Origin of the sequence: Pseudobutyrivibrio sp. (assembly GCF_017471675.1) — a bacterium.
Taxonomy (GTDB): domain Bacteria; phylum Bacillota; class Clostridia; order Lachnospirales; family Lachnospiraceae; genus Pseudobutyrivibrio.
In genome coordinates this window covers 1-57671 of record NZ_JAFUSK010000023.1, presented here as the reverse complement: position 1 = coordinate 57671, position 57671 = coordinate 1, and the positions used below count along the sequence as shown (strand labels likewise).

Here is a 57671-nt window from a genome sequence, read left to right as displayed (position 1 = left end):
TCATAGCTTTACCTGTCAATAAGTTTTCTCTATAGTTCTCATAGTGATGTAATATATCCTTCACAAGTGATGTTATTGTTTCATCATTTCCAAGAATTGCTTCCATCTGACCAAGCTCACGCTTGCTCTTTTCTATAACCTCTGGGTCTGCATTATTTGCCATGATATCATATTCAGAATCAATAAGCTTTATGGTTTCTGGATCAAGTTTAAGCTTTATTACACGGCTTTCATAATAGACAGGGCGAGTTGCACCATCCTCAACAGCTTGTGTCATATCATATATATCGATGTAATCTCCAAATACCTCTCTAGTACTTCTATCTTTTAAAGAAATAGGTGTACCTGTGAAGCCAATATATGTTGCATTTGGCAGGCTGTTTCTAATAACTCTAGCGGTACCAATTTTTATTTTTCCTGTTTCAGCATCTACCTTTTCGCTAAGGCCATATTGTCCACGATGGGCCTCATCCGCCATTACTACAATGTTTCTACGTTCTGATAGAGGCTCATCAGATTCTTCAAATTTTTGCATAGTGGTAAAAATGATGCCATTAGCCTTGCGACCATCTAATAATCTCTTTAGATGCTCCCTACTTTCAGCCTGAACTGGTTCTTGGCGCAAGAAATCCTTACACTTTGCAAACTGTCCATAGAGCTGATTATCCAAATCATTTCTATCTGTAAGAACAACAACTGTAGGACTATCCAGTGCTTCCTGTAAAAGATGAGCGTAGAAAACCATGGATAATGATTTACCACTACCTTGTGTATGCCAGAAAACACCACCTTTTCCATCTGTTAATGTTGCATGCTTTGTAGACTGAACAGCCTTGTTTACAGCAAAATACTGATGATATCCAGCTAAAATCTTTGCACGTTTTATACCATCACTTGAGAAACATATAAAATTCTTAATAATATCAAGTAAACGTTCTTTCTCAAACATACCCTCAAAGAACGTGTCAAACTGTGCATACTGAGTGTTCTCGTAATTACCATCCTTGGTCTTCCACTCCATGTACCTATCTTCACCTGATGTAATAGTACCAGCCTTGGATGTAAGCTGGTCACTCATGACGCAAATACAATTATATATAAACATAGATGGAATCTCATGTATGTAATTACGAATTTGGAGATATGCTTCTGATGCATTGGTTTCTTCACGAGATGGGGATTTTAATTCAATTAAAACAATAGGAAGACCATTTAAGAATAATAAAACATCAGGACGTTTGTTGCTATTTTCAACAAATGTCCACTGATTAGCCACTATAAAAGAATTATTTGAAGGATTATTATAATCAACAAGATACACTAAGCCTGAGCGTTCTTCACCCTTAGCTGTATAACGTACTTCTACTCCATGCTGAAGATAATCCATAAACAGCTCGTTCTTTTGAACAAGTTCAGCATTCTCGAAATTTTTAAGCTTAAACAGCGCATCATTAATTGCATCAGAGGGCATATCTGGATTAATCCTATTTAACGCTTCCACTAGTTCTGGTTCATAAATAGGGCTGTTAAAATCTCTTTCCACATCAGGACCATATAGATATCTGTATCCCATGTTTTGAAAAAGCTCAATTATTGAATTTTCGTAATCAGCTTCTGTGTAAAATGCTGTCATAATAAACCCCTCAATTCTTTTTGATTCGATTAAGTGTTTCCTCGTCTTTTGCTATAAATAATCTCGCCATTTCTTTTGAATACGTTCTATAAAAAAAGTTCATATTCCATTTGAGATTATCTTCATCAATCTCTATAACCATCCCCTCTTTCATAGGATATGGCATTGAATCAAATAATACTAGTGCAACTTCATTTGAAAGCGGACATATGATACGCTCTGCACGTTCACCATCGGCAGACATGATATGCAGCGGAAACGATGATGTAATAATACCTCCTTCTTTTGCATACCAGAATATGTACTTCATATTACTTATCTTTTCATACTCTACGTTATATGGACTTCCTTCGATTTCCTTACTAAATATTCCAGCCTTCTTAGAATAAACTAGTAATGACATTGGACTACCCCATTTAGCTGTAGAGAAAAGGTAATCTACAACGTACATCATTGCTTCACAATCTGGCTCATCTTCAACACCGTCATAATAATCTATAATAGATTTCAACGTATAAGGATTCCTTAAATACAACGTTGTTATAAACTCTGATATAATGTCATGTTCTTCTTTTGATAATTTAACATTATGCGTTCCAGATTTAATCAATGCTATTATATGCTTAACTAAAGGTGATGTTTTGGATTCTAAATCAGCAAAATACTCTTCTATTTGATTATCTAAAACATATTTGCCTAATTCCTCGATAACATCTTTCCACTTTTCATCGTAAATATCATTCTCATAGCAGATACTATCAACTGTCGTTCTATAGATTTTGTCAATCATCCTGTTTAAAACAAACACATGATTCTCATCACAAGAAAAATGTTTTAACAAAAATCGAGGGACAAAATGTTGTTTTGCTGTATGTTGTTTAGTCATATTGAGTTCCTCTGATAAACGATAATTTAGCAGCTTAGATGTCGAGTTCAGAGACATCTAATTCACCAGACATAAGCTTAGGTAATAAGGCATCTCTTAAATTGGCAAGATTATCGTTTATTGCATTATTATTTTCTATTTTGTCATCAATTGCGGATAATATAGATGCTACCTTTCTCTGTTCTTCTATAGTTTCAGGTACCTTAATTTCAACATTACGCATTGTGGATCCTGAAACTTCCTTAAATGTAGTGCCACTACCAAGATTCTCTATCTTATTTTTATTATATTTAAGCAAATAATATAGAAACATATAATCAGTATCTGTATTTGGAATAACGCTTTTAAATCCCTGATTTGTGCATACTTCATTTTCTGCAATTGCCACATAACCAATCGGTGCTCTTGAAGAAAAAAGGACAGTATGCGCTGGCATCAACTGTGTGGAACAGCTATTTAAACCTATTTCTGTTATATTTCTTTCTCCTCTAGATATATATCTACCAGAAAATCCAGCTAAATCCTTCGGAGTAATCCATGATATTGTTCCATCTAAATAGTTTTCTTCTTTTTTCGTAGGAGGTGTCGCTCCACCAACTACCGTACCTATATCACCAATGGTACAAGTTTTCCATTTACTCATCTATTTGCCTTTCTATCCTATATATTTTTTATGAGCAATCTTCACGTTACTCTGTTTAACCATTGCATACTGCAAGGTCGTATCTATCCTCTGATGCCCGAGCAATCTTTGTAATTGTTCTATAGGCATTCCTTTATCTATAGCCATTGTCGCTAATGTTCTTCTGAATTTATGCGGATGAACCCTACTTATCTCTAGACTTTTTCCAAGTTCTCGCAATCTATTCTCAATTCCACCAATTTGTATCCTTTTATATGGTGCTCTTAATGTCACAAACAATGCAGGATTTTCATCTACTCTACTTTTCAAATATTCTTGCAAATGCAATTTTGCCCTAGCATCAAAGTATACTATTCTCTCTTTACTACCTTTACCAAAAACAATACATTCACGCTCATTAAAATTCAAATCAGCGCGGTTCAATAAAACCATCTCGCCCACACGCATGCCTGTTGATGCAAGCATGTCTATAATTGCCAAATCTCTTAATTCTTCACAATTGTCACGCATCACTTCAAGTTCTTCATCTGTATAAGTTTCTTTTATATTACTTACTGTCTTAACTTTATGAATACGCCTAACAGGGCTTTTTATGATGTAATCTTCGTCCTCCAGCCACGCAAAAAAACTTGATAAAATTCTTCGTATATTATCAATAGTTACCTTACTTGAGCCATTTTGAATCTGATAATCTGTAAGATATTTTCTTAAATCCTCTGTTTTGATTATTCTTACATCTTTCTCCAAACTGCTATTCATGGCTTCAATTGTTGCCAAATAATATTTCAGCGTCTTTTCAGAACAACCTTCTACTCTTTTTGCTGAAATAAATTTTTTAACTAATTCTTGGTTATCATTTTCTGAGTTGCTATCCTTAATAAGTTCCACATCATATCTTTGAAAAACTTGATTTAAATTGTTTTGCAAATTTACCAATTGCTTGTTATCAAGGTATGGCAACATTCTCTGGACTACTTCAGCAATTAATTCATCTCTCATATCGTTACTCCTTATATATAAGAACGATACGGGCGGCAGTTCCGTATTTTTACTCCCGCCGCCTATGAGAGTTTTATTTACTCTTTTTCCTTATCTTTTCTCTGCAAATAGTAAAATTGTTTCTGCGTTTCTATTTCTGCCCTTAGTTCTTCTTCAGTTGGAAGATATAATTTATACTTTGAAGCAAATAGTTGTTCATTTTCATGAAGTACGGAATACTTCGCAATATCTTCGTCCGTCTCCGAGCATAATACAATACCCAAAGTTGGATTATCATCTGGAGCTTTTTTCAACTCATCATACATTCGGATATACATATCCATCTGCCCAACATCCTGATGTGTTATTTTGTCAGTTTTTAAATCCACTAGAACAAAGCACTTTAAAAGATAGTTATAAAACACTAAATCAATATAATAATCTTCCTTATCGGTATGTATATGCTGCTGCCTTGCAACAAACGCATATCCTTTTCCAAGTTCCATAAGGAATTTCTGTAGATTATCAATAATGCACTGTTCTAAATCTGACTCATAGTAAGATGTGTTTTCTTGCATCCCAAGAAATTCAGCTATAACAGGATTCTTAATGAATTCAAGTTTGTCCTGTAATGGTCTTGTCAGTTCTATCATTTCATTTTCAACACCAGTTTTATCCTGTGATTTCAACAATCGATAATAATACTGAGTTGAAATATTTCTGCTCAAAGTTCTGATACTCCAAGTCTGCTCATACGCTTCCTTTGCATACCATTCGCGAGCATCCTTATCCTCAACCTGTAGTAAACGCTCATAATGAGACCATGACAGCAATTGTGCCGACAGTGTTGGCACAATTCCATTCTCTACTGATTGTGCCGACACTGTCGGCACAATCTTTGGAAATGTCTTATAGAATTGTAAAAACTTATAAATCGTTCTCTTACTAAAACCCTTTCCATACTTTTCAGTAAGTGAATCAGAAAGTCTTTTTACAACTTCCAAGCCATATTCAGCCCTATCCTCGCCTTTTAATTCCTCCTCAGAAATACGCTTTCCTAAAAGCCAATTTCTTAATACCAAAGAAATATTAGCTGATTGAATCGCCACTCGCTGTGCACTTTCAATGATATTACACGCATCATTCATAATATCATTTGTATTTGTATATTTTATTAAATCATTCATAAAACAAATCCTTTCAATCATTTTCATGCACTAAACGATAATTTACTTCAGCAAGTAATAGCTTTATATGGACACCTTATTCAGGATAATAATTGGCCAACAGCAACTATTCTTGATGTAGCAGAGAAAGTGGCCATGGGTCCTTTTGGTTCAAACATTAAAGTATCTACTTTCGTTCCAGAAGGTGTGCCTATTATTAGTGGAAACCATCTGCGAGGGTATTTCTTGGAAGAACCAGAATTCAACTACATAACAGAAGAACATGCTGAACGTTTGAAAAATTCAATTGTGTACCCTCATGATCTCATATTTACTCATGCTGGGAATATTGGACAAGTATCAATGATTCCTGATGGTTCTAAATATGATTATTATGTACTATCACAGCGTCAATTCTATTTACGATGTGATGAAACAAAAGTTGTTCCTGAATTCCTACTTATGTTTTTTCACAGCGCAATTGGACAGCATGAGTTACTTTCTTATGCTAATCAAACAGGTGTACCATCAATTGCTCAACCTGCAACCAACCTTAAAAAGATTCCATTTCAATGTCCGCCAATAGATAGGCAATTGCAATGGAAAAAGCAAGTTCAGCCAATGATTCAAGAATACCTTAATAATCGTTCAGAAAATGAACGATTATCAGCCTTAAGGGATATACTTTTGCCACGTTTGATGTCCGGTGAAATTGATGTCACCGAACTAGATATTTAAGCCGCTAAATTATCGTTTATTTTATTGTTTAAAGCTATTTTGTCATCTAATAATTTTAATGTTGCTCCAATAGCTTTTTGCTCAGCGTACGTAGGAACCAAAATTTCCAAATTCTGAACAACATCTGTCTGAACCCTCTGCCTTCCAGATGAACCCACCATTGATTTTATTGAAGGCTCTCTTACCTCTGGACTACATACTAAATAATATAAATAATCTTCATCAACTTCTTACTTTGCTCTAAATACAATGTATTCAGTTGATCCAAATCCCACTTCACCATCGTCAAGAATAGCTACCTTAGCTGTTTTACCATTCTCAAGACATGGAGTAATTCTAGCCATAATAGTATCCCCATTACGAAACTTAGAACCTCCTGTAAATGCTACGTTTTCGTATTCTGGAACATCCCTACAAAAAGGCTGAAGCTTATCCATTGCTATTTTTTTTGCAACTGTTCCTTTAGAAAGTCGTTCCTTAGGATTGAACTCAGCAATATCTGATAATTTTTTTATTGTCCAATTAGATTTCATATCCAATAGCCCCCAACTTTCTTCTAATCTCGTCTTCGAGCTCATGAGATTTTGCAAACATATCAGAAAGCTCAGATGTTAATCTATCCATCTTTTCTTCAAATGGCTCACCGTCATCTTCCTGCTCTTCAATGCCTACATATCTACCTGGAGTAAGAATATAATCCTGCTTCTCAATCTCTTCTGTAGTTGCGACCTTACAGAAGCCTTTAACATCTTCAAGTGTTCCATTCTGAAAAGCTTCAAATGTATCCGCAAGCTTCTGGATATCTTCATCATCAAAATCACGATGCTTACGATCAACCATATGGCCCATATTTCTGGCATCTATAAACAGTGTTTTTCCCTTCTGCTGTTTATTTTTAGAAATAAACCAAAGTGTTACCGGAATAGTAACGCTATAGAATAACTGAGTAGGCATTGCAATAATACCTTCAATCAAATCATCCTCTATTATGTTTTTTCTAATCTCTCCTTCACCACTTGTCTGTGTAGATAAAGCTCCATTCGCAAGTACCAAACCAATCTTTCCATTAGGAGCTAAGTGATGAATCATATGCTGAATCCATGCATAGTTGGCATTTCCTGCTGGAGGTAGTCCGTATTTCCATCTAACATCCTCAAGAAGTTTTTCCTGATTCCAAGGATGATAATTAAATGGTGGATTAGCAAGAATGAAATCAGCCTTAAGTGTAGGATGCAAATCATTTGTAAATGTATCAGCCTGATAAGGCCCAAAATCTGCATCAATACCACGGATTGCCATATTAATCTTAGCCATCTTCCAAGTATCAGCATTTGCTTCCTGACCATACACAGAGATAGAGCCTCTATTGCCAGAATGAGCCTCTATAAACTTTGCACTCTGGACAAACATACCGCCCGAACCACAGCAGCAATCATACACACGGCAGTTTTCAAATGGTCTAAGTATGGAAACTAATGTCTTAACTACACTTGATGGTGTATAGAATTCTCCTCCACCTACACCTTCCTTTTCTGCAAACTGCGCGATACAGTATTCGTAAGTACGTCCGAGCAAATCTTCACTTGCCTCAGTGTCACTCATATCAATATTATTAGTAAATATATCTACAACTTCACCAAGAACTCTCTTATCAAGATCTGGACTGGCGTAATTCTTAGGTAATACATTCTTAAGAACCTTATTGTCAGCTTCGATTGCACGCATAGCATTGTCAATAACTGTACCAATCTCAGGTGTATGAGCAGCAGCTGATATAGTACTCCATCTAGCTTCCTCTGGTACAAAGAAAACATTTTCCATGATGTAGGCATCCATGTCATCCTCAAAACCATCACCTTCATCTACAAGCTCCTGATAGCGCTTATCAAAAGCTGCAGAAATATATCTAAGGAAAATAAGCCCAATTATAACCTTTCTATATTCTGCTGCAGGAATATGTCCCCAAAGAACACAAGCTGCATCCCACAGTTGTTTTTCAAATCCAATATTAGCATTGGTCTTATCTGCCATTTTAGCTTCCTCCGAATTGTTGAAATATATAATTTAATGTCATAACTCGCCCAGTTATTAGTATATCATAAGATTTTCAATCATTCCTTGTTTTTAAAATTCAATTTACAAATATTACATCTAAAAAAGCAACCAAGATAATTCTTGATTGCTTTATGATTTAAGTTTAATTTTTATATGACTTCTTGCTTTTACTTCTGTGCTGCCATAATAGCATTATATAAATCATCATATTCCTCGAATGCAGGAATATCTGGGTGAGACTTTTTGATTTCTTCTGTGCTTCTGAATAAGAAGCCTGCAGCAGAATTCTCTATCATTCCCAAATCGTTATAGCTATCGCCGCTGGCAATAGTTTCAAATCCGCAAGACTGAAGAGCCTTAACTGTAGTGTATTTAGTGTTTTCGCAGCGCATCTTATAGCCTGTAATCTTACCATCTTCTGAAACTACAAGCTCGTTGCAAAAGATTGTTGGGTAGCCGAGCTTTTTCATAAGCGGCATGGCAAACTGTGAAAATGTATCACTAACAATAATTGCCTGGCCATTAGCTCTTAGCTTATCCAAGAATTCCTTAGCGCCTGGAAGTGGATCAATTGTAGAAATTGTATCCTGAATCTCTTTAAGACCGAGGCCATGCTCATTTAAAATATCAATACGATATCGCATAAGCTTATCGTAATCTGGCTCATCCCTTGTTGTCTTCTTTAATTCTGGAATGCCTGAGGCTTCGGCAAATTCTATCCATATTTCTGGAACTAAAACGCCCTCTAAATCTAAACAAGTAATATACATAATATCTCCAAGTCCGCATTAATTACGTAGACAATCATTATTTCACTACGCTCATCTAACATGATTCGCTTTAGTAAAATAATAATTGTCTACTATTAATGCTCATCTAAATTTTACAGTTACCAAAATATTTCCTAGAAGAAACGTATCACGCTGATGACGCCGCCTAATGCGGCTTTGCGCTCGGCGAATTCGGCTTCGGTCATTTCTTCGGTGATGAAGGCTGTTTCGTCATCTAAGTCTAAATCGGTGTAGCGAACTTTGCCGAATTCGTTTTCGATATTAGACTGCAATGCTGATGTACGAACAAAGTATTTGAAGCGCTGCTCGTTTGAATCAGCAAGCTGTAAGTGCTCGTTAGCCCAGCCGATTCGAACGTGCTTGTCTGTATTTCTTGCAAGGAATACTAAATCGCCTACTACTGCTGATGCTGTAGGAAGTGCACCTGCGCCAGCGCCATAGTATAGAGATTCTCCAAGCATATTGCCAACTACTGCAACTGCATTCATAACACCAGAAACATGATAAAGCATCTGATCTGGCTTTACTAAATATGGGGCTACTCTACATGAATATGTATCACCCTTCTTAACAGCTCTTGCAACAAGCTTGATGCTATATCCCATAGATTTAGCATACTTAAAATCTGTTGCAGAAATCTTGCTGATACCTTCTGTAGGAATTTCCTTATAGTCAACATTCTTGCCAGCAATTATAGATGTAAGGATTGCAATCTTGCGGCAGCTATCGTGACCTTCTACATCTGCTGTAGGGTCCTTTTCAGCATAGCCTAAAGACTGTGCCTCGGAAAGAATCTGGTCGTAGTCACTTCCAAACTGTTCCATATTAGAAAGCATATAATTGGTTGTGCCATTACATATAGCAGCAATCTCTTCAATAACATCACCAGTCAGACATGCTGTAAGAGTACGAATAATTGGAATTCCTCCGCCAACAGCAGCTTCAAAAACAAAATTCGTTCCATTGTCTTTGGCAATCTTCATGAGCTCTGCGCCCTTGTCGGCAACCAAAGCCTTGTTGGAGGTGGTAACTGATTTACCTGATTCAAGCATCGCCTTTACAAATGTAAATGCAGGCTCAACGCCACCCATGGTCTCAACTACAAGCTTTACCTCTTTGTCTTTGACAATGTCCTTGTAGTCCTTAACAAAACAATCTTTGTGTGGGTCATCAGGGAAATCTCTTAAATCAAGGATGTATTTTAAATCCAACGATTCGCCTAATCTCTCAGTAATTATGTCTTTGTTAGTATACAATACTTTTGCCTCACCAGAACCGATGGTTCCATATCCCATAATTGCTACTTTCATGTTGTCACTCCCTTGCTAAAATTTTTACGTAATGAACACCTTCCACGTTCTCTATGGCAGAAACCAAATCGGCGTAATCAACACCTGTTTCTGGAATCTTGACAGAAAGAGTGAGTGAAGCGGAGCCTCCAACAGGGACACTTTGATGTATGGTCAAGATATTAACCTTGAAATGCGCAATTTCATCAAGCACTCGAGATAAAATACCAGGCTCATCCAAAAGCTGAATAACCACATTAACCGTCTTACCTTTGGTGTCCTCATGGAATGGATTAATGTCGTCTTTGTACTTATAAAAAGAACTACGACTGATTCCTATTATTTCTGTAGCTTCCTGGACAGAGCATTTTTTCTCTTCTATAAGCTTTTTTGCTGCAACAACCTTAAGTAATACATCAGGTACAGCCTTCTCTTTTAAAACATAATAGGTAGTTTTCTCCGACATAATCCCTCCGTAGGTGTCTTTCCCACGAATACATTTGTATTCGTTCAGAAGATAATAACATTAATTAATCTATAAAGCAAGTTAATCTGTATCTAAATTTCCTCTATCTGGACATCCAAGCGAAAGCCACTTAAGATAAGCATTCATAAATGGAGTTACTTTTCCATCTAAAACAGCATCTGCATTTCCAGTTTCTTCACCTGTTCTTAAATCCTTAACCATAGTATATGGTTGAAGCACATAGGAACGAATCTGATTACCCCAGCCTATCTCAGAAACCTCTCCTCTGATGCCACTGGCCTTGGCAGCATTTTCTTCCTGCTTCAAAAGAAGAAGCTTAGTCTTTAACATCTGCATAGCCTTATCCTTATTCTGATGCTGGCTTCGCTCGTTCTGGCATGTAACCACTATTCCTGTTGGAAAATGTGTGATACGTATAGCCGAGCTGGTCTTATTAATATGCTGACCACCTGCACCTGAAGAACGATAGGTATCTATTCTGATATCCTCATCCTTTATCTCTACATCAACATCTTCATTGATTTCTGGCATAACATCGCATGAAGCAAAGGATGTCTGCCTTTTACCCTGTGCATTGAATGGGGAGATTCTAACCAATCTATGAATACCCTTTTCAGATTTTAAAAATCCGTAGGCATTCTCGCCATTTACCTGGAAGGTAACGGATTTGATTCCAGCCTCATCACCTTCAAGATAATCTAATTCTTCTACCTCGAAGCCTTCATCTGAAGCCCAGCGGCTATACATTCTATAAAGCATCTGTACCCAGTCGCAGGCCTCTACTCCACCGGCTCCTGAATGAAGTGTAACGATGGCGTTATTTCCATCATATTCGCCAGAAAGCAAAGTCTTCATCCTTAGCTTTTCAAGAGATTCTTCAAACTCTTCTATTAAAACTGCAACAGTATCTACAATCTCCTGGTCCTCTTCTTCATTGCCAAGCTCAATATAATCTTCTATTTCCGTATATAAATCTTCTATCTTATCTATTACAGCTACATCATCCTTCATAGACTTAAGCTGTTTCATCTTCATGGTAGATGTGCTTGCATCTGTCCAAAAATCTGGAGCCTCCATCTCACGCTCTAGCTCTTCTATGCGAGCTTTCTTAGCTGCGACGTCAAAGTGAATCCCTCACTTCCGTCATAGAATTTTTTTGCGACGCTAGTCGCTGCTTGAACTGATCTAGTTCTATCACGAAAATCACCTCTTTCTCTCGCAAGTTACGCTCTCAAGCACTTTACTTCTACCCTCGCAAGTTACGCTCTCAAACATGAGAAATACACGCTCGACGGGATGTCTCACTTTGTATTTCTCATTTTTGATAGCTACTTGCTATTTATAGGTGTTCACGCTTGATAGCTACTTGCTATCTATATGCATTCATGCTTGGTAGCTTGTCAAAAACACGTTATTTAGAGGATAAGACCTCTAGGGCTTTTTGGATTTGGTTGTCTAGGGTTACGTCGTATTCGGCGTCCTTAGAACCTAGGAACTCGTACTCAAGTTCCACGTCTGGGTCAATTCCTTTGCCTTGGATGGAGTCGCCACTTGGTGTGTAATAGGTCTGAGTTGTAAGCTTTAAGGCTGAACCATCTTCAAGAGGAATTGTAGATTGAACAATACCCTTACCAAATGTGGTTGTACCGATTATTGTACCATAATCAAAATCCCTGATTGCTCCTGTGAAAATCTCCGCTGCAGATGCAGTGTTTTCGTTTACAAGAACAGTAATTGGAATTGATTTGTAGCTTGATGCCTTGGATGTGTAATCCTCACGGTTGCCTGCCTTATCCATTGTGTACACAACTGTGCCCTCTGGCAGGATATAATCTAATATATCTACAACGGAATCCACAAGTCCTCCACCGTTATTTCTCATATCAAATACGATAGCTTCCATGCCTTGGCTTTCCAAATCCTCGTAGGCTGCTACAAAATCATCATAGGTGTGCTCAGTGAACTGAGAAACGGCTATGTATCCAACATTGCCCTTAAGCATCTGATGCTCAACCGTTGGAGTTGCAATAGAAGCTCTTGTACATTTAATATCTAGCTTCTCTCCATCACGGTTGATTACAAGTTTTACATCTGTTCCAGCCTCACCTCTGATATGCTGAACAAAAATATCCAAATCCTCATCCACTGCCAAATTACCATCAGCAGATACTATGCTATCTCCAGCAAGCAAGCCTTCCTTTTCTGCTGGGGTATTATCATACACCTTAGTAATGGTAACCTCCCCGGTCTTAACGTCCTTTTGAAGAAGAGCTCCTATACCTGCATAGTTACCAGTAAGAGTCTGCATCAAATCATTGTATTCATCCTCTGTGTAATAATCAGAATAAGGATCATCGAGGCTGCCTACAATGCCCTTATACACACCGTCTACCATAGCCTCCTTATCAATATCCTTATAATAGTAGTTTTCTAATATATAGATTATAGTTTCTAGCTTACTAGCAGAAACCTTTGATAACATTCCCTGGTTTCCTGTAATCTTATCATTATTGAGAGATTCAATTACATCTGAGGATGCCTCTTCTATCTTAGACCTGTTATTATATGCAATCCTAAGAAGACCTACATAGGTAATGACTACACCTAAAGCAAGACCGATAATCAGGCTAAGAACTATTGGCCATTTCTTTGGTTTAGGCTGAATTTCCTGTTCTAAAGTGGATTCTATTTCTGTATTCATTTTGTGCCTTTCTAATTATCCATAATATTGACAAAGTGCCAAAGCTTACGCCAAGGCACTTATAATAGATATATTTACTAAAAACTTTTGTGTAACAAACAATGAAAACTACACTCTAAGGTGTTTATGTAATGTGACTCTTGAGCCCACCCAGCCGATTCCTATACCAAGAATAAGTGAGATTGGAACAAGTGTCCTAAATATTGTTTCAACTGGAATGAATGTTACCATATTGCTAAGGAAGTTGAACTCGTCAGCTGCGTATCCGATAACTCTTCCATAGATAAAATATAGAAGAATCAAAGGTATGGCTGAACCAATCAGACCAATAAATATACCTTCTACCACGAATGGCTGTCTTACGAAAGCATCCTTAGCTCCGATTAATTTCATGATGGCTATTTCTTCTCTTCTGACTGATATACCAACCATTACTGTATTGCTAATCAAGAAAACAGATACAGCAAGAAGAATAATTACAATAGCCATTGATACTATAGTGATGGCTCTATTAATATCTGTAAGTGTCTTTGCGGCAACCTCTGATTTATTAACCTGTCTAACGCCATCTAATCCCTCTAAGAAGGAAACAAGTGTAGACTGCATAGATACATCACTAAGATAAATCTCGTAGTTGGCTGAATTAGCAAGGGGATTGTCATCTGCAAATCCTGCTGCCAAAGCTGGATTATCTCCGAAGTATTCCTCTTGATAATCCGCCCAGGCCTGTTCTGCCGAAATAAAATCATAGCTGGCAACCTCAGGTCTCTTAGAGATTTCCTTACCTATTTCCTCAATGCGGGCCTTCGATGTGCCTTCGTTGAAGAACACTGTAACAGCAACACCTTCTTCCGCAGTCTTAACCATGGACTGGAAGTTTGCTCCCAAGGAATAAAAAATACCAAACAAGAATATACACGCTGTCATAGTTGCAATAGATGCAAGTGAGAACATTTTATTTCGCCATACATTCTTAAGGCCTTGTCCGATATTGTAGATATGTGTACTAATCTTCATAGTTATCACCTCCAACATCGCTTACAACCACGCCTTTTTTAATGGTGATAACTCGCTTATTCATAGCTCTGACTATTTCCATATTGTGAGTAACAACTAATACTGTGGTACCTCTTTGATTAATCTCATCAAGAAGCTTCATGATTTCCCATGTGTTATCACTATCAAGATTACCTGTAGGCTCGTCTGCAAGGATTATCTTTGGCTCATTAATAAGAGCTCTTGCAATAGCCACACGCTGCTGCTCTCCACCAGATAACTGACTTGGACGAGATTTGTATTTAGCAGCCAGTCCAACAAGAGATAGGATGTTAGGTACCTTCTTTTTGATATCTCTGTTAGATGATTCTACAACCTTCATCGCAAATGCTACATTCTCATAAACATTACGGTCAGGAAGAAGACGGAAATTCTGGAACACAACTCCCACATTTCTGCGGTACATAGGAACCTTTTTGTGTGTAACCTTCTTTAAATCCTGTCCGTTTATATAAATCTTGCCTTTTGTAGGCTCTAATTCCTTAAGTAATAGTCTAATAAGTGTAGACTTACCAGAACCACTATCACCAACTATAAAAACAAATTCACCGGGATCAATATGAATAGTCACATCTTCTAAGGCTGGCTTGCCAACCTCGTATGACTTGCTAACGTGATCTAATCGTATCATTAAAACTTCTCATCCTCCATATATTTCATGTACTTAACAACCATGAGGGCAATCTTAAATGTGATAGCGTCCTCAAAAACTCTTAAATCAAGGCCTGTGCTCTTCTCAAGCTTATCCAAGCGATAAACTAAAGTGTTACGATGTATGTAAAGCTGTCTAGATGTTTCTGATACATTAAGACTGTTCTCAAAGAACTTATCAATTGTTGTAAGTGTCTCTTCGTCGAAATCATCAGGAGATTTGTTGTCAAATATCTCTGAAATAAACATCTTACATAGAGGAATAGGTAACTGGTAAATAAGTCGTCCAATACCAAGTGCTGAATATGCAATGATTCTCTTCTCACTGAAGAAAATCTTACCAACATCCATTGCCATGTTAGCTTCCTTATAAGAACGAGATACTTCTTTAATCTCTCCTACAACTGTACCGTATGATACACGGATATTCTTAGAATCCTTATCGTGGAATGCATCAATAATAACAGCTGCAATCTTTTCGATTTCATCATAGGTATCATTTTCACCTAATTCTTTAACAACAATAATGTTGTGCTCATCAACAGCGGTAACGAAGTCTTTATTCTTGCCACCAAATACTGAGCGAACTCTGTCAAGCTCGTCCCCATCCTTGTCAGGGCCAACCTCAACTATCATAACTACTCTTCTGGCATTAATATCTATATGAAGCTTCTTAGAGCGATTATAGATATCAACAAGCAACAGATTGTCTAACAGAAGGTTTTTTATAAAGTTATCCTTATCAAATCTTTCCTTGTAGGCAATCATTAACTCTTGGATGTGAAGAGCAGCTATCTTTCCAACTGTAGATGCTTCCTCATCATCACCATGAGCCAATATAACAAACTCTAGCTGGGTGTCATCAAATACCTTGAAGAAATGATAACCTAAAGCCACCTGACTGTCAGCCTCTGAAGCTGCAAAAACTGCTACAGCGTCAGAAATCTGCGCTGTATCGTTAAACGTAGATGCGCAAACCACCCCATCAGAATCTGTTACAGCCAAATCTATTTTAGTAAGCTGATGCAAGCCTTCTATTGTGTTTTGCATGATTTGATTAGAAATCATATGGATTACCTCCCGATTATATATGCAATATTAACAATGACCAAATGATATTTTGCATACAAATTCACATAACCTATGCCCATTTTAATATAAATAACCAAAAAAAGAAATAGCAAACTTACATTTATTTATGCAAAATCACAAGTCTCAATATATTTATATATTTATGAAGCTTTTGTGAAATAGGATTAAATTTGATAAGTTGTCTGATATTATACCTAATTTTCAGATTGGTGTACTGCACTTCTAAAGTCAAGTGCTTTTAGCAATTTGACAACTTTTGTCGATTTGGAACAAAACGTTTGTTTTTGCAAATTGTGGATAACTTCGGCTTAGTCTTCACAATTATTGTGGATAAAGTGGATAAACGGTTTACAAGTCCGATTTTGCGCACATTTTTTATAAACTATTGTTGAAAAATAATTTCATTTCCACACTTTGATAAATTATATTACATTTTAACTAACAACTTTTTTGTGCACTTTTTCTTAAAATCCAGAGAAACTATTTAATGTTATTTTCAGACAATTGTTCATACTTTATATTAGATATTATTTAATTCCAAGCTGTTCTAGCTATCAGTATTTTCGTAACGTTTCGTAGGAATGTGTTGACTATATCGTTTCTACCATAAAAATGGCGCCGCATTAGCGACGCCATAATAATAATCATTATTAGAAGATTCTTCTGATTGCAACAATGTCCCTGTAGTTAACATCTGAGTATGTAATACCTGTTCTTGCATTTGAAGCGTGAAGTAATGTTCCGTTACCAGCGTAGATACCAACATGGCCTGAGTAACATACGATATCACCAGGCTGCATCTCATCGTAAGATACACCGTAACCTACACTACGCATTTCTTTTGATGAATGTGGAAGACCTACACCAAATGCTGAATAAACACTCATTACGAATCCAGAGCAGTCTGTACCACCTGTAAGTGATGTGCCACCGTAAACATATGGGTTACCAACGAACTGTGAACCATAGTTAACAACTGAGTTTCCGCTTGAACCAGATGGAGCTGAATAGCTCTTACCTGAAGATGATGACTTAGAAGAAGATGAAGATGACTTAGCAGATGCTGTAGCCTTTTCAGCTGCTTCTCTAGCTGCCTTCTTATCAGCCTCTTCCTTAGCTATACGAGCTTCCTCATGAGCCTTAGACTCTGCAACGGTAAACTCTGTAGAAATATTAATATAGTCTGTGCTAACATAACCATCACCAGCATCACATGTAACCTTAACCCAACCAGAATCTTCCATAGACTCATCAATGATTGTAAGCTCATCACCAAGTGGAAGTAAATCCATTACAGAAGAATCTGTGCTGGCTTCTGATCTGACATATAATGTCTGAGTATTAACTGTAGCAACTCTTCGTGACATTTCCTTAGCTAATTCTTCGTTACCCTGAACTACGAATTCGCTCTTAACATATCCTGTTACATCACCAGATGTGATGCAAACCCATGTACCATCCTCTGCCTCAACTGTCTCTGAAACTGTACCAGCAGATTTGTTATAAAGCTTTCCTACGTATTCGCTGTCAGCTGATGGGCTCTTACGAATATATACATAATTATCAACCTGAGCGATTGCTATGTTAGCATAAGGATTCTCTGCTGTAGCAACCCACTCTGATTCGTTCTCTGCTAACTGTGTTTCTGCACCAATAGCAGTAGCGTTAGCAAGCATATCGTTAACTGAAAGCTGTGCGCCTGCAAATGCTGTGAAGTTGGTTGTCTCAAGAACACCAGTAGCACTAGAAAGAGCACTAACACCTGATGTAGCGCTTGCAGCATCAGAACAAAGTGAAATGCTAGATGCAACCACGCAAGCGGCAAGTGTGTAGCTAACAGTCTTTGTAAACTTTGAATTCATTTTGTAAAAAACCTCCGAATTTATTACAAACTTATTACAACTGTTGTAATTATATAGGTTAACATCCTATATGTCAAGTCTCACTTTACAGTGACTTTTAAAAGGGATTGTTGTGAAGTAGGTTTGTAATTATTTTGTAAATTAATTATTCACTAAAATATTTCTGAATAGATGTAATAGCATTGGCCCCATCAGCAGTAGCTGTAAGCACTTGTCTTAAAGGTTTTGTTCTAACATCACCTGCTACAAATACCCCAGGACAAGAGGTTTTACAGGTTTCATCAGCTATAACATAGCCCTTATCATCCATCTGCACTAAGCCTGACAGTATCTGTGTATTAGGAACTGTTCCAACTGCAATAAATATACCGTCAACCTTTAATTCTGAGCTGGCATCTGTCTTAGTATTCTGCACAGTGATAGATTCTACAGACTGTGTTCCATTAATAGAATTAACCACAGTGTCATATATTATTTCTATATTATCTGTAGATTTAACCTGATCTTGTAAAACCTTTGCTCCTCTAAACTCATCTCTTCTATGTATTAGATATACCTTAGTACAGAATCTAGAAAGATAAATAGCATCCTCTAAAGCAACATCTCCGCCGCCTACAACTGCCACCTGCTTTTCCTTGAAGAAAGCACCATCACAGGTAGCACAGTAAGAAACTCCCATTCCAGAAAGCTCTTCCTCTCCTGGGCAACCAAGCTTTTTATTAGATGCCCCTGTGGCGATAATAATAGACTTTGCTGTATATGTATTCTTCTTGGTAACTAAATCCTTGGTTGCACCATTATCTATAATAGAAGTAACTCGTCCTCTGGCGAACTCCACACCAAGCTTATCACAGTGCTGTCTCATTGCATCGGCAACCTCTTGACCAGAGGAGCCTGGGAAGCCTGGATAATTATCTATTTCGTAGGTGTTAAGTATCTGTCCGCCACTGATTGAACTAGTATCAAGTATCAGAATGTCAAAACCAGCTCTTTTGCCATAAATGCCCGCAGCAAGACCAGCTGGCCCTGCCCCAATTATTATTACATCATAAATCATTATTATTCTCCGCTAGATTACTTAATTGCTATTGCTTCAGCTTCAAGCAATACATCCTTAGGTATACGAGCTACCTCGATGCATGAGCGTGCTGGGAATGGCTCAGGAAAATACTTTGCATAAACTTCGTTAATAGCTGCAAAATCATTCATGTTTTTGATAAAGACTGTTGTCTTAACAACATTAGACATTGATGTGCCTGCTGCCTCTAAAAGTGCGCTCATGCTCTTAAATACACGGTCTGCCTGAGCTGCTGCACCTGTTGGGATTTCCCCTGTAGCAGGATCAACTGGGATGATTCCAGATGTGTAAACCATGCCGTTAACTTCGATTGCCTGTGAATATGGGCCGATAGCGGCTGGTGCTGATGTGGTTGAGATAACATTTTTCATTACATTAATCCTCCTTTTGCTTGCCAGTTACTCACTAGCTATTCTCATGCCTTACGTATCTTACCCTCGTCAAGAGTAATCAAACGTTCCTTGTATAGTCTTCCAATGGCACGCTTAAATGCAGCCTTAGAGAGACCAGTTTCTCTTTTTATAACCTCTGGAGAAGCCTTTTCTGAAAATGGCAAAACTCCAGCATAGCTATCAATTAAATCAAGGATTGCTTTGGCATCATCCTCCATCTGAATGTATGCCTTATCTCTGATGGTAACATCACATTTACCATCTTCTTTGATACCAGTAATCCTTACCATAAGGACATCTCCAATTTTAAACTTACTAACATCCTCATGTCTAGGTATCATTGCAGAATATTTATCCTCCAATGCTACGAAGGTACCAAAATCATGTCCAAACTCATAGATTCTAGCTTCTACTTCATCCCCCACCTGGTATGGTGGATTCTTGGAAAGCATATCATATATGCCCTTCATGCTGGCGCACAATCTCTGACTTTTATCGATATAAACTCTGACAAGGATTTCATCACCTTCAGATGGCTGCTTAGTCATCTCCTTAAATGGAAGCAGAAGATCCTTCTCAAGACCCCAATCTAAAAAGGCACCAACCTTATTAACCTGGCTAACTGTAAGAACTCCCATCTGCCCAAGTGTAAGAAGAGGTTCTGTTGTAGTAGCTATAAGCCTATCCTTGGAATCCTTATATACAAATACACTAAGCTCATCTGAGATGGCAGCGTTTTCTGGAACCTGCTTCTTAGGAAGCAATACTCGCTCTTCACCATCTGTAAGGTATACGCCAAACTCTACCTTCTTTTGTATTTTAAGCTTTTGAATTTCACCTAATTTCATTATTTATACTCCACTATTGTATATACTTCTTCGTCCTTCTTAAGGACTACCTGATAACCTGAATTTAATTTTACCAAATATACATCTAATTCATCAAATAATAAAGCTGCTTTTTTATAGCTAATATCTATACTAGAAAATCCCTCTTCTGGTAAAAATCTACGTGTAACATCTATATAGAAGGAATTGTTCATGTGCCCATTGGTATCGATGTAATTCTCAGTAACTGTAAATGAACCTACCTTCTGTCCTTCTTCATTATAATGAAGCTTAGGACGTTTAAAATCAAACTGAGGTCTATCCTTATCCTCTGGATATGCTGCTGCAATCTGCTCGTTGATTCTGGCAGGACGCAAATTCTTGATATCCATAAGAACCCAAAGGGAATCTGCGTATATCAAAACTTCACCAGCTTCATCACATATTGTGTACACACGTCTGGCCACCATGCCTCTAACCTGATATGGATATGTGGCTATTGTGATTCTCTCCAGATATTTAGGTAGACGATTAATATGTATCTCGTAGCTTGTAACGAACCAACCTCTATCAATAGGATTAAGATAATTAACACCAACTCCCACATCATCTGAATGGAAACAGCTGCAATCCTGCATGTAATTGACCAATGCAAAATATGTTAAATTGAGGTTTGAGTCTACTTCGCTGTAGCTGACTCTGTCACTGTACTTGTACATACTATCTCCTTAATACTACATTACTATAACAAAAAAGACCTAAGCAATGAAGTGCTTAGGTCTAGCTGGCCCACAAGGATTCGAACCTTGAAATGACGGAGTCAGAGTCCGTTGCCTTACCATTTGGCGATGGGCCAATGTGTTTTTCGTTTCCGCTTTGCCGCGTCAACGAATGTTATTATAAGGCCTACTTTTAAAAAACGCAAGCATTTTTTTCATATTTTTTTCACTTTTTTAAAATTTTATTAGTTGACCGTCGATAATGCCGTATTTTACGGGGTTTTCCCAAGTGATATTTGCAGTGCCAGCAGTCTTGTCTGCAATCTTTTTTGTGATTGCATCTATATCTTCAACAGGTACTACTGTAGAAATAACCACATCGGCACCAAAATCTGTGTTCAAAATTGAAAGATTGCTTTCTCTTAAAACATATTCTATCTTGCCATAGCCATTGTAATCGGTGGCAATGGCACATGGTCTGCCTTCCTTAGGCTCAACTATATTGCATGCCTTAAGACCTTCTATGACTGCACCCTGATAGGCTCTTACTAATCCGCCTGTCCCAAGTAACACACCACCAAAGTATCTGGTAACAACAACCACGCAATTATGAATATTCTCTCTAAGGAGTACATCAAGCATAGGCCTTCCAGCAGTACCGGCAGGCTCACCATCATCATTGCATCTGGTTATCTCGTTATTGTCTCCTATTACAAATGCTGCGCAGTTATGTCTGGCGTCCCAGTATTCTTTCTTTTTAGAAGCAATGTAATCGATTGCCTCCTGTTCAGTTTTCACAGGGGAAATGTGGGCGATAAATCTGGATTTCTTTTCTTCTAGCTCACCTACTCCACCTTCATAAATAATTTTAAAGCTCTTATTTTCCATAGGTTTATTATAATTGATAATTTTGGTATAATGAAGTCTAAATTGGAGGTTATTATGAATTACGGAAAAGAAAATGCAGCTAAGCAATCCGCTAAGCTGTCGGGGAGAAAGAGACGTAAACGCCATAGCGTAGGACTTGCAATTATTCGTCTATCTCTAATCTGCATCATTTCGGTGGTGCTTGCCGGCGGAATAATTGCTTACCTCTACGCAAAGAACTTGATTGACCAGTTACCGGATGTTTCTACTATAGATATTTCACCAACTGGTTATATGAGTACTGTTTTCGATTCAGATGGAAATGAAATCGAAACATTGGCTTCAACAGGTGCTAATAGAACCTATGTAACTTTAGAAGAGATTCCAGAGGATTTACAACATGCTTTTGTTGCAATCGAAGATTCTCGTTTTTATGAACATAACGGCATCGACCCACAGGGTATTGTAAGAGCCGCTATGACTGGTATTCTAAATGGCTTTCATTTTTCACAGGGTGCCAGTACACTTACGCAACAGTTATTAAAGAATAACTATTTCACCACATGGACATCTGAACGCACTAAGCTTGATAGTATCAATAGAAAGATTCAAGAGCAGTACTTGGCTGTTCAGTTGGAAAAGATTGTTCCTAAATCTACTATATTAGAAAACTATCTTAACAGTATTAACTTAGGACAGAACACCTTAGGTGTTGAGGCAGCTGCCGAAAGATATTTCAACAAGCCTGTTTCTGACTTGACACTTTCAGAAAGTGCTGTTATTGCTGGTATTACACAGAATCCTTCAAAGTATAATCCTATCACTCATCCAGAGGATAACGCGAAGCGTCGCAAGAAGGTTCTTGGAGATATGCTAAAGCAGGGCTACATCACAGAATCTGAGTATGAGGAAGCTCTAGCTGATGATGTTTACGAAAGAATACAGGTGTTAAATACCGAGCTTGCCACAACATCTACATCATACTTTGTTGATGCTCTTACAGATGAAATTGTAACTGATTTGCAGGAAAACTTAGGATATACAGAATCAGAGGCATATTCGCTTCTGTATTCAGGTGGTTTATCAATCTATTCTACACAGGATTCTGCTATTCAGGATATCGTTCAGGAAGAGATTAATAATACTGCTAACTACAACAATATAGAAAAGGTTTCTTTTTCTTATAGATTAACCATTAACAAGGCCGATGGTACAACTGCTAACTATTCCGATATTACAATGCTTAATTATATTAAGGCCAGCAGCTCCAGAAGCAATCTGGAGTATGATAGCGAGGAAGAAGCTGCCGCTGCCATTGAAGAATACAAGGCTGCTGTAATGGAGGAAGGCGACGAGGTTGCCGGCGAATCTGTTACATATACACTTCAGCCTCAGGCTGCAATGACAATCATCGACCAAACCACAGGACACGTGGTTGCAATGGTAGGTGGACGTGGCGACAAGACCGCTGCTAAAACACTTAACCGTGCTACAGGTATTACCAGACAGCCTGGTTCTACATTTAAGATTATTGCCTGCTACGCAGCTGCACTAGATGCAGGTGGTATGACACTTGCTTCTGTAGAAAACGATATGCCTACTACCTACGCAGATGGCACATCACTTAAGAATTACAACAACAAATATCTTGGTTGGACTAACATAAGAACAGCCATTACTAATTCTATTAATGTTGTTACTGTCGAGGTTATTCAGGATATTGGTACAAGCCTTGGCTATCAGTACGCTAAGGATTTAGGTATCACTACTCTTTCAGATAAGGATAACAACGCAGCCATTGCGCTGGGTGGTATTACCCAGGGTGTTACAAACCTGGATTTGACTGCTGCTTATGCTACTATCGCAAATGGTGGTGAATACAACAAGCCAATCTTCTACACAACAGTTGTTGATCATCAGGGAAACATAATCCTTGATAACAGAGAAAACGCTTCTAAGCGTGTATTAAAGGCTACTACAGCATGGCTTCTTACCAGCGCTATGAAGGATGTTATGACATCTGGAACAGGTACTGCTGCTAACTTTGAAGGTGTTGCTGTGGCCGGAAAATCCGGTACAACTACAAAGAACAAGGATACCGTTTTTGCTGGATTTACACCTTATTATACTGGTGTTATTTGGGGTGGATTTGACGATAATACACCGCAAAGCTACACCACATACTCTAAGGTAATATGGAAGGCTGTAATGAGCAGAATTCACTCAGGACTTGCTTATAAAGACTTTACTATGCCTGATGACATTGTTGCTGTTCAGGTTTGTAAAAAATCAGGAAAGCTTGCAATTCCTGGTACATGCGACCACGACCCACGTGGTTCAATGATTTATACAGAATATTTTGAAAAGGGCACAGAGCCTACAGAAACCTGTGACAAGCACTATGTAGGTTATGTATGTACACAGTCACACATGTTTGCAAATTCTACCTGTCCTAACTATGGCGGAGTATTTATAGTAGATGGCGCACCAGGTTCTGCCGATGAACCATTCTCAGTTAATGCAGCCACATTTGGACAGTATTGCCCACTCCATCCTGGAGAGCCACTTCCTAACTCAGGCCAGATTGGCGGAGGCGAGGTTGCGCCGGAAGGGGAAGGGAAGATTGAAGTTGTTGGGGTGAATAATATGCATATAAAAAAGAGCTCAAATTGAGCTCTTTTTTGTTTGCCACGGCGCACCCTCTTTGCCGCAGGCAATCATAATGGGTGCTGCCTTCCTTGTTATTAAACTTCAAATATCATATCGCCGTAGCTTGGCATTGGCCAAGAATCTTTGTCTACAATCATTTCCAGGGCATCTACAGGGGCGCGAAGGGCGTCCATGGCCTTGACTACTTCGTCGTGATAGTAGTTAGCTTTCTCGCAGCTAGAGGCTTTCATAGTGTATGCCTTATCGTTTGTTTCTCTAAGATTTACAAGAGCTTCCTTTGTTTCCTTAAGATAGTTAGATACCTTAATTAAAAGCTCCTTCTGAGTGCTTACATCGGCCTCAGGGCACGCATCTGTGATTGTGCCGATAGAAAGGCCAAGCTCTGTTGCATAGCTGATTACAGCTGGAATAATCTGCTTAGAAGCCATGTCTATCATTGTTCTAGCTTCAATGTTGATAGACTTGATATACTGCTCATATTCAATCTCTGCACGAGATTCAAGCTCTACCTTTGAGAATACCTTGAACTTCTCAAACATAGATACTGTAGCATCTGTTGTGAGAGCTGGAATAGCATCTACAAATGAATTAATGCTAGGTAAGCCTCTTCTCTTAGCTTCCTCAATCCATTCGTCACCGTAGCCGTTTCCATTGAATACGATACGCTGATGGTCTGTAGCAAGCTTCTTAATCATATCATGTACTGCGCCATCAAAATCCTTAGCCTTCTCAAGCTCATCACATGCCTCGCAAAGAGCCTCAGCCATAATTGTATTAAGAACTACATTTGGTTCGCCAACAGAATCCTGTGAGCCAACCATTCTGAATTCGAACTTGTTTCCAGTGAAAGCAAATGGAGATGTACGGTTTCTATCTGTAGCATCTTTTCTAAAATCAGGAAGGGCTCTAACACCTGTTTCAAGCTTTCCTCCCTTTTTAGACTTGGTAGCTGTACCTGTAGAGATAAGCTGTGTTAAAACATCCTGAAGCTGTTCTCCAAGGTAAACAGAAATAATAACTGGAGGTGCTTCGTTACCTCCAAGACGCTGGTCGTTACCAACATCTGCTGCAGATTCTCTAAGAAGGTCTGCATGGCGGTCTACTGCCTTAAGCACAAGGCAAAGAATCAGCAAGAACTGAATGTTCTCATGTGGTGATTTGCCTGGCTCAAAAAGGTTGATTCCATCATCTGTAACAAGTGACCAGTTATCATGCTTACCAGAACCATTAACGCCGTTAAATGGCTTCTCATGAAGTAAGCACTGTAGACCATGACGGTTAGCTACCTTTCTAAGAGTTTCCATAATAATCTGGTTATGATCAACTGCCACGTTGCACTGTGCGTAGATTGGAGCAAGCTCGTGCTGAGCTGGTGCAACCTCGTTGTGCTGTGTCTTTGATGATACACCAAGCTTCCAAAGCTCTATGTTTACGTCACGCATATAGGCCTCAATACGCTCTGGAATAGCACCGAAGTAATGGTCATCCATCTCCTGACCCTTAGGTGGCATAGCGCCAAATAATGTGCGTCCTGTGTACATCAAATCTTTTCTGGCAAGATACATTTCGCGGTCAATCAGGAAGTATTCCTGCTCTGCACCGACTGAAGGTGTTACTCGCTTTGAAGTGGTATTTCCAAATAATCTAAGTAAACGAAGTGCCTGCTCAGATAGAACCTCCATTGAACGAAGTAATGGTGTCTTCTGGTCAAGTGCTTCGCCGGTGTATGAACAGAAGGCTGTTGGAATGCATAGTGTTGCGCCTGCTGCATCCTGTCTAACAAAGGCAGGTGAAGTAGGGTCCCAAGCTGTGTAGCCTCTAGCCTCAAATGTGGCTCTAAGTCCGCCTGAAGGGAATGAAGAAGCATCTGGCTCGCCCTTTATAAGCTCTTTACCTGAAAAGCTCATTAACACCTTTCCGCTTGGAAGAGGTGCAGAAATAAATGAATCATGCTTTTCAGCAGTAATTCCTGTAAGTGGCTGGAACCAGTGTGTGTAGTGGGTTGCTCCCTTTTCAATAGCCCACTCCTTCATCTCGTGTGCAATAACATCAGCAGTCTCTAAATCTAACTCTTCTCCTGCAAGAATGGTCTGCTTCAGTTTCTGATAAGTCTTCTTTGGGAGGCGCTCCTGCATTACGCTATCATTAAATACGTTCTCACCAAAGATGTCTGCCACATTAAAATATTCTTCCATGTATAAAGTATCCTTTCCCATAACATATATAAAGAAAGACAATCAGCAAGATTCCCCACCGATTGTCTTTCAATAGTTCAACTAAAAGCTAAACTGACAATGCAGCTTAGGCCTTTCCAACTGAACCAAAAAGTTCCATCTTTTCTTTAACTGTAGCCTTGATAGCATCTGTACCAGGAGCAAGAAGCTTACGTGGGTCAAATCCCTTACCTTCAAGATCCTTACCTGCTTCAATGTACTTACGTGTAGCGTCAGCAAATGAAAGCTGGCACTCTGTATTAACGTTAATCTTTGAAACACCAAGCTCGATAGCTTTCTTAATCATATCAGCTGGGATACCTGTACCACCGTGAAGTACGAGTGGCATAGCACCTGTCTTCTGCTGAATAGCATCAAGTGTCTCAAATGAAAGACCCTGCCAGTTCTCTGGGTACTTACCGTGGATATTACCAATACCAGCAGCAAGCATATCTACGCCAAGGTCAGCGATTGTCTTGCACTCGTTAGGATCAGCGCACTCGCCCATACCAACGACACCATCTTCTTCACCACCGATTGAACCAACTTCACACTCGATAGAAAGACCAAGACCATGAGCTACGTTAACAAGCTCTGTAGACTTAGCAAGGTTCTCCTCGAATGGATAGTGTGAACCATCAAACATGATAGATGTGAAACCAGCCTTAATACACTTGTAGCATCCTTCGTATGTACCGTGATCAAGGTGAAGTGCTACAGGAACTGTAATACCAAGTTCCTCATCCATAGCGCGAACCATAGCAGCAACTGTGCCAAAGCCTGTCATGTACTTACCAGCACCCTCAGATACACCAAGGATTACAGGAGAGTTAAGCTCCTGAGCTGTAAGAAGAATGGCCTTTGTCCACTCAAGGTTGTTAATGTTAAACTGACCAACTGCATAGTGGCCTGCTTTTGCTTTATCAAGCATTTCTTTTGCAGAAACTAACATAAATTATTCCTCCATATATGCGTATTTGGATTCTTAATTAGAACCCTATCTAACCGAAATTCTACCATAATGAATATTTCTATTCAATAGCAATTTCTAAGGCACCCTTTTCATCTATGATGGTTACAGACTTATGATTTCCTCCAAATTCGCCATCTAATGTCCATGGTACTTCTTCGCTACAGGTAAGTTTTATCTGTGATGTCTGGAAAGAATATACCATGTCTGAATCAGGGATGATGCCTGTCATGAAGCCTAATATTTCGTTTAACTCCATTGGGTTTTTAGGCATCTTGATAAGTGTAGCTTCAAACACTCCATCGTTTAGGCCAATATCTCCTCTGATGATTCCCTGGAAGCCACCAACTGATTTAGAGTTGGTAATCATTCCATAGATGAATTCTTCGTAGACAACATTGCCATCGTATTCTACCTGCATTCTGAAGGAAGGAATATCCCTCAGTTGCTTAGCACCCTCTATAATATAAGCTGCGTGTCCTAGAACATTTTTCATATCCTGTGGTGTAGCATAAGAAACTTCGGTAAAAATACCAAATGCAGCTACATATACAAAAGAATCCGAATTAAAGTTTCCTATATCACATGGAAATAGATTATCGGATACACTGATACGCGCTGCATTCAACATATTCTTATCTATACCAAGGGAATTGCCAAAATCGTTAGTGGAGCCTGCTGGGATATAGCCTATAGGCTTTCTGTCAGATACAGCAAGCTGCATCATTCCAGTAACCACCTCATCCAAGGTGCCGTCACCACCAGAGCAAACGATTCTATCAAATTCCTTAGCTCTTTCAATTGTCTGTGTAGTAGCATCACCACCAGATTGTGTAACATGAACACTAACCTGATAGCCTGCCTTAATCATAATGTCTAGGATGTCAGCAAGATGTTCCTTTATTTGTCCCTTACCTGAACGGGGATTTACTATAAATAATAATCTCTTTGACATATAATCCTCTTTATTAATTATTTTGTAAGGAAATTAGAAAGCTCAGCTACTGCCTTTTCTTCATCATCACCACTTGCATCGATAACTACTGTCTGTCCTGAAGCTAAAACTAAACTCATCATTCCCATGATACTCTTAGCATTTACCTTTTTCTCGTCCATCTCAAAATAGATTGAACTTGCGAACTGATTAGCTAACTGCACCAAATGTGCAATAGGTGTGGCTTCCATTGAATTTGACATCTGGATTGTAACTTGTTTTTGCATTACTTCCTCCTGAAAAACTAAATACCTACGCTGGATTATCTAAACTCTTCTGCTATTTTCGCCAATTTTTTCAATCGGTGATTAACACCTGATTTTCCAATAGGCGGATCCAAATACTGGCCCAGCGAACCTAATGGTGTATCTGGATATTCCAATCTGACTGCGGCTATCTCCTGTAGCTGAGGCGGTAGATTCTCTAATCCGAGATACTTATCAATAAGATTAATATCTTCTATCTGCCTAACTGCAGTGCTGACAGTCTTTCCTATATTGGCGGTTTCGCAATTAACCTTGCGATTAATAGTGCCTCGTACTTCCTTAACAACCCTAATATTTTCCAATTCCATAACCGAATGGGCTGCTTCCATTACCCTAAGTATTTCGACAATTTGTGCCCCTTCCTTAAGGTAGGCTACATATTTACCATTGCGGCTAACATATTTAGCCTCAACATCGAATACATTCATAGCCTTAACAAGCTGTATAGCCTGTGATTCATAGTTGCATACTATTTCGAAATGATATCCCTTATTAGGGTCAGAAATAGAGCCTGCGGCAAGGAATGCCCCTCTTATGAATGAACGCTTACAGCATGGCTGTTGAATAATTAATTCGTCAACCATAGAGCAATCATCCTTTAGCTTAACCATTTTTATGGTCTCTAAATAGACATCCTCTGAAAGTACCGTGACATCTTTTCCTATATTACGTGTTTTATTTAATAAAGTAAAGACTTTTCTTTGTAATGCATCATCTGACATACTTTTGTGTATATCTATTCCATGCATTAGAAAAATCCCAGCAAGCTCTGCAACTATGCAATGTCTGCTCTTTGGGATTATAGAAAAAAGCTCTTCTTTTACGTCTTTTGAAAACGACAATTACTTTCCTCTCAAAGCATCTTTTCCAATATCACGATGCTCTATTTTAAGTCCGTAAGACTCGTCACTGTTAAGTGCATTAAAGATTTCATCAGCAAGGCATACGCTTCTGTGCTTACCGCCTGTACAGCCAACTGCAATAACCAGCTGATTCTTTCCTTCTTTTATATAATTAGGTATTAAAAACTTGATTAAATCTGTAGTCTTTTCCAGGAAGGTCTGAGCCTCATCATATTTAAGGACAAAATCCTTAATAGGCTGGTCATTTCCTGTAAAAGGCCTAAGCTCTGTATCATAATAAGGGTTCGGCAAGAACCTTACATCGAATACCAAATCAGCATCCTCTGGTATACCGTATTTGAATCCGAAGGAAACAATTGTAATAAATAAGCTCTTATAATCTACATCATCAACAAAGATTTTTTCAAGCTCTGCTTTTAATTCTCTTGTAAGAAGATGTGTAGTATCAATTACATAATCAGCCTCATCTCTTAAGAAGCCAATTGATTCTCGTTCCTTAACAATACCTGCCGCAATTCTTTCTCTACCTGACAATGGATGGTTACGTCTGGTTTCTTTGTATCTTTTTATAAGGACATCATCCTCAGCATCCAAGAAAAGTATAGAAAATTGCTTGTTATCGTTGTCTAATTCTTGCAGAATATCCGGCAAAAGCTTCATCGCCCTGCCGTTACGAACATCAATCCCTACTACAATTTTCTCGTCGAACGCGCCATTTTCAGCCAATTCCACTACACTCTTGAGTAATTGTATAGGCAAATTATCCACACAGTAATATCCCATATCTTCTAGCATTTTAAAGGCTGTACTTTTACCTGCTCCTGACATTCCTGTGAGAATTAATAGCTTCAATTGATGTCCCTCCCTATGATTCGTACCTCTGGTGTCAAATGAACACCGAATTTATTATAGACTATATCATCAACATTATGCATAAGCTTAAGTACATCAGAAGCTGTAGCATTATCCTTGTTGATAACAAAGCCACAGTGCTTTTCGGAAACCTGTGCCCCGCCTACACTATAGCCTCTAAGTCCCGCATCGTCAATAAGTTTTCCTGCAAAATATCCTTCTGGGCGCTTAAATGTTGAACCAGCACTTGGATAATTTAGAGGTTGCTTAGAAACACGCTGATTTCTAATTTCCTCAATTCTACCCTTGATTTCATCCGTATTACCCTGGGCAAGCTTGATTGTTACGTCTGTAACAAATCCACCCTTTTCCATAAGAATAGAATGTCTGTAAGACAAATCTAAATCTTCAGGGGTAAAAATTTGTTTCTCTAAATCTGTATTAATTACTGTGACAGATTCAAGCACATCCTTTATCTCGCCACCGTAGGCGCCAGCATTCATATATACTGCCCCACCTAAGGAACCTGGAATGCCAGATGCAAACTCTAACCCTGTAAGGCCTGCATCGGCTGCTGCATTTGCTACAGTAGATAAAAGAGCACCGGCCTCAGCTACAATAGTGTCACCACTGATAGTGATTGCTGATGATTTCTTTCCAAGTGCAATAACAACGCCCTCGATTCCAGCATCGGAAACTAAAAGATTACTGCCATTACCAATTACAGTAAAAGGCACATTCTCCCCCTTTAAAAAGAGAAGAATGTCCGCTATGTCACTATAAGCCGGCTCCACATATATATCTGCAGGGCCGCCAATTCTAAAGGTGGTATGCGCCTTCATTGGCTCCTCAGTAAGTACTGTGGAGTTTACAAAAGCCTCGGCCAATTTCTTGGCCAGGCTCGTATATTTCTCATTAAGCATACTTAATAAACGCCTCGTATCCTAATAATGCTTCGTACAAATCAACCTTTGAAATGATTTCACATGGTGCATGCATAGAAAGAACTGCTACACCTGAATCAATAACCTGCATGTTATAGTTACCCATAATGTAAGCGATTGTTCCGCCGCCGCCCTGGTCTACCTTACCAAGCTCGGCTGTCTGCCAACATACATTATCCTTATCCATGATAGCGCGTACCTCGCCAACATACTCAGCACATGCATCGTTAGAACCGCTCTTTCCTCTAGCGCCTGTGTATTTGTTGAATACAAGACCACGTCCAAGGTAAGCTGCGTTGTTCTTCTCAAATGCTGATGCATAGTTTGGATCAAGAGCTGCAGATACATCTGATGAAAGAACCTTTGAATTTGTAAGAGCACGACGAAGCTTAAGCTCAGAATATTCTCCTACACAATTGTAAAGTTCTGCTAAAGTGTTCTCAAAGAACTTAGACTGCATACCTGTAGCACCAACTGAACCGATTTCTTCCTTATCAACAAGAAGTGCGCAAGCTGTCTTATTAAGCTTCTTAGTTGTGTTAGCAAGTGCCATAAATGAAGGATATGCACATACTCTATCGTCATGACCGTAACCTAAAATCATAGAACGGTCAAAACCAAAGTCTCTAGCCTCACCAGCAGGAACAACTTCGATTTCTGCAGAGATGAAATCCTCTTCTTCGATATCATATTTATCCTTGAGAAGCTTAAGAATATTCTTCTTAACAGATTCCTTTTCCTTCTCACCCTTCTTATCGAAGCCTGGGATGCTGCCAACGATTACGTTAAGGTCTTCACCTTCTACAACCTTAGCACCCTTCTTATCCATCTGGTCTGCAGCAAGATGAATAAGTAAATCTGAAATACCAAATACTGGGTCAGATGGGTCTTCACCAACATTTACGTTAACTACCTCACCTGTCTTTTTAACAAGAACACCATGAAGTGCAAGTGGAATAGTAACCCACTGATACTTCTTAATTCCACCATAATAATGTGTATCAAGAAGTGCGATATCTGTATCCTCGTAAAGTGGATTCTGCTTTAAATCCATTCTTGGGCTATCAATGTGGGCACCAAGGATGTTAAGACCATTTTCAAGTGGCTCTGTACCGATGTTGAACATAGCAAGCATCTTGCCCTTATTTACAGCATATACTCTATCTCCAGCCTTAAGCTTCTTGCCATTTGCTATAACATCGTTTAAGTCTAAATAACCAGCTTCCTTAGCCTTCTCAACGAAGAATGCAACACACTCTCTTTCAGTCTTACATGCTGAAAGGAACTGTCTGTATTCCTCACCAAATTCCATAACTTTTTTTACATCTTTTTCAGATGTATACTTACTCCATGCGTTTTTGCGTTCCATAATACTAAAAATCTCCTGTTAACCATTTATATTATTTTGAACTCGTCTATATAGTTCCTCTGCTGCGTTATATCCCATCTTCTTCTGTCGATGGTTAACTGCTGCAGCTTCACATATAATAGCGAGATTTCGACCTGGTCTGATTGGAAGTGAATGGCATGTTACATCAATACCCAAGATATTCATGTACTCATCTGTCATTCCAAGGCGGTCATATTCCTTTTCCTTTGACCAATCCTCAAGTTTGATAACTAAATCGATGCGCTGCTCATCCTTAACAGCCTCAACACCGTAAAGTGATTTAACATCGATAATACCAATACCTCTAAGCTCAATGAGGTACTGAGTGATTGAAGGTGCTCTACCATATAATCTTTCGTTGTTAGGACGACGGATTTCTACAACATCATCAGAAACAAGTCTGTGACCTCTACGAATCAGCTCCAATGCAGCCTCTGATTTACCGATTCCAGACTCACCTGTGATAAGAAGTCCTTCACCGTAAACATCTACAAGTACACCGTGAATAGTGGTGTATGGAGCAAAATCCATGTTAAGAGAAAAGATAAGAGCAGACATAAATTCTGATGTAGCACGGTCTGTACCAAGCACTGGAATCTTTGCCTTGTTGGCTTCCTTAAGAATAACCTCTTCTGGCTTTTCATCCCTACAATAAATCACGCAAGGGATATCATAAGAGAAAAGCTTTGCAAAGCTTTCTGCCTTCTCCTCGTCTGTTTTCTTTGATAAATATGCAGTTTCTACATTACCGATAACCTGGATACGGCTAGGTTCGAAATGCTCGTAAAAGCCATGAAGCTGTAGCGCTGGTCTGTTAACATCGGCAACTGTAACCTTAGCCTCTTCCAAATTCAATTCTGGTGTGTAGTTGGTAAGATTAAATCTTTCCATAACAGTAGCAACTGTAACAAATTTATTATTTGCCATAAAAACCTCCGTTCACAATTAAAATCTTAACCTATTGTAGCTCATTTTTGCTTGAATTAATAGGGTGAAAGTAATTGTATACATTTTCTGCTGCTTCTTTTGACATGGATTCTGTATCCATTAAATCCTCCACAGAAGCCTCTGCCATTTTTTCTGCTGACACATACTTTTTCATAAGTGCTTTTCTTCGCTTAGGACCGATGCCATCTATGTCATCTAAGAAGCTGTGAACCTGACCTTTGCTACGCAAGCTTCTATGATACTCGATGGCAAATCTATGGGCTTCGTCCTGAAGCCTGGTAATAAGCTGAAAGCCTTCTGAATGAGTGTCGATTGGAAGCTCCATGTCCTTATAATAAAGGCCTCTGGTTCTATGGTGGTCGTCCTTTACCATACCTGCAATTGGAATATGAAGACCAAGCTCAGCCATAACCTGCTCTGCTATATGCACCTGGCCTTTACCACCATCCATCATAATGATATCCGGGAATTTAGTAAAGCTGCCTTCTATTACTCCACCGTTTTCTTCTAACTCCTCTATACCGTGTGAAAAACGCCTTGTAAGGACTTCGTGCATTGAGGCGTAATCATTTGGTCCCTCAACGGTTTTAATCTTGAATTTGCGGTAATCTGAGCGTTTAGGCTTGCCTTTTTCAAACACCACCATGGAACCAACTGATTGAAAGCCGGAAATATTAGAAATATCATAAGCCTCCATGCGGCTTGCGCCTGGAAGATTAAGTATGTCTGCAATTTCTTTCATTGCCCCAATTGTACGGCCTTCTTCCTTTTTGATTTTTTCTCTATCCTGATCTAGAACCATCTGAGCATTCTTGGCTGCGAGCTCCACAAGCTTATGCTTGGTTCCTGCCTTTGGTGTCTTAAGATATACTCTTGCACCTTTTTTATTAGTAAGCCATGTTTCTATTAGACCTGCTTCTTCCATCTCAATCTGGACGAATATCTCCTTAGGAATAAAAGGGGTGCCTGTATAATAATCCTTAAGGAAATATTCCAACAAATCCTCATCTGTGTCATCCACTCTGACATTTATAAAGAAATGCTCCCTGCCTATCATCTTGCCGCCTCTGATAAAGAATACCTGAACTACAGCATCCTCCTGTCCCTTAGCCATGGCAATAATATCTCTGTCCTCACCATCAAGCTGGGTAGCCTTTTGTCTGCCGGCACAGGCCTTTACAGATTCGATTAAATCCCTGTAAATGGCAGCCTTCTCAAAATCCATTTCCTCAGATGCCTTTAGCATCTTTGCCTTAAGGTCTTTTATGGTGTCAAAATAATCACCATTTAAAAAATCGATAACCTTATCTACGTTTTTACGATACTCTTCTTCTGGCACGTTGCCCTGGCATGGGCCTAAGCATTGACCAATATGATAATTAAGACAAGGTCTATTCTTTCCAAAATTCTCAGGAAGCTTTTGATTGCAGGTTCTTATCTTATACAGCTTTTGAACCAAATCTATTGTATCGTGAACTGCCCCAGCAGATGTGAATGGTCCAAAGAATTTGCTACCGTTCTTTTTCATCCTGCGGGAAAACAATACCCTAGGATAAGCCTCCTGGAGAGTAACTTCGATATAAGGATATGTCTTATCATCCCTAAGCATGGTGTTGTACTTTGGACGATATTCTTTTATAAGATTGCATTCTAAAATAAGAGCCTCAAGCTCAGAATCTGTGACAATGAATTCGAAATAATCAATATTTGCCACCATCTGCTTTTTCTTGAGCCCCTCATCATGGCTAGGCTGAAAGTACTGTCGCACCCTGTGACGCAACGACAGTGCCTTACCTACGTATATGATTTCGTCATTTTTCCCATGCATTAGATAAACTCCCGGTTGGTCCGGGAGTTTACTAAGGTCTTCTTCAGTTACCATAAATTACTCATCAAAAATATTATCTGTTACTAAGTTATTAGGATCATCTACAATTTCCTTTGGTGAATCACTTGATTCAAAGAAACTGTTCTTTTCATCCTTCTTTTCCTCAGGCTCAGGAATCCCCTTAATCTCTCTGAAAATCTTCATGAATTCCTTACCTGTAATTGTTTCATGTTCAAATAGATATTCGGAAATCTTATCTAAGCTCTCCATATTATCAGTAAGAAGCTCCTTAGCCTTTGCGTATGCATCTGTAATCATAGAAAGGACTTCGTCATCAATCTGAGCTGCTGTATTCTCACCACAAATAAGTGATGCTCTGCCATCAAGATACTGGCTTTCTACTGTAGCAAGACCCATCATTCCAAACTTATCTGACATACCAAAGCGTGTTACCATAGCTCTTGCTATCTTGGTAGCCTGCTCGATATCGTTAGCGGCGCCTGATGTGTATGTGCCAAACTTGATATCCTCTGCAGCACGACCACCCATGTAAGTAACAATCTTGGCAATAAGCTCATCTTTAGTCTCAAGGAACTTCTCCTCCTCAGGTGTCTGAAGAGTGTATCCAAGTGCTCCCATAGTACGTGGAACAATTGTAATCTTTTGAACTGGCTCAGCATCCTTCTGAAGTGCTGAAACAAGAGCGTGCCCAACCTCATGATAAGAAACAATCTTGCGTTCCTTTTCATTCATAGCTCTGTCCTTCTTTTCTTTACCACCAACGGCAACTAGCTCGAATGCTTCGAATAAATCCTTCTGTGTAACGTATTTTCTCTTAGCCTTAACAGCAAGGATAGCTGCTTCGTTAATGATATTGGCAAGGTCAGAACCTACAAGACCAACTGATGCAAGTGCAAGTGCATCCAAATCAACAGATTCGTCCATCTTAACATCCTTGGCATGAACCTTGAGGATTTCAAGACGTCCCTTCTGGTCAGGTCTGTCAACGATGATACGTCTGTCAAAACGGCCTGGTCTAAGAAGAGCCTTATCAAGTACCTCTGGTCTGTTGGTAGCAGCAAGTATCAGTAGACCCTTGTTAGAATCGAATCCATCCATCTCTGAAAGGAGCTGGTTAAGTGTCTGCTCACGCTCGTCATTGCCACCGCCGTAATGAGCATCACGGCTCTTACCGATGGCATCAATCTCATCTATGAATACGATACAAGGTGCAACCTTCTGTGCCTCCTTAAAAAGGTCACGAACACGTGAAGCACCTACACCAACGAACATCTCTACAAAATCTGAACCTGCAAGAGAGAAGAATGGAACTCCTGCCTCACCTGCAACTGCTTTGGCAAGAAGTGTCTTACCTGTTCCTGGAGGGCCTACTAAAAGTGCACCCTTAGGAAGCTTAGCACCGATTTCGGTGTACTTCTTAGGATTGTGAAGGAAATCTACCATCTCCTGCACAGATTCCTTAGCCTCATCCTGGCCTGCAACATCCTTGAATGTGATGCCCGTAGCGCGCTCCATGTTGTAAAGCTTGGCATTGGATTTACCAACGCCCATAGGACCGCCACCCATCTTCTTCATGAAGAAGCCTAAAAGTACCCATAGAAGTACAAGTGGAAGGATGAATGAAAGGATGTTATAAATGATGGCTGCTGTGGAATCAGCAATAGTACCCTTTATATCTACACCATGAACCTTAAGTAATGGAAGTAGCTCATCATCCCTGAGGTAAGCTGTATATAGCTTAGTCTGCACAGTCTGACCTGCACTCTCGTAGAGCTGATTAATCTTCTTTGTCTCTTCATCTTCCGACTCATAAGTCTCGCCTTCCTTTAAGGTGATATTAATCACATCATCCTTAAAGTTGACCTCAGCAACCTTATCCTCTTCTACAAGTGTTATAAACTCTGTATAAGAGATTTCCTGGTTAGTGGTGGCGCTGGCCCCCTTATACATCATACTGGTAAAAAACAAAGCTATCAGTACTAATATTCCTAATGTATAAAAAGGCTGACGATTATTCTTTTTATCTCCACCGTTTTGGTTGTTATTATTTTCGTTCACATCTGCCTCCGATTAAACTAGAATTTCATCTTCTAATTTATCATAAATGGGTGAAAAAGTAATGGTTTTAATAAAAATTTTATACATATAAATAGATTCCCGCTTCGGTAAAAACAGGAATCTATTTAAAAGCTAAGTTATTTACTTTGATAATATTTCTGTATCGTTAGTAAATTCTGTACCTGAAACCTCTTCAAATTTGTGTAACAAGTCTTCTATTGTGAGGTTTTTCTTTTCCTCACCGCTGATGTTTAGGATAACTCTTCCCTCATTCATCATGATAAGGCGATTACCGTAATTAATGGCATCGCGCATGTTGTGAGTTACCATCATCGCTGTAAGATTATGCTCCTTAATAAGCATATCTGTGATTTCAAGTACCTTAGATGCTGTCTTTGGATCAAGAGCGGCTGTGTGCTCATCCAAAAGAAGGAGCTTTGGCTTTTGGATAGTGGCCATAAGAAGTGTAAGAGCCTGGCGCTGTCCACCTGAAAGCAAGCCAACCTTTGCTGTTAGTCTGTCCTCAAGGCCCAAATCCAGTTCTTTAAGCATAGAATGGTACTTAGCCCTCTCACTCTTGGTTACACCCCAGCCAAGGCCTCTTATTTTGCCTCTACGGGCTGCTAAAGCCATGTTCTCATCTATTTGCATGTTGGCAGCTGTCCCAGTCATTGGATCTTGAAATACGCGGCCTAAGTACTTAGCACGCTTGTGCTCTGGAAGTCCAGTAACATCTATACCGTCTATTTCAATCTTGCCACCGTCTACTGGCCACACGCCAGCTACAGCGTTAAGAAATGTGGATTTTCCTGCACCATTTCCACCAATTACTGTACAGAACTCTCCCTCTTCAAGATAAAGTGTGGCTCCATTCAAAGCTACCTTTTCGTTTATTGTGCCTGGATTAAAGGTCTTTTGTAAGTTGAAAGCATTAAGCATTTACCTTTCCTCCTCTCTTTGCAGCTTTAGAAAATGAGCTATTTGCCTTATTCTTGAGATATGGCACTGCAAGGAAAATTGCCACTATAATTGCTGTAAATAACTTCATATCGTTTGCTGGCATCTTTAGCCAAAGAACTATTGCAATAAAAATATAATAAAGAATTCCACCCATTACTACAAAGGCAAGTGAAAGAGCAAAATTTGATTTCTTCTTAAACAATGCCTGGCAAAGCACATCACCTATAATGATTGATGCCAATCCTATTACGATTGCACCACGACCCATATTAACATCTGCGTTTCCGTTAAACTGGGCAAATAATGCTCCCGCAAAAGCAACAATGGCATTAGAGATAACAAGACCAAATGCCTTCATTACATTAACACTGATTCCCTGTGCCTTAGCCATGGCAGGGTTTGTACCTGTGGCACGAAGTGCTGAACCCATTTCTGTTCCGAAATACCAGTACATTACAGCGATGATGATTACAGCTATAACAAAAACTGTAATAAGAGCATCATTCTTATATCTAAGTGAAACAGCCAGGTTATACTTATCTACAGAGATTGGTGTGTTTGGCTGATTCTTTGCTATTCTTAGGTTTATTGAATAAAGCGCCAGTTGTGTAAGGATACCTGCCAAAATATCTGGTATTCCAAATACTGTGTGAAGCATACCAGTGATAAATCCTGCAAGGGCACCAGCTATAAATGCAAGCACGAGCGCAAGCACCCAAGAGTGACCTGATATAATAACCATTGCAGCAACAGCTCCGCCTGTGGCGAAAGAACCGTCTACTGACAAATCTGCAAAATTTAATAATTTGAATGTAATGTAAATTCCAAGTGCCATGATTCCGTAGATAATTCCCTGTGCTACGGTACCAGGCATTCCTGCTATTAATGTTTCAATTCCCATTTTTTAACTCCAAAGAGCAAGGTCAAAACACTGACCTTGCCCACTAATATTTTTTATTTTATTGCAAATCTTATTCTTCAGAATCTTCCATTTCTATTGCAACATAGTCATCTGGAAGATTGATTCCTAACTTCTCTGCTATTACAGGATTATATTCCTTTGTAAATTCTGTAGCATACTGAATCTCGTATGAAGCTGGATCCTTTCCATTAACAAGGATTTCGTAAGCCATAAGACCTGCAGCGTATCCGATGTCATAGTATGAAATTGAAAGTGTTGCGATACCACAGCCCTTGCAGATTCCTTCCTCGCCAGCAATGATTGGAACCCCTGCTGTAACTGCTACGTTATTGATTGTCTCTGCGCAGCTGGCTGCAACATTATCAGTAGGTACATAGATAACATCACTTTCTCCGCATGCTGTCTGAACTACTGTAGCTACATCTGCTGAATCAGAGAATGTGTAAGCTGTTACATTGTATCCATATTCCTTAAGATATTCTGTAATCTGATTAGCCTGGAATAAAGAGTTATCCTCACCTGAGCAATAGATGATACCAACTTCCTTTGCATCTGGGAAAAGCTCATTTAACATTTCTGCCTGACCATCAAGTGGAGCTAAATCAGATGTACCAGTTACATTGATTCCCGTTGTACCTGTCCAATCCTTAATTCCAAGTGCAGTGCCATAATCTGTGATAGATGTAGCAACGATTGGAATACTGTTTGTAGCTGTTGAGCTAGCCTGCATAGCTGGTGTCGCATTTGCCATAATCAAATCCACATTGTCTGAAACAAATGAATTTGCAATTGTAGCGCATGTGGCTGTATCACCTGATGCATTCTGCACATTAACCTCTACATTTTCGCCAAGTTTTTCCTTAAGAGCAGCCGAAAAGCCCTCTGTGGCAGCATCAAGTGCTGGATGCTGTACAAGCTGAATAACACCTACATTGTATGTTTTTGAATCATCTGCTGCCTTATCTGCTGTTTCTGTCTTTTCTGTTGCTGCGGTAGCTGATTCTTTTTCCTTAGCTGCATCTGTTCCACAAGCAACAAGCGACATTGCAAGTGAAAGAGCAAGTAAAGTGCTAACTATTTTTTTCATAGCAACCCCTCCTAGTTTATTTATAATGTGTTCACTTTAGCACTTTTATCTACTAAAGTCAATGTGATTTATAAAAGGAGTCCGAAGACTCCTTTTTAAATTAATATTTAATTATAGATGATGGGTATATTCACCGTTAAATTTAACCTCTAACTTTCGACAGCAATAATATAATCCCGGAACTAAGAATATTACCGCAAAAAGCCATGCAACAGGACTAGCCCAAATTGCTCCAGAAAATCCTATCATTGGAACAAAGGTAAATGCTACTAGAATTCTTGCAATCATTTCCATTACGCCTGAATATATGGCAAATGTTGAGAAGCCCATTCCTTGAATAGCAAATCTAAATATATTAACAGCTGCCAGTAATGTATATGTTATTCCGTTAGCAAGCAAGAACATCATTGCCTGTTCTATTACAATATCTGTAGATGTAAATAATCGTAAAATATATCTTCCTGCAAAATACAATACAATAAATATAAATACTGAATATATAGTTCCAAGCAATTGGGCTGTCCATACTCCCTTCTTTACTCTAGGAATGTTCTTTGCGCCTACATTTTGACCTGCGTATGTAGCCATAGTTCCACCTAATGCATCAAAAGGACATACTACAAACATGGACACCTTAGCACCTGCTGTCATAGATGCAACCGCGATTGTTCCCAGTCCGTTTACCGCTGTTTGAAGGATTACTGACCCTACAGCCGTAATTGAGTATTGAAGGCCAAATGGTATACCCATAGAAATCAAAACCTGACTATGGTGAGGACCTAGCTTCAAATCACTTCTCTTTAGCTTTAAGATTGGGAATTTTTTCTTCATGTAAATCAAGCAGCTAAGTCCCGCAATTAACTGGGATATAACAGTAGCTAATGCAGGTCCATCAACACTCATTCCTAAAACAAGTATAAAGACAATATCTAATACTATATTTATACCTGCTGCCATAATAAGGAAATAGGTAGGTGTCTTACTATCTCCTAAGGAGCGCATAATACCAGCTGTAAGATTATATAAAAATGTAACTGGTATTCCAAAGAAAATAATTGAAATATATGAATATGCCAGTTCAATAATATCTTCAGGAGTTTGCATTATCTCCAGTATCTGAAAGCAAAATATACTTACGAATGTGGTTATTACAATTGCAAAAATGGCTGAAAGAATTATTGAATTTCCTACAAACTTGCGCATTGAATCATAAGACTCTGCACCAAATCTTTGAGCCACAGGAATCGCAAAGCCTGAACATATACCCATACAAAATCCATTAATTAAGAAATTTATAGAACCTGTAGAGCCAACAGCCGCCAAGGCACTATCGCCTAATGTTTGGCCTACTATAATCGTATCAACCAGATTGTACATTTGCTGGAATAATAATCCTGCAAGCATAGGTATTGAAAATCCTAATATAAGTCCAAGTGGATTTCCCTCTGTCATTTTCTTTGTTGAATCAGCTGCCATATTTTATCCTCATTGTTTATTAGTATCACTATTTTTATATTACAACAGTTTTTTGATTAATAATAGCATTAGTTTTTTAGATTTTTGTAAAGTATTTTAGATAATATGTAAAATATATTGTATGAAATAAAAAAAGAGCTAGGACAAATGTCCTAGCCCATGTTAAACATATTAAACAAGCTCAAGAACTACTTCCATAGCTGCATCACCCTTACGTGGTCCGATCTTAACGATACGTGTGTAACCACCCTTGCGATCAACATACTTTGGAGCGATCTCATCAAATACGAAGTTTGCCATGTCAACCTTGTGTGTTTCGCTCTTCTTAACACCCTTAGCTGTAGGTGTGTAAAGAACCTGCATCATCTGACGACGAGCGTGAAGTCTTGAAGGAGCATCCTTCTTAATCTTCTTATCTACTGTATCATATACAGTAACCTTCTTGCCATCAACAACTTCCTTTACTCTCTTACCATCTTTGTCCTTACGAGCAACCTTAGCCTGAACTGTAACTTCTTCGAAGTTATCCTTTTCCTTAACGCCAAGTGTAATGATGTGCTCTGCAAGCTTTCTTACTTCCTTAGCCTTAGCTTCAGTTGTAACAATCTTGCCGTGGTAAAGAAGCTCAGTTACCTGATTTCTTAAAAGAGCCTTTCTCTGTGATGATGTTCTGCTTAATTTTCTGTACTTTGCCATTTTGCTTTCCTCCTAAATAACATGCCGCAGGTGCTCATCGGTCTTACCCCGCAACTTAAGTGATGGAAAGTATACACGGATGTGCTCATCGGTCTTATCTTCCATGCATTATTTCCTGGTTATAACTTAAAAACTAGTCTTCTAACATTTTGAGTGAAAGACCAAGTTCACTAAGTTTCTGCTCTACTTCTTCCATAGACTTGCGACCAAGGTTACGAACCTTCATCATATCCTCTGGGGACTTATCGCAAAGTTCTGCTACAGTGTTGATACCAGCTCTCTTTAAGCAGTTGTATGAACGAACTGAAAGCTCAAGCTCATCAATGCTCATTTCAAGAGTCTTACCTGTTGTATCATCAGGCTTGTCAGCGATAACGCTAAGATCCTGTGCAGCATCTGAAAGATTTACAAAAAGATTTAAATGCTCGCTGAGTACCTTTGCAGCCATAGAAACAGCTTCATCAGGACCCATTGTACCATTTGTATATACATCAAGTGTGAGCTTATCGTAATCAGTAACCTGACCAACACGAGTGTCTTCAACAGTCATGTTTACACGCTCAATTGGTGTATAGATAGAATCTACAGCAATCTTGCCGATTGGTGTATCAGGTGTCTTATTCTTATCAGCAGAAATGTATCCACGATTCTTTGTGATTGTAAGCTCCATGTAAAGCTTGCAGTCATTACCACCATTAAGGTGAGCTATAACAAGATCAGGATTAATGATTTCAATATCAGAATCAACCTGAATATCAGCTGCTGTAACTACGCCTTCACCCTCGAACTCAATATATGCTGTCTTAGGCTCATCAGAAGAGCTATTGTTTCTGATAGCCAATTCCTTAATGTTCATAACAATTTCAGTAACATCTTCCTTAACACCAGGAATAGCACTGAACTCATGAAGGACGCCTTCAATCTTTATCTGGCTAACTGCAGCACCTGGCAGAGACGAAAGCATAATTCTACGAAGTGAATTACCAAGTGTTATACCGTATCCTCTCTCAAGAGGTTCAACAACGAATCTGCCGTATTTTTTGTCCTCAGAAATCTCTGCGATTTCAATATTTGGGTTTTCAAAATTTAACACTACATTGCCTCCTTAAATAATTAATAGACTCTAAAAAACAGAATATTAAATAATATTCTGTATCATCGCTTACTGCCGCATAGTAAAATTGTAACAAATCGCACTTATACAAGCAAGCTTGTATAAGTGCTTTTTGTAAACATTCACTAAAATTTATTATTTTGAATATAACTCGACGATAAGCATCTCGTCTACAGGAACATCAATCTGCTCTCTATTAGGAAGCTCTTTAACTGTACCCTTAAGGCTCTCAGCATTAACGTCAACCCACTCAGGAGTTGTTCTACCAGCTGTTACCTCTGTAATATCCTTAAATCTCTGAAGGCTCTTTGACTTCTCGCGAACTTCGATAACATCTCCTGCCTTAACAAGATATGAAGGAATATTTACTGGCTTACCATTTACAAGGAACATCTTGTGATCTACAACCTGACGAGCTTCTCTTCTTGTACGAGCAAATCCCATACGGAATACTACGTTATCAAGACGGCTCTCAAGGATTGTCATAAGGTTTTCACCTGTCATGCCCTTCATACGGTCAGCCTTCTCATAATAATTACGGAAAGGCTTCTCAAGTACGCCATAGATGAACTTAGCCTTCTGCTTCTCCTGAAGCTGAAGAGCGTACTCTGACTTCTTTCCTCTTCCTCTATTTTTCTGTCTGTGTGACTTCTTATCATATCCTAAAAATGTAGGATCTAAATCAAGAGATCTACATCTTTTAAGAACTGGTGTCTTATTAACTGCCATTAGATTTCCCTCCTAATTAGACTCTTCTACGCTTTGGTGGACGACATCCGTTATGTGGAACTGGTGTAACATCCTTAATTGTAAGAACCTGAACGCCGTTTGCATCGATTGCTCTGATTGCAGCTTCACGTCCTGAACCTGGTCCCTTTACGAATACATCTACACTCTTTAAACCGTGAACTAATGCAGCCTTAACTGCAGTCTCAGCTGCCATCTGAGCAGCATAAGGAGTAGATTTCCTTGAACCTCTAAATCCTAGACCACCAGCACTTGCCCATGAAAGAGCATTGCCCTGAGCATCAGTAATAGTAACGATAGTGTTATTGAAAGATGCCTGAACATGTACCTGTCCGTGTTCAACGTTTTTCTTTACACGCTTTTTTGTTGTCTTCTTTGCAACTTTAGCCATAATTAAACTAACCTACTTTCTTTCTATGAATATAATTACTTCTTCTTATTTGCTACTGTACGCTTTGGACCCTTACGAGTACGAGCGTTTGTCTTAGTCTTCTGTCCACGAACAGGAAGACCCTTTCTATGACGGATTCCTCTATAGCATCCGATTTCCTGAAGTCTCTTGATATCAAGGGCAACTTCTCTTCTAAGATCACCTTCTACAGTCATTGTCTCATCGATAACTGTGCTGATTTTCTTTACTTCATCGTCAGTTAAATCCTTAACACGAGTGTTAGGATCTACACCAGCTGCCTCAAGAACCTTGTTTGAGCTTACTCTACCAATTCCGTATATGTAAGTTAAACCAATTTCAATTCTCTTGTCTCTTGGTAAATCTACACCTGCAATACGAGCCATGTGTGTTTACACCTCCATAAAATTCTACTTAATTAATAACGATACAAGTAATGCAGCTCCGATTACTCGGCCTGAAATGTGTGCATCCCCGCATCTGGAACAATGTGGCCTCGGTATGATAGGCCTATTTATTATGAACAGCCTAAATTAGATACACTTTAGACTGCAGCCGCACATAATAAAATGCTACACAAACTATGTCAGATTAACCCTGACGCTGCTTATGCTTAGGGTTCTCGCAAATAATACGAATGCTACCCTTTCTTTTGATGACCTTGCACTTCTCGCACATAGGCTTAACAGAAGATCTTACTTTCACGATGTTCCTCCTTTCCATGCCCTTTTATTCAAAGGTTGTGGTCAATCTATAAATTGGACATTAAAAACGTCCGTTTAATAGTATAGCGGCCGTTTATATATATGTCAACAATTTTTTATTTATCTCTCCAAATAATTCTTCCCTTAGAAAGATCATAAGGACTCATTTCGATTGTTACCTTATCACCAGGTAATATTCTGATGTAGTTTTGTCTAAGCTTTCCACTGATATGAGCAAGAATCTGATGACCATTTTCAAGCTCAACCTTAAACATTGCGTTAGGAAGCTTCTCAACAACTACTCCTTCAACCTCAATAACATCTGCCTTAGACATCTTCGTTCCTCCTATTATAACTTTTAAGAATTCTTTTAATTTTAACATCATCCAGTGCACTGACATCTTTGATTTCATCAAGCACCTCAGATGGAATATTTTTTATAAGCTGTAAATGAATTTTCTTTTTCTTCTTAGGATTTGATAAAAGCTTTGTGGTTCCATTTGCTAAGTAAAGATATTCATCTTCCTCTCTCACTACCACATACACCTTTTTTATATCATGTCCAGCTTTTGATTTGGCAAGCATTAAATCCATTTGTTACCCTCCGGATTAGCAAGCTCAGATGGTGTAAGAGTTAATATTTCAGGATTTCCATCAGTAATAACAATAGTGTTTTCATAATGAGCTGATAATGACTCATCCATTGTAACTACTGTCCACTCATCATCCATCCATGCAACATCAGGAGAACCTGCATTTATCATTGGTTCAACTGCTAATGTCATTCCCGCTCTAAGCTTTGGTCCTCTTCTGAATGGACGCTTAAAGTTTGGAATTTCAGGTGCCTCATGAAGACTAGTGCCAATTCCATGACCAACTAAATCTCTTACTACACCATATCCAAAGCTTTCAGCATAGCTTCCAATAGCTCCTGAAATATCATATAGATGATTTCCTGCCTTGGCATATTTCATACCCTGGAAAAATGATTGGCGAGTTCTTTCTATAAGAAGTCTTGCCTCTTCGCTAATTTCACCAACTGGAACAGTTCTTGCGGCATCTGAATGATACCCCTTATATAACACTCCAGTATCAAGGCTTACTATATCACCATTTACTAATATGCGATCATCTGTAGGTATTCCATGAACAACCTCATCGTTAACAGAAACACATACACTTGCTGGATAACCATATAGCCCCTTAAAATTAGGTTCACATCCAAAGCTTCTAATAACTTCTTCACCAAGCTTATCTACATCTAAAGTAGACATTCCTTCATGAATCTCTTTAGCTAATGTTTCGTGAACCTGAGCCAGAATCTTGCCAGCTTCTCTCATTAATTGAATTTCTTCTTCAGTTTTAATAGTAATAACTTCTGACATCTTAAGCTCCTAATATAGAAGTGATATCCTCAAATACTTTTTCCATAGGCTGTGTACCATCAACAGATTTAAGAATGCCCTTCTTGCTGTAGTACTCAATTAATGGCTGTGTCTGATCATGATAAACATCAAGTCTCTTCTTAACTGTTTCTGGCTTATCATCATCTCTTAACACAAGATTGCTACCACATGTATCACAAACGCCTTCCTTCTTAGGAGGAATAGATACGATATGATATGTAGCGCCACAATTTAGGCAAGCTCTACGACCTGACATTCTGTTAATGATATTCTCATCAGGAACATCTACATCAATAGCATAATCCATAGCCTGGCCAATCTTTGTAAGAGCTGCATCAAGAGCCTCTGCCTGTGGAATTGTTCTTGGGAACCCATCTAATACAAATCCATTTTTTGCATCATCCTGTGCAATGCGGTCCATTACAAGATCACATGTAAGTTCATCTGGAACAAGCAAACCTTGATCCATGTATTCCTTTGCTTTCTTGCCAAGTTCTGTACCGTTTTTAATGTTAGCGCGGAATATATCACCTGTAGAAATGTGAGGAATAGAATACTTATTTGCAATTTGCTTTGCCTGTGTTCCTTTGCCTGCACCAGGTGCACCTAACATAATAATCTTCATAAACAAACCCTCCTGCATGTTTAGTTGAAAACTAATATTAAATAAGTGATTAAATCCATTAATCTACTCATATTAAACACATTAAGAGATACGCAATACGCGTATCTCTCTTAAGTGTTTAATGATTATTAATCATTTAAAAAGCCTTTGTAATTACGTACCATCATCTGTGATTCTACTTGCTTAAGTGTCTCTACGATAACACCAACAATAATGATGATTGATGTACCACCGAATGAAACGCTTGCTCCAAGTAAACCATTAAAGATGATTGGAAGTAAAGCCACTATTGAAAGACCTATTGCTCCAATAAATATTACATGTCTTAATATAGCTGTAAGATAATCGGATGTAGGCTTTCCAGGTCTAATACCTGGAATAAATCCTCCGGAACGCTTTAAGTTCTCTGCAATTTCCAAAGGATTGAAAGTAATCTCTGTATAGAAATATGCAAATCCAATGATAAGCAATACGTATACAAGAGCACCAATTGTATAAATCCAATTTGATGGTGTGAACCAGTTTGACTGATTCATTCCATTAAGAATCTTGCCCCAGAATCCTTGAACACCATCCTTGTCAAATAACTGAACAAGCATGATTGGTGTCTGAAGTAATGACTGTGCAAAGATTACTGGAATAACACCAGCTGTATTTACCTTCATTGGGATAACTGATGAGTTTCCACCCACCTGTCTTCTTCCCTGAATCTTGTTAGAATACTGAACTGGAATACGTCTTTCTGCGCTTTGAAGAATAACTACAAATACGACTAATGCAACAATAATTGCTGCAATAATAATTGCTGCAAGTGTAGCCTTTGGAATTGTCTTTCCAGCCATGTACTGCTCATAAAGCTTTGTTAAATCAGCTGGGATACGGCTGATAATGTTAATAGTAAGAACTATTGAAATACCATTACCAATACCCTTCTCAGTGATTCTCTCACCGATCCACATTAATACTGCAGAACCTGCTGTAAGAGAAGCTACTACAAGCACATAATTAATGTATGGAACAGAATAAGATACAAGGTATCCGCTTCTACCAAATCCAATTGCCATTGCAATTGATTCACCTAACGCTAACGCTATTGTAAGATAACGAGTAATCTGCGTCATCTTCTTTCTGCCCTGCTCACCATCACGCTGCATTTCCTCTAACTTAGGGAAAGCAATAGTAAGCAACTGCATAATGATAGAAGATGTAATATATGGTGTAATATTAAGCGCAAATACTGACATAGCTGAGAATGAACCACCAGTGATTGAATCAAAGAAATTCAATGCACTGTCGCTATTCTCAAATAAACTAGCAAATGCACTTCCATTGATGCCAGGCACAGGAAGTAAACTTCCTAGCCTAACAACAATAAGCATTATAAATGTAAAACCAATTCTTCTTCTTAAATCTTTAATTTTAAAAGCATCGCGTAGTGTCTGAAACATTAGATCACCTCTACTGTTCCGCCTAAGGCTTCAATTTTCTCCTTTGCGCTAGCACTAAAAGCGTTTGCCTGAACATTAAGCTTCTTAGTAAGCTCGCCACCGCCAAGAATTTTAACGCCATCGCGAGGGTTCTTAATGATACCGCTCTCAATAAGTGTATCAACTGTTACAGTAGCACCATTATCAAATCTCTCTAAATAAGAAACATTGATACCAACGATTTCCTTTGTATTTCTATTCTTGAAACCACGCTTAGGAAGACGTCTGTATAAAGGCATCTGTCCACCTTCGAATCCAAGTCTAATGCTTCCGCCTGAACGAGCCTTCTGTCCCTTATGACCCTTACCAGCAGTCTTGCCATTACCTGAACCGTGACCACGGCCTCTTCTGAAATTATCGCTATGCTTTGAGCCTTCTGCTGGCTGTAAGTTAGATAAATCCATTATGGCACCTCCTTCTATTAAATTTCTTCAACTTTTACTAAGTGATTGACCATTCTAAGCATTCCGCGAACGCTGTCGTTGTCAGGAAGCTCAACAGTCTTGTTGACCTTTCTAAGGCCAAGTGCTTCTACAGTCTTCTTGTTCTTAGGAACAGCACCGATTGTAGACTTTACGAGTGTTACTCTTAACTTCTTCTCTGCCATTTTAACTTTCCTCCTTAAGCAAGAATGTCTTCAACCTTCTTGCCACGAGCCTTAGCTACCTCTTCAGGTGACTTAAGAAGCTTAAGTCCTTCGATAGTAGCAAGAACAACGTTCTGCTTATTTGATGATCCAAGTGACTTTGTACGGATATTTCCGATACCTGCAAGCTCACATACAGCACGTGCTGGACCACCAGCGATGATACCAGTACCTTCTGGAGCCTTCTTAAGAAGTACAGAAGCGCCTGTGTGCTTACCCTGAATGTCATGTGTAATACTGTGGTTGTCGTCAAGCTTAACTGTGATAAGCTTCTTCATTGCATCTTCCTTACCCTTGCGGATAGCTTCAGGAATTTCAGCTGCCTTGCCAAGTCCAGCGCCAACGTGTCCGTTCTTATCGCCTACTACAACAAGAGCTGTGAAACGCATGTTACGTCCACCCTTAACAACCTTTGTTACACGCTTAATTTCTACAACCTGCTCAGTTAACTCTAACTGGCTAGCGTCAATGATTTCACGTTTCATGTGTTCTCCTCCTAGAATTCTAATCCAGCTTCTCTAGCTGCATCTGCTAAAGCTGCAACCTTGCCGGCATAAATGTAACCACCTCTGTCGAAAACGACTTCCTTGATTCCCTTTTCCTGTGCCTTCTTTGCAATAACTGTACCAAGCTTTGAAGCAGCTTCTACGTTATTTGTCTTTGCAAGATCTGCCTTAACGTCAGCGTCAAGAGTAGATGCTGAAACGAGTGTATTTCCACATGTATCATCAATTACCTGTACATACATGTGATTGTTACTTCTGAACACTGCAAGACGTGGTCTTTCTGCTGTACCGGCTAGAGTGTTACGAAGTCTTCTATGCTTTGTCTGGCGAATTACTGATCTAGATTTCTTACTTACCATTTTACATTCACTCCTTTACTATTTCTTACCGGTCTTACCGACTTTACGTCTAATAACTTCATCAGCGTACTTAATACCCTTACCCTTGTATGGCTCAGGTCTTCTCTTATCTCTGATGTTGGCTGCATACTGGCCAACCTTTTCCTTGTCGATACCCTTGATGATAATTTTATTTCCGTCAACTGTTGACTCAATACCCTCTGGATCTTCCATCTCTACTGGGTGTGAGTAACCAAGGTTAAGAGTAAGCTTCTTACCAGCCTTAGATGCTCTGTAACCTACACCGTTAACTTCAAGAGTCTTCTCATAGCCTGTTGTAACACCAACAACCATGTTGTTGATAAGTGTTCTTGTAAGACCATGTAAAGACTTCATTTTCTTTAAATCATTAGGTCTAGTAACAACAACTTCTGCACCCTCAAGCTTAATATCCATCTCTGATGGAAGTGTGCGCTCTAATGTGCCCTTAGGACCTTTTACAGTCACATGATTATTTTCTGCAATCTCAACTGTAACACCAGCTGGAACTGCGATTGGCATTCTTCCTATACGTGACATGCCCGTACCTCCTTTAAATAATAGTATGTCCGACTTCAATAATCGGGTTATACTTTTGGGTAATTAGTTACTTGTTTGGATATGATTACCAAACGTATGCAAGAACTTCGCCACCAACCTGAAGCTTACGAGCTTCCTTATCTGTGATGATGCCCTTGTTTGTTGAAAGGATAGCGATACCAAGACCACCTAAAACGTATGGGATATCGTCCTTACCTGCGTAAATACGAAGACCTGGCTTAGAAATTCTCTTAATACCAGAAATAATCTTCTCGTTCTTGTTTGCACCGTACTTTAATGTAACACGGATATCCTTGAAGTTACCATTATCAACGATGTCATACTTTGTGATAAATCCTTCATCTACAAGAATGTCTGCAATTGCAACCTTCATCTTTGATGCAGGAACATCTACTGTATCATGTTTTGCAGTATTTGCATTACGGATTCTTGTAAGCATATCTGCTATTGGATCACTCATTGTCATGATGCAATTTCCTCCTAATTTTCAATCTGTGCTCGCTTAATTACCATGAAGCTTTCTTAACGCCAGGAATCTGTCCCTTGTAAGCTAATTCACGGAAACATACTCTACAAATACCATACTTTCTAAGGTATGCATGTGGACGACCGCAGATTTTGCAACGACTGTACTCTTGTGTAGAGAACTTTGCTTTGCGCTGCTGCTTAACTTTCATTGACTTCTTTGCCATAACTTTCCTCCTATGCTTCCTTAGCGAAAGGCATGTTGAATAAACGAAGTAATTCTCTAGCCTCTTCATCTGTCTTAGCTGTAGTTACGAAGATGATATCCATACCACGAGTCTTGTCAATCTTATCGTACTCGATCTCAGGGAAGATAATCTGCTCCTTAATACCAAGAGCGTAGTTACCTCTACCATCGAATGAATTAGGATTTACACCTCTAAAGTCACGTACACGTGGGAGTGCAAGGTTGATGAGACGATCTGCGAACTCATACATCTTTTCTCCACGAAGTGTAGTCTTGCAACCAATTGCCATACCTTCACGAATCTTGAAGTTAGCAACTGAGTTCTTTGCCTTTGTTGTAACTGCCTTCTGGCCTGTAATCATTTCCATATCCTTGACTGCAGACTCAAGAAGCTTTGCATTGTCCTTTGCTTCGCCAACACCCATGTTGACAACGATCTTGTCGATCTTAGGAACTTCCATAATATTCTTGTATCCGAACTTCTCTACCATTGCTGGTACGATCTCATTAAGATACTGATCTTTTAATCTACTCAACGAACTGTTCTCCTTTCTTCAATTAGTCAATCACTTCGCCAGTCTTCTTAGCGAAACGGACTTTCTTATCTCCGTCCATCTTGAAGCCAACGCGTGTAGGCTGACCGTTATGAAGTAACATAACATTTGAAGCATCGATAGGAGCTTCCTGCTCGATGATACCGCCTGCCTGGTTAGCCATGCTAGGCTTAACATGACGCTTAACCATGTTAACACCTTCAACTGTAACGGTGTTATTCTTCTTATCTACTGCGATAACCTTACCTTCGTTGTTTACATCGCCACCAGCAATGACACGAACTGTATCGCCCTTTTTAATTTTCATAGTTGCCATTCTACTCTTCCTCCTACAATACTTCTGGAGCGAGAGAAACAATCTTCATGAACTGCTTCTCACGAAGCTCTCTAGCTACAGGTCCAAAAATACGAGTTCCTCTTGGAGTCTTGTCATCTTTAATGATGACTGCAGCATTTTCATCAAACTTGATATAAGAACCATCTTTACGACGGGCACCTTTAACTGAACGAACAACTACTGCCTTAACAACGTCACCCTTCTTTACAACGCCACCTGGTGTTGCATCTTTAACGGTAGCAGTAATTACGTCGCCGATATTGGCATATCTTCTTGTAGATCCACCCATAACACGGATAACAAGGATTTCCTTTGCTCCTGTATTATCGGCTACCTTTAATCTACTTTCCTGTTGTACCATTATAGTAGCCTCCTTTAATTATTTTGCTCTCTCGATTACTTCAACAAGTCTCCATCTCTTATCCTTAGAGAGTGGTCTAGTCTCCATAACCTTTACAGTATCTCCGATGTGAGCGTCGCCGTTCTCATCGTGAGCCTTAAGCTTATATGTCTTCTTAACGATCTTGTTGTAAAGTGGATGCTTTACATTGTCGCGGATTGCAACAACGATTGTCTTATCCATCTTATCGCTTACAACAACACCTGTACGTGTTTTTCTTAAGTTTCTTTCCACGTCTTTGTTCTCCTTTCAAATAGTTAAGATTCAACTCTATCGTCGGCTAAAGCCTCCTGACATTAGAAATCTTCACTATGTTCGATTTCTAATATCACTTTTATGCATTCTTCTCAGCTTCTGTGATAACAGTCTGAATACGAGCGATGTTACGACGAACCTCACGGATTCTTGCTGTATTGTCTAACTGATTTGTAGCATTCTGGAATCTTAAGTTGAAAAGTTCTTTCTTAGCTTCTACGAGCTGAGCGTTAAGCTCTGCTACTGAAGTGTTCTTTAAATCTTCTACGTACTTTGTATTCTTCATTATGCTTCACCGCCTTCTAAATCCTCACGGGAAACTATCTTGCACTTGCAAGGAAGTTTATGTGTAGCGAGACGAAGTGCTTCTCTAGCAACTTCCTCAGATACTCCTGAGATCTCGAATAATACACGGCCCGGCTTAACAACAGCTACCCAATATTCAAGTGTACCCTTTCCTGAACCCATTCGAGTTTCAGCAGGCTTTGCAGTAACTGGCTTGTCTGGGAAAATCTTAATCCAAACTTTACCACCACGCTTAATATAACGTGTCATAGCGATACGAGCTGCTTCGATCTGGTTTGACTTAATCCAAGCTGGCTCCATTGCAACGATACCATACTCACCGTATGAAATCTTATTTCCTCTTGAAGCTTTACCAGCCATGTTTCCACGGAACTGTTTTCTATGCTTCGCTCTCTTTGGCATTAACATATTATTCGGCTCCTCCTTCCACATTCTTCTTCTTTGGAAGTACTTCACCCTTATAGATCCATACCTTTACGCCAACCTTACCATAAGTAGTGTCAGCCTCAGCGAATCCATAATCAATATCAGCACGGAGTGTCTGAAGTGGAATAGTACCTTCATTGTAAGACTCGCTACGTGCCATATCAGCACCACCAAGACGACCTGAACAGCTTGTCTTGATACCCTTGATGCCAGTCTTCATTGCTCTTGACATGCAAGACTTCATTGCTCTACGGAAAGATACACGGTTCTCAAGCTGGCCAGCGATGTTCTCAGCAACAAGCTGTGCATCACGATCTGGTCTCTTGATTTCCTTGATATCTACAACAAGCTTATCGCTTGTCTGCTTCTGGAGCTCTGTCTTAATCTTGTCGATTTCAGCGCCGCCCTTACCGATAACTACGCCAGGCTTTGCTGTGTAAACTGTAACCTTAACTCTACCAGCAGCACGCTCGATTTCAATCTTTGAAACGCCTGCAGCATAAAGCTTCTTCTTAAGAAATTTTCTGATATTATAGTCTTCAACTAAGTAGTCTGAGAAGTTCTCGCCCTCAGCATACCACTTAGAATCCCAGTCCTTAATAACACCGACTCTTAAGCCATGAGGATTAACTTTCTGTCCCATGTTTTGCCTCCTTAATTTTTCTGATCAAGCACGATTGTGATGTGGCTCATTCTCTTTTCGATTCTGTAAGCTCTACCCTGTGCTCTTGGTCTGATTCTCTTCATTGTAGGTCCCTTGTTTGCATAGCACTCAGCTACTACGAGGTCCTTACGATCTAAGCCGTTATTGTTCTCAGCGTTTGCAATAGCAGACTTAAGTAATTTTTCTATTACGCTTGAAGCGTATCTTGGATTGTACATTACGATAGCAAGTGCTGTATCAACATCCTTACCACGAATGGCATCAAGTACGAAACAAGCCTTCTGAACTGACATTCTAGCATAAGATAACTTTGCTGAAGGTCTTGTATCCTTTACATCGTTTCTCTCACGTTTAATTTGAGATCTATGTCCCTTAGCCATGATAAAAACTCCTTTCTGTTAATTAGCGTACCTTTGACTTCTTCTCGTCCTTGCCGTGACCTCTGTAGGTTCTTGTAGCAACGAACTCACCAAGCTTGTGTCCAACCATGTCTTCTGTGACATATACTGGAACGTGCTTTCTTCCGTCATGTACTGCAATTGTATGTCCAACCATCTGTGGGAAGATTGTAGAACGACGTGACCATGTCTTGATAACTGACTTGTCGCCGTTTGCGTTCATAGCATCAACCTTCTTTAATAAGCTTGCATCAGCAAATGGTCCTTTTTTTAATGAACGTGCCATGTGTATCCTCCTTACTTGATTGCTCTACCATCGCGTCTTCTTACGATGAGCTTGTTAGACTGCTTATGTTTCTTTCTAGTCTTGAGACCAAGAGCAGGCTTGCCCCAAGGTGTACATGGACCTGGACGTCCGATAGGAGCGCGGCCCTCACCACCACCATGTGGATGGTCATTAGGGTTCATAACAGAACCACGAACTGTAGGTCTGATACCCATGTGTCTCTTACGACCAGCTTTACCAATCTTAACAAGGTTGTGATCACCGTTACCGATAACACCGATAGATGCGCGGCAGTTAAGAGGTACCATTCTCATTTCGCCTGAAGGAAGACGAAGTGTTGCATACTTTCCTTCTTTAGCCATGAGCTGAGCTGAGTTACCAGCTGAACGAACGAGCTGTCCGCCACGACCTGGATAAAGCTCAATATTGTGAATAAGAGTACCAACTGGAATCTTCTCAAGTGGTAAGCAGTTACCAACTCTAACTTCAGCGTCAGCACCGTTCATAACTGTCATGCCGTCTGTAAGACCAGCTGGAGCAAGGATGTAAGCCTTCTCACCATCTGCGTAGCAGATAAGAGCGATGTTAGCTGTTCTGTTTGGATCGTACTCGATACCAATAACCTTTGCAGGAATTCCATCCTTATTTCTCTTGAAATCGATAAGTCTATATTTTTGTCTGTTACCGCCACCGTGATGTCTAACGGTAATCTTACCCTGATTGTTACGACCAGCGTGCTTCTTTAAAGAAACAACAAGTGACTTCTCTGGAGATGTCTTTGTGATCTCAGCGAAATCTGAACCAGTCATATTTCTTCTAGAAGGTGTATATGGGTTATATGTCTTAATTCCCATTTTAGTTCTCCTTTCATGTACTCGTTTATTATCGCGCTCGACTGCGCATACATTAATTTACTCTTGCCTTTAGGCTAAATCTTAAAGACCTGAGAAAATCTCGATATCTTTGCTATCAGCTGTAAGCTGTACGATAGCCTTCTTTGTCTTTGCTGTCTTTCCGTAAGTCATTCCACGTCTCTTTGTCTTGCCATCAGCATTCATTGTGTTAACTGAAGCAACCTTTACTCCGTCGAACATCTTCTCAACAGCTTCCTTAATCATTGTCTTGTTAGCTTCTGGATGAACTAAGAATGTGTACTTCTTCTCAGCCATAGCGTTCATTGACTTCTCTGTGATTACAGGCTTTAGGATTACGTCATAATATTGTACATTTGCCATTATGCATATACCTCCTGAATCTGATCTACAGCAGCCTTTGTAACAACTACTGTGTTGTACTTAAGGATGTCATAAACGTTGATTGTGTTTGTAAGAGCTGTCTTTACTGTAGGAATGTTCTTTGCAGACATAACTACGTTCTTGTCGTTTGTGTCAAGAACTACAAGAGCCTTCTCAACGTTAAGGTTTGTAAGAACCTTTGCAAAATCCTTTGTCTTAATCTCGTTTAACTTAAGCTCGTCAACAACGATGAACTTGTTCTCGTTAACTGCAGAAGTGAGAACTGACTTAAGAGCTGCTCTCTTTTCCTTCTTATTAAGCTTAAATGTATAATCTCTTGGTGTTGGAGCGAATACTACGCCACCACCTGTCCACTGTGGAGATCTTGTAGAACCCTGTCTTGCATGACCTGTTCCCTTCTGTCTCCAAGGTTTTCTACCACCACCA

At 39.2% G+C, this 57671-nt stretch carries 68 protein-coding genes, 1 tRNA gene and 1 pseudogene (1 of these 70 running past the window's edge); 2 read left to right on the top strand and 68 right to left on the bottom strand.

Going from position 1 to position 57671, the window contains the following annotated elements:
* The 5 genes from IJ535_RS04065 to IJ535_RS04045 form a co-directional block, all read right to left on the bottom strand.
* Positions 1-1633 carry the 5' portion of a type I restriction endonuclease subunit R gene (locus IJ535_RS04065; protein WP_294299151.1) on the bottom strand. Its footprint begins 1472 nt before the window's first position, so only the first 1633 of its 3105 coding nucleotides appear in the window; its start codon is at positions 1631-1633; the stop codon falls past the left edge of the window.
* Between the two features lie 10 nt (positions 1634-1643).
* On the bottom strand, positions 1644-2576 hold the full coding sequence (locus IJ535_RS04060) for a DUF4238 domain-containing protein (protein WP_294299148.1): 933 nt from the start codon (positions 2574-2576) through the stop codon (positions 1644-1646).
* Positions 2554-3162 carry a restriction endonuclease subunit S gene (locus tag IJ535_RS04055; protein WP_294299146.1) on the bottom strand — a complete coding sequence of 203 codons (609 nt, stop codon included), beginning with the start codon at positions 3160-3162 and terminating at the stop codon, positions 2554-2556. The genes IJ535_RS04060 and IJ535_RS04055 overlap by 23 nt, the downstream gene beginning before the upstream one ends.
* Positions 3163-3174: 12 nt before the next feature.
* A complete protein-coding gene (gene xerA, locus IJ535_RS04050) occupies positions 3175-4161 on the bottom strand; it encodes a site-specific tyrosine recombinase/integron integrase (protein ID WP_294299143.1) in 987 nt (328 codons plus the stop codon).
* Positions 4162-4238: 77 nt separating this feature from the next.
* The gene (locus IJ535_RS04045; protein ID WP_294299141.1) at positions 4239-5327 is read right to left on the bottom strand and encodes a PDDEXK nuclease domain-containing protein; all 1089 of its coding nucleotides are present in this window, start codon (positions 5325-5327) and stop codon (positions 4239-4241) included.
* A gap of 135 nt (positions 5328-5462) precedes the next feature.
* Here IJ535_RS04045 and IJ535_RS04040 point away from each other — a divergent pair, with 135 nt between their 5' ends.
* Positions 5463-6044 (top strand): restriction endonuclease subunit S, encoded by a 582-nt coding sequence (locus tag IJ535_RS04040; protein WP_294299139.1) that lies wholly within the window; start codon positions 5463-5465, stop codon positions 6042-6044.
* Here IJ535_RS04040 and IJ535_RS04035 read toward each other — a convergent pair.
* The 18 genes and pseudogenes from IJ535_RS04035 to IJ535_RS03950 all read right to left on the bottom strand — a co-directional run.
* A pseudogene (locus tag IJ535_RS04035) lies at positions 6041-6250 on the bottom strand (restriction endonuclease subunit S); the annotation flags it as partial. The gene IJ535_RS04040 and the pseudogene IJ535_RS04035 overlap by 4 nt on opposite strands.
* A gap of 24 nt (positions 6251-6274) precedes the next feature.
* Positions 6275-6577: a hypothetical protein gene (locus tag IJ535_RS04030; protein WP_294299136.1), complete on the bottom strand. Its 303-nt coding sequence runs from the start codon at positions 6575-6577 to the stop codon at positions 6275-6277.
* Positions 6567-8075 (bottom strand): type I restriction-modification system subunit M, encoded by a 1509-nt coding sequence (locus IJ535_RS04025; protein ID WP_294299133.1) that lies wholly within the window; start codon positions 8073-8075, stop codon positions 6567-6569. The genes IJ535_RS04030 and IJ535_RS04025 overlap by 11 nt, the downstream gene beginning before the upstream one ends.
* A 191-nt stretch (positions 8076-8266) precedes the next feature.
* A complete protein-coding gene (gene thrH, locus IJ535_RS04020; protein ID WP_294299130.1) occupies positions 8267-8869 on the bottom strand; it encodes a bifunctional phosphoserine phosphatase/homoserine phosphotransferase ThrH in 603 nt (200 codons plus the stop codon).
* Between the two features lie 134 nt (positions 8870-9003).
* Positions 9004-10200 (bottom strand): homoserine dehydrogenase, encoded by a 1197-nt coding sequence (locus tag IJ535_RS04015; RefSeq protein ID WP_294299127.1) that lies wholly within the window; start codon positions 10198-10200, stop codon positions 9004-9006.
* A gap of 4 nt (positions 10201-10204) precedes the next feature.
* Positions 10205-10645, bottom strand: a complete 441-nt coding sequence (locus IJ535_RS04010; protein WP_294289633.1) for an ACT domain-containing protein — start codon at positions 10643-10645, stop codon at positions 10205-10207.
* An 81-nt stretch (positions 10646-10726) separates the two neighbouring features.
* Positions 10727-11864, bottom strand: a protein-coding gene (gene prfB, locus IJ535_RS04005) for a peptide chain release factor 2 (protein WP_294299123.1) whose coding sequence is annotated in 2 segments (ribosomal slippage) — positions 10727-11788 and positions 11790-11864 — 1137 coding nt in all. Because the reading frame shifts where the segments join, the coding sequence is not laid out codon by codon here.
* Positions 11865-12077: 213 nt separating this feature from the next.
* Entirely contained in the window at positions 12078-13367 is a 1290-nt protein-coding gene (locus IJ535_RS04000; protein ID WP_294299120.1) for a S41 family peptidase, read from the bottom strand.
* A 108-nt stretch (positions 13368-13475) separates the two neighbouring features.
* A complete protein-coding gene (gene ftsX, locus IJ535_RS03995) occupies positions 13476-14384 on the bottom strand; it encodes a permease-like cell division protein FtsX (protein ID WP_294299117.1) in 909 nt (302 codons plus the stop codon).
* Complete coding sequence (ftsE, locus tag IJ535_RS03990) at positions 14374-15054, bottom strand: cell division ATP-binding protein FtsE (protein WP_294293141.1); 681 nt, start codon at positions 15052-15054, stop codon at positions 14374-14376. The genes ftsX and ftsE overlap by 11 nt, the downstream gene beginning before the upstream one ends.
* Positions 15054-16142, bottom strand: coding sequence for a PucR family transcriptional regulator (locus IJ535_RS03985; RefSeq protein ID WP_294299114.1), 1089 nt, complete (start codon positions 16140-16142; stop codon positions 15054-15056). Before IJ535_RS03985 ends, ftsE begins: the two co-directional genes overlap by 1 nt.
* 674 nt (positions 16143-16816) lie before the next feature.
* Entirely contained in the window at positions 16817-18028 is a 1212-nt protein-coding gene (locus IJ535_RS03980) for a C40 family peptidase (RefSeq protein ID WP_294299109.1), read from the bottom strand.
* Between the two features lie 145 nt (positions 18029-18173).
* Positions 18174-19091, bottom strand: coding sequence for a thioredoxin-disulfide reductase (trxB, locus tag IJ535_RS03975; protein WP_294299191.1), 918 nt, complete (start codon positions 19089-19091; stop codon positions 18174-18176).
* Between the two features lie 11 nt (positions 19092-19102).
* Positions 19103-19477, bottom strand: coding sequence for a RidA family protein (locus tag IJ535_RS03970; protein ID WP_294293149.1), 375 nt, complete (start codon positions 19475-19477; stop codon positions 19103-19105).
* A 44-nt stretch (positions 19478-19521) separates the two neighbouring features.
* Positions 19522-20346, bottom strand: a complete 825-nt coding sequence (locus IJ535_RS03965; protein WP_294299106.1) for a CvfB family protein — start codon at positions 20344-20346, stop codon at positions 19522-19524.
* Positions 20346-21044 (bottom strand): acyl-[acyl-carrier-protein] thioesterase, encoded by a 699-nt coding sequence (locus IJ535_RS03960; RefSeq protein ID WP_294299103.1) that lies wholly within the window; start codon positions 21042-21044, stop codon positions 20346-20348. The genes IJ535_RS03965 and IJ535_RS03960 overlap by 1 nt, the downstream gene beginning before the upstream one ends.
* A 65-nt stretch (positions 21045-21109) precedes the next feature.
* Positions 21110-21181 (bottom strand) — tRNA-Gln (locus tag IJ535_RS03955).
* A 97-nt stretch (positions 21182-21278) separates the two neighbouring features.
* A complete protein-coding gene (locus IJ535_RS03950; protein WP_294299100.1) occupies positions 21279-21932 on the bottom strand; it encodes a YigZ family protein in 654 nt (217 codons plus the stop codon).
* A 54-nt stretch (positions 21933-21986) separates the two neighbouring features.
* Between IJ535_RS03950 and IJ535_RS03945 the strand changes: the two genes are divergently transcribed.
* On the top strand, positions 21987-24584 hold the full coding sequence (locus IJ535_RS03945) for a transglycosylase domain-containing protein (RefSeq protein WP_294299097.1): 2598 nt from the start codon (positions 21987-21989) through the stop codon (positions 24582-24584).
* A 71-nt stretch (positions 24585-24655) separates the two neighbouring features.
* On the opposite strand, the gene IJ535_RS03940 is transcribed toward IJ535_RS03945, so the two are convergent.
* The 45 genes from IJ535_RS03940 to rplD form a co-directional block, all read right to left on the bottom strand.
* The gene (locus IJ535_RS03940) at positions 24656-26776 is read right to left on the bottom strand and encodes a glutamine synthetase III family protein (protein WP_294293216.1); all 2121 of its coding nucleotides are present in this window, start codon (positions 26774-26776) and stop codon (positions 24656-24658) included.
* Between the two features lie 106 nt (positions 26777-26882).
* A complete protein-coding gene (gene fba, locus IJ535_RS03935; RefSeq protein ID WP_090547212.1) occupies positions 26883-27746 on the bottom strand; it encodes a class II fructose-1,6-bisphosphate aldolase in 864 nt (287 codons plus the stop codon).
* 79 nt (positions 27747-27825) lie between these two features.
* Positions 27826-28719, bottom strand: coding sequence for a diacylglycerol/lipid kinase family protein (locus IJ535_RS03930; protein ID WP_294299090.1), 894 nt, complete (start codon positions 28717-28719; stop codon positions 27826-27828).
* Between the two features lie 17 nt (positions 28720-28736).
* Complete coding sequence (locus tag IJ535_RS03925) at positions 28737-28985, bottom strand: HPr family phosphocarrier protein (RefSeq protein WP_294293167.1); 249 nt, start codon at positions 28983-28985, stop codon at positions 28737-28739.
* A gap of 35 nt (positions 28986-29020) precedes the next feature.
* Positions 29021-29866, bottom strand: a complete 846-nt coding sequence (gene whiA, locus IJ535_RS03920) for a DNA-binding protein WhiA (protein WP_294299087.1) — start codon at positions 29864-29866, stop codon at positions 29021-29023.
* Positions 29867-30739 carry an RNase adapter RapZ gene (gene rapZ, locus IJ535_RS03915; RefSeq protein ID WP_294299082.1) on the bottom strand — a complete coding sequence of 291 codons (873 nt, stop codon included), beginning with the start codon at positions 30737-30739 and terminating at the stop codon, positions 29867-29869.
* Positions 30736-31662, bottom strand: coding sequence for a UDP-N-acetylmuramate dehydrogenase (gene murB / locus IJ535_RS03910; protein ID WP_294299080.1), 927 nt, complete (start codon positions 31660-31662; stop codon positions 30736-30738). The genes rapZ and murB overlap by 4 nt, the downstream gene beginning before the upstream one ends.
* On the bottom strand, positions 31655-33052 hold the full coding sequence (locus IJ535_RS03905; RefSeq protein WP_294299078.1) for an aminopeptidase: 1398 nt from the start codon (positions 33050-33052) through the stop codon (positions 31655-31657). Before IJ535_RS03905 ends, murB begins: the two co-directional genes overlap by 8 nt.
* Positions 33053-33070: 18 nt before the next feature.
* Positions 33071-34000 (bottom strand): HPr(Ser) kinase/phosphatase, encoded by a 930-nt coding sequence (gene hprK / locus IJ535_RS03900; protein ID WP_294299075.1) that lies wholly within the window; start codon positions 33998-34000, stop codon positions 33071-33073.
* Between the two features lie 31 nt (positions 34001-34031).
* Complete coding sequence (gene uvrC, locus IJ535_RS03895; protein ID WP_294299071.1) at positions 34032-35903, bottom strand: excinuclease ABC subunit UvrC; 1872 nt, start codon at positions 35901-35903, stop codon at positions 34032-34034.
* A 3-nt stretch (positions 35904-35906) separates the two neighbouring features.
* Entirely contained in the window at positions 35907-37928 is a 2022-nt protein-coding gene (gene ftsH / locus IJ535_RS03890; RefSeq protein WP_294299069.1) for an ATP-dependent zinc metalloprotease FtsH, read from the bottom strand.
* Positions 37929-38069: 141 nt separating this feature from the next.
* Positions 38070-38867 (bottom strand): ABC transporter ATP-binding protein, encoded by a 798-nt coding sequence (locus IJ535_RS03885; RefSeq protein WP_294293189.1) that lies wholly within the window; start codon positions 38865-38867, stop codon positions 38070-38072.
* Positions 38860-39789: an ABC transporter permease gene (locus IJ535_RS03880; RefSeq protein ID WP_294293192.1), complete on the bottom strand. Its 930-nt coding sequence runs from the start codon at positions 39787-39789 to the stop codon at positions 38860-38862. Before IJ535_RS03880 ends, IJ535_RS03885 begins: the two co-directional genes overlap by 8 nt.
* Before the next feature lie 70 nt (positions 39790-39859).
* A complete protein-coding gene (locus IJ535_RS03875) occupies positions 39860-40897 on the bottom strand; it encodes an ABC transporter substrate-binding protein (protein ID WP_294299067.1) in 1038 nt (345 codons plus the stop codon).
* A 111-nt stretch (positions 40898-41008) separates the two neighbouring features.
* Entirely contained in the window at positions 41009-42373 is a 1365-nt protein-coding gene (locus IJ535_RS03870; RefSeq protein WP_294299065.1) for an MATE family efflux transporter, read from the bottom strand.
* A 171-nt stretch (positions 42374-42544) separates the two neighbouring features.
* Positions 42545-43069, bottom strand: a complete 525-nt coding sequence (locus tag IJ535_RS03865) for a bL17 family ribosomal protein (RefSeq protein ID WP_294299063.1) — start codon at positions 43067-43069, stop codon at positions 42545-42547.
* Positions 43070-43202: 133 nt separating this feature from the next.
* On the bottom strand, positions 43203-44162 hold the full coding sequence (locus IJ535_RS03860; protein ID WP_294299060.1) for a DNA-directed RNA polymerase subunit alpha: 960 nt from the start codon (positions 44160-44162) through the stop codon (positions 43203-43205).
* 156 nt (positions 44163-44318) lie between these two features.
* Positions 44319-44912, bottom strand: a complete 594-nt coding sequence (gene rpsD / locus IJ535_RS03855) for a 30S ribosomal protein S4 (RefSeq protein ID WP_294299052.1) — start codon at positions 44910-44912, stop codon at positions 44319-44321.
* A 16-nt stretch (positions 44913-44928) separates the two neighbouring features.
* The gene (rpsK, locus tag IJ535_RS03850) at positions 44929-45321 is read right to left on the bottom strand and encodes a 30S ribosomal protein S11 (protein WP_015548335.1); all 393 of its coding nucleotides are present in this window, start codon (positions 45319-45321) and stop codon (positions 44929-44931) included.
* A gap of 35 nt (positions 45322-45356) precedes the next feature.
* Complete coding sequence (rpsM, locus tag IJ535_RS03845) at positions 45357-45725, bottom strand: 30S ribosomal protein S13 (RefSeq protein WP_294299049.1); 369 nt, start codon at positions 45723-45725, stop codon at positions 45357-45359.
* 205 nt (positions 45726-45930) lie between these two features.
* Positions 45931-46044 (bottom strand): 50S ribosomal protein L36, encoded by a 114-nt coding sequence (rpmJ, locus tag IJ535_RS03840; protein ID WP_004604068.1) that lies wholly within the window; start codon positions 46042-46044, stop codon positions 45931-45933.
* Positions 46045-46159: 115 nt separating this feature from the next.
* On the bottom strand, positions 46160-46378 hold the full coding sequence (infA, locus tag IJ535_RS03835) for a translation initiation factor IF-1 (RefSeq protein WP_015548337.1): 219 nt from the start codon (positions 46376-46378) through the stop codon (positions 46160-46162).
* Positions 46371-46637, bottom strand: coding sequence for a KOW domain-containing RNA-binding protein (locus IJ535_RS03830; protein ID WP_294299047.1), 267 nt, complete (start codon positions 46635-46637; stop codon positions 46371-46373). Before IJ535_RS03830 ends, infA begins: the two co-directional genes overlap by 8 nt.
* Positions 46628-47428, bottom strand: coding sequence for a type I methionyl aminopeptidase (gene map / locus IJ535_RS03825; protein WP_294299044.1), 801 nt, complete (start codon positions 47426-47428; stop codon positions 46628-46630). The genes IJ535_RS03830 and map overlap by 10 nt, the downstream gene beginning before the upstream one ends.
* A gap of 1 nt (position 47429) precedes the next feature.
* Entirely contained in the window at positions 47430-48074 is a 645-nt protein-coding gene (locus tag IJ535_RS03820; RefSeq protein ID WP_294299041.1) for an adenylate kinase, read from the bottom strand.
* Between the two features lie 128 nt (positions 48075-48202).
* Positions 48203-49522, bottom strand: a complete 1320-nt coding sequence (secY, locus tag IJ535_RS03815) for a preprotein translocase subunit SecY (protein WP_294299039.1) — start codon at positions 49520-49522, stop codon at positions 48203-48205.
* The gene (rplO, locus tag IJ535_RS03810; protein WP_015548342.1) at positions 49522-49965 is read right to left on the bottom strand and encodes a 50S ribosomal protein L15; all 444 of its coding nucleotides are present in this window, start codon (positions 49963-49965) and stop codon (positions 49522-49524) included. The genes secY and rplO overlap by 1 nt, the downstream gene beginning before the upstream one ends.
* 17 nt (positions 49966-49982) lie before the next feature.
* Positions 49983-50168, bottom strand: a complete 186-nt coding sequence (gene rpmD / locus IJ535_RS03805) for a 50S ribosomal protein L30 (RefSeq protein WP_015548343.1) — start codon at positions 50166-50168, stop codon at positions 49983-49985.
* Between the two features lie 14 nt (positions 50169-50182).
* Entirely contained in the window at positions 50183-50692 is a 510-nt protein-coding gene (gene rpsE / locus IJ535_RS03800; protein ID WP_015548344.1) for a 30S ribosomal protein S5, read from the bottom strand.
* Between the two features lie 11 nt (positions 50693-50703).
* The gene (gene rplR / locus IJ535_RS03795) at positions 50704-51072 is read right to left on the bottom strand and encodes a 50S ribosomal protein L18 (protein ID WP_028242192.1); all 369 of its coding nucleotides are present in this window, start codon (positions 51070-51072) and stop codon (positions 50704-50706) included.
* 18 nt (positions 51073-51090) lie between these two features.
* Entirely contained in the window at positions 51091-51630 is a 540-nt protein-coding gene (gene rplF / locus IJ535_RS03790; RefSeq protein WP_033153082.1) for a 50S ribosomal protein L6, read from the bottom strand.
* 85 nt (positions 51631-51715) lie between these two features.
* The gene (gene rpsH, locus IJ535_RS03785; RefSeq protein ID WP_028234420.1) at positions 51716-52117 is read right to left on the bottom strand and encodes a 30S ribosomal protein S8; all 402 of its coding nucleotides are present in this window, start codon (positions 52115-52117) and stop codon (positions 51716-51718) included.
* A 40-nt stretch (positions 52118-52157) separates the two neighbouring features.
* Complete coding sequence (locus IJ535_RS03780) at positions 52158-52343, bottom strand: type Z 30S ribosomal protein S14 (protein ID WP_028242194.1); 186 nt, start codon at positions 52341-52343, stop codon at positions 52158-52160.
* A gap of 10 nt (positions 52344-52353) precedes the next feature.
* Positions 52354-52899 (bottom strand): 50S ribosomal protein L5, encoded by a 546-nt coding sequence (gene rplE, locus IJ535_RS03775; protein ID WP_028242195.1) that lies wholly within the window; start codon positions 52897-52899, stop codon positions 52354-52356.
* Positions 52900-52921: 22 nt separating this feature from the next.
* On the bottom strand, positions 52922-53233 hold the full coding sequence (gene rplX / locus IJ535_RS03770) for a 50S ribosomal protein L24 (RefSeq protein WP_015548349.1): 312 nt from the start codon (positions 53231-53233) through the stop codon (positions 52922-52924).
* A gap of 13 nt (positions 53234-53246) precedes the next feature.
* Positions 53247-53615 carry a 50S ribosomal protein L14 gene (gene rplN, locus IJ535_RS03765; RefSeq protein ID WP_015548350.1) on the bottom strand — a complete coding sequence of 123 codons (369 nt, stop codon included), beginning with the start codon at positions 53613-53615 and terminating at the stop codon, positions 53247-53249.
* Between the two features lie 18 nt (positions 53616-53633).
* Positions 53634-53888 (bottom strand): 30S ribosomal protein S17, encoded by a 255-nt coding sequence (rpsQ, locus tag IJ535_RS03760; protein ID WP_028234423.1) that lies wholly within the window; start codon positions 53886-53888, stop codon positions 53634-53636.
* A gap of 100 nt (positions 53889-53988) precedes the next feature.
* A complete protein-coding gene (gene rpmC / locus IJ535_RS03755) occupies positions 53989-54195 on the bottom strand; it encodes a 50S ribosomal protein L29 (RefSeq protein ID WP_015548351.1) in 207 nt (68 codons plus the stop codon).
* Positions 54195-54623, bottom strand: coding sequence for a 50S ribosomal protein L16 (gene rplP, locus IJ535_RS03750; protein ID WP_028234424.1), 429 nt, complete (start codon positions 54621-54623; stop codon positions 54195-54197). The genes rpmC and rplP overlap by 1 nt, the downstream gene beginning before the upstream one ends.
* Before the next feature lies 1 nt (position 54624).
* Positions 54625-55284 carry a 30S ribosomal protein S3 gene (gene rpsC / locus IJ535_RS03745; protein WP_028234425.1) on the bottom strand — a complete coding sequence of 220 codons (660 nt, stop codon included), beginning with the start codon at positions 55282-55284 and terminating at the stop codon, positions 54625-54627.
* 11 nt (positions 55285-55295) lie between these two features.
* The gene (gene rplV / locus IJ535_RS03740) at positions 55296-55685 is read right to left on the bottom strand and encodes a 50S ribosomal protein L22 (RefSeq protein WP_033153070.1); all 390 of its coding nucleotides are present in this window, start codon (positions 55683-55685) and stop codon (positions 55296-55298) included.
* Positions 55686-55707: 22 nt separating this feature from the next.
* The gene (rpsS, locus tag IJ535_RS03735; RefSeq protein ID WP_028242197.1) at positions 55708-55989 is read right to left on the bottom strand and encodes a 30S ribosomal protein S19; all 282 of its coding nucleotides are present in this window, start codon (positions 55987-55989) and stop codon (positions 55708-55710) included.
* Positions 55990-56000: 11 nt separating this feature from the next.
* A complete protein-coding gene (rplB, locus tag IJ535_RS03730) occupies positions 56001-56843 on the bottom strand; it encodes a 50S ribosomal protein L2 (RefSeq protein WP_044938688.1) in 843 nt (280 codons plus the stop codon).
* A gap of 81 nt (positions 56844-56924) precedes the next feature.
* The gene (rplW, locus tag IJ535_RS03725; protein WP_028248325.1) at positions 56925-57224 is read right to left on the bottom strand and encodes a 50S ribosomal protein L23; all 300 of its coding nucleotides are present in this window, start codon (positions 57222-57224) and stop codon (positions 56925-56927) included.
* Positions 57224-57671 (bottom strand): 50S ribosomal protein L4 (rplD, locus tag IJ535_RS03720; RefSeq protein WP_294299028.1); only part of this gene is annotated, 448 nt, incomplete at its 5' end. The genes rplD and rplW, both read right to left, overlap by 1 nt.

What these genes read in the sequence shown, in the direction of transcription:
- rpsM (WP_294299049.1), bottom strand. Translation starts at nt 45,725, where the DNA reads ATGGCTCGTATTGCAGGTGTAGATTTACCAAGAGACAAGAGAATTGAA.
- IJ535_RS03970 (WP_294293149.1), bottom strand. Translation starts at nt 19,477, where the DNA reads ATGAAAAATGTTATCTCAACCACATCAGCACCAGCCGCTATCGGCCCA.
- xerA (WP_294299143.1), bottom strand. Translation starts at nt 4,161, where the DNA reads ATGAGAGATGAATTAATTGCTGAAGTAGTCCAGAGAATGTTGCCATAC.
- IJ535_RS04000 (WP_294299120.1), bottom strand. Translation starts at nt 13,367, where the DNA reads ATGAATACAGAAATAGAATCCACTTTAGAACAGGAAATTCAGCCTAAA.
- IJ535_RS04045 (WP_294299141.1), bottom strand. Translation starts at nt 5,327, where the DNA reads ATGAATGATTTAATAAAATATACAAATACAAATGATATTATGAATGAT.
- rpsC (WP_028234425.1), bottom strand. Translation starts at nt 55,284, where the DNA reads ATGGGACAGAAAGTTAATCCTCATGGCTTAAGAGTCGGTGTTATTAAG.
- IJ535_RS03905 (WP_294299078.1), bottom strand. Translation starts at nt 33,052, where the DNA reads ATGGAACGCAAAAACGCATGGAGTAAGTATACATCTGAAAAAGATGTA.
- IJ535_RS04055 (WP_294299146.1), bottom strand. Translation starts at nt 3,162, where the DNA reads ATGAGTAAATGGAAAACTTGTACCATTGGTGATATAGGTACGGTAGTT.
- IJ535_RS03945 (WP_294299097.1), top strand. Translation starts at nt 21,987, where the DNA reads ATGAATTACGGAAAAGAAAATGCAGCTAAGCAATCCGCTAAGCTGTCG.
- IJ535_RS04060 (WP_294299148.1), bottom strand. Translation starts at nt 2,576, where the DNA reads ATGTCTCTGAACTCGACATCTAAGCTGCTAAATTATCGTTTATCAGAG.
- IJ535_RS03820 (WP_294299041.1), bottom strand. Translation starts at nt 48,074, where the DNA reads ATGAAGATTATTATGTTAGGTGCACCTGGTGCAGGCAAAGGAACACAG.
- rpsH (WP_028234420.1), bottom strand. Translation starts at nt 52,117, where the DNA reads ATGACAATGAGTGATCCAATAGCAGATATGCTTACAAGAATCCGTAAT.
- IJ535_RS03865 (WP_294299063.1), bottom strand. Translation starts at nt 43,069, where the DNA reads ATGGCAAAGTACAGAAAATTAAGCAGAACATCATCACAGAGAAAGGCT.
- ftsE (WP_294293141.1), bottom strand. Translation starts at nt 15,054, where the DNA reads ATGATACGATTAGATCACGTTAGCAAGTCATACGAGGTTGGCAAGCCA.
- IJ535_RS04010 (WP_294289633.1), bottom strand. Translation starts at nt 10,645, where the DNA reads ATGTCGGAGAAAACTACCTATTATGTTTTAAAAGAGAAGGCTGTACCT.
- IJ535_RS04030 (WP_294299136.1), bottom strand. Translation starts at nt 6,577, where the DNA reads ATGAAATCTAATTGGACAATAAAAAAATTATCAGATATTGCTGAGTTC.
- rpsE (WP_015548344.1), bottom strand. Translation starts at nt 50,692, where the DNA reads ATGAAACGTGAAATCATTGACGCTAGCCAGTTAGAGTTAACTGAGCAG.
- IJ535_RS03875 (WP_294299067.1), bottom strand. Translation starts at nt 40,897, where the DNA reads ATGAAAAAAATAGTTAGCACTTTACTTGCTCTTTCACTTGCAATGTCG.
- hprK (WP_294299075.1), bottom strand. Translation starts at nt 34,000, where the DNA reads ATGGCAAATAATAAATTTGTTACAGTTGCTACTGTTATGGAAAGATTT.
- rplR (WP_028242192.1), bottom strand. Translation starts at nt 51,072, where the DNA reads ATGGTAAGTAAGAAATCTAGATCAGTAATTCGCCAGACAAAGCATAGA.
- IJ535_RS03870 (WP_294299065.1), bottom strand. Translation starts at nt 42,373, where the DNA reads ATGGCAGCTGATTCAACAAAGAAAATGACAGAGGGAAATCCACTTGGA.
- IJ535_RS03780 (WP_028242194.1), bottom strand. Translation starts at nt 52,343, where the DNA reads ATGGCAAAGAAGTCAATGAAAGTTAAGCAGCAGCGCAAAGCAAAGTTC.
- rplN (WP_015548350.1), bottom strand. Translation starts at nt 53,615, where the DNA reads ATGGTACAACAGGAAAGTAGATTAAAGGTAGCCGATAATACAGGAGCA.
- IJ535_RS03880 (WP_294293192.1), bottom strand. Translation starts at nt 39,789, where the DNA reads ATGGGAATTGAAACATTAATAGCAGGAATGCCTGGTACCGTAGCACAG.
- IJ535_RS03830 (WP_294299047.1), bottom strand. Translation starts at nt 46,637, where the DNA reads ATGGATTTAATGCTTGCCAAATCAAAAGCTGGACATGATATAAAAAAG.
- IJ535_RS03930 (WP_294299090.1), bottom strand. Translation starts at nt 28,719, where the DNA reads ATGTCAAAGAGATTATTATTTATAGTAAATCCCCGTTCAGGTAAGGGA.
- IJ535_RS03960 (WP_294299103.1), bottom strand. Translation starts at nt 21,044, where the DNA reads ATGTACAAGTACAGTGACAGAGTCAGCTACAGCGAAGTAGACTCAAAC.
- rpsD (WP_294299052.1), bottom strand. Translation starts at nt 44,912, where the DNA reads ATGGCAGTTAATAAGACACCAGTTCTTAAAAGATGTAGATCTCTTGAT.
- IJ535_RS04025 (WP_294299133.1), bottom strand. Translation starts at nt 8,075, where the DNA reads ATGGCAGATAAGACCAATGCTAATATTGGATTTGAAAAACAACTGTGG.
- murB (WP_294299080.1), bottom strand. Translation starts at nt 31,662, where the DNA reads ATGCTTAATGAGAAATATACGAGCCTGGCCAAGAAATTGGCCGAGGCT.
- map (WP_294299044.1), bottom strand. Translation starts at nt 47,428, where the DNA reads ATGTCAGAAGTTATTACTATTAAAACTGAAGAAGAAATTCAATTAATG.
- uvrC (WP_294299071.1), bottom strand. Translation starts at nt 35,903, where the DNA reads ATGGTAACTGAAGAAGACCTTAGTAAACTCCCGGACCAACCGGGAGTT.
- rpmD (WP_015548343.1), bottom strand. Translation starts at nt 50,168, where the DNA reads ATGGCAGAGAAGAAGTTAAGAGTAACACTCGTAAAGTCTACAATCGGT.
- rplV (WP_033153070.1), bottom strand. Translation starts at nt 55,685, where the DNA reads ATGGCTAAGGGACATAGATCTCAAATTAAACGTGAGAGAAACGATGTA.
- secY (WP_294299039.1), bottom strand. Translation starts at nt 49,522, where the DNA reads ATGTTTCAGACACTACGCGATGCTTTTAAAATTAAAGATTTAAGAAGA.
- fba (WP_090547212.1), bottom strand. Translation starts at nt 27,746, where the DNA reads ATGTTAGTTTCTGCAAAAGAAATGCTTGATAAAGCAAAAGCAGGCCAC.
- rplO (WP_015548342.1), bottom strand. Translation starts at nt 49,965, where the DNA reads ATGGATTTATCTAACTTACAGCCAGCAGAAGGCTCAAAGCATAGCGAT.
- rpsS (WP_028242197.1), bottom strand. Translation starts at nt 55,989, where the DNA reads ATGGCACGTTCATTAAAAAAAGGACCATTTGCTGATGCAAGCTTATTA.
- rplW (WP_028248325.1), bottom strand. Translation starts at nt 57,224, where the DNA reads ATGGCAAATGTACAATATTATGACGTAATCCTAAAGCCTGTAATCACA.
- infA (WP_015548337.1), bottom strand. Translation starts at nt 46,378, where the DNA reads ATGTCTAAGGCAGATGTTATTGAGGTTGAAGGAGTAGTTGTTGAGAAG.
- ftsX (WP_294299117.1), bottom strand. Translation starts at nt 14,384, where the DNA reads ATGAAGATTAGTACACATATCTACAATATCGGACAAGGCCTTAAGAAT.
- rpsK (WP_015548335.1), bottom strand. Translation starts at nt 45,321, where the DNA reads ATGGCTAAAGTTGCAAAGAAGACAACAAAAAAGCGTGTAAAGAAAAAC.
- IJ535_RS03965 (WP_294299106.1), bottom strand. Translation starts at nt 20,346, where the DNA reads ATGAAATTAGGTGAAATTCAAAAGCTTAAAATACAAAAGAAGGTAGAG.
- IJ535_RS03940 (WP_294293216.1), bottom strand. Translation starts at nt 26,776, where the DNA reads ATGGAAGAATATTTTAATGTGGCAGACATCTTTGGTGAGAACGTATTT.
- IJ535_RS03925 (WP_294293167.1), bottom strand. Translation starts at nt 28,985, where the DNA reads ATGCAAAAACAAGTTACAATCCAGATGTCAAATTCAATGGAAGCCACA.
- IJ535_RS04040 (WP_294299139.1), top strand. Translation starts at nt 5,463, where the DNA reads ATGGGTCCTTTTGGTTCAAACATTAAAGTATCTACTTTCGTTCCAGAA.
- IJ535_RS03950 (WP_294299100.1), bottom strand. Translation starts at nt 21,932, where the DNA reads ATGGAAAATAAGAGCTTTAAAATTATTTATGAAGGTGGAGTAGGTGAG.
- IJ535_RS04015 (WP_294299127.1), bottom strand. Translation starts at nt 10,200, where the DNA reads ATGAAAGTAGCAATTATGGGATATGGAACCATCGGTTCTGGTGAGGCA.
- thrH (WP_294299130.1), bottom strand. Translation starts at nt 8,869, where the DNA reads ATGTATATTACTTGTTTAGATTTAGAGGGCGTTTTAGTTCCAGAAATA.
- IJ535_RS03985 (WP_294299114.1), bottom strand. Translation starts at nt 16,142, where the DNA reads ATGATTTCTAATCAAATCATGCAAAACACAATAGAAGGCTTGCATCAG.
- rplB (WP_044938688.1), bottom strand. Translation starts at nt 56,843, where the DNA reads ATGGGAATTAAGACATATAACCCATATACACCTTCTAGAAGAAATATG.
- rplP (WP_028234424.1), bottom strand. Translation starts at nt 54,623, where the DNA reads ATGTTAATGCCAAAGAGAGCGAAGCATAGAAAACAGTTCCGTGGAAAC.
- rplF (WP_033153082.1), bottom strand. Translation starts at nt 51,630, where the DNA reads ATGTCACGTATAGGAAGAATGCCAATCGCAGTTCCAGCTGGTGTTACA.
- IJ535_RS03980 (WP_294299109.1), bottom strand. Translation starts at nt 18,028, where the DNA reads ATGAATTCAAAGTTTACAAAGACTGTTAGCTACACACTTGCCGCTTGC.
- rpmC (WP_015548351.1), bottom strand. Translation starts at nt 54,195, where the DNA reads ATGAAGAATACAAAGTACGTAGAAGATTTAAAGAACACTTCAGTAGCA.
- rplX (WP_015548349.1), bottom strand. Translation starts at nt 53,233, where the DNA reads ATGGCAACTATGAAAATTAAAAAGGGCGATACAGTTCGTGTCATTGCT.
- IJ535_RS03885 (WP_294293189.1), bottom strand. Translation starts at nt 38,867, where the DNA reads ATGCTTAATGCTTTCAACTTACAAAAGACCTTTAATCCAGGCACAATA.